The organism is Vibrio sp. 2304 (assembly GCF_033339475.1).
Lineage (GTDB): Bacteria > Pseudomonadota > Gammaproteobacteria > Enterobacterales > Vibrionaceae > Vibrio > Vibrio alginolyticus.
The window spans coordinates 115,344-173,014 of sequence record NZ_JAWOUQ010000009.1; the positions used below are offsets into that span (position 1 = coordinate 115,344).

General features: G+C 44.1%; 52 protein-coding genes and 1 pseudogene (2 of these 53 cut by a window edge). 25 read left to right on the plus strand and 28 right to left on the minus strand.

Annotated features, from left to right (window positions below):
- A protein-coding gene (locus R7P64_RS17405) for an ABC transporter ATP-binding protein/permease (protein WP_318123757.1) crosses the window boundary here: on the minus strand, positions 1-931 show its 5' portion. The gene continues 830 nt to the left of window position 1, outside the view; 931 of the gene's 1,761 nt are visible here — the first part of the coding sequence; it begins with the start codon at positions 929-931; the stop codon falls past the left edge of the window.
- Between the two features lie 167 nt (positions 932-1,098).
- Positions 1,099-1,713, minus strand: coding sequence for a PolC-type DNA polymerase III (locus R7P64_RS17410; protein WP_005376459.1), 615 nt, complete (start codon positions 1,711-1,713; stop codon positions 1,099-1,101).
- 356 nt (positions 1,714-2,069) lie between these two features.
- Here R7P64_RS17410 and R7P64_RS17415 point away from each other — a divergent pair, with 356 nt between their 5' ends.
- From R7P64_RS17415 to R7P64_RS17430, 4 genes and pseudogenes are all read left to right on the plus strand, one after another.
- Positions 2,070-2,930, plus strand: a complete 861-nt coding sequence (locus tag R7P64_RS17415; RefSeq protein ID WP_213962485.1) for an immunity 49 family protein — start codon at positions 2,070-2,072, stop codon at positions 2,928-2,930.
- A pseudogene (locus R7P64_RS17420) lies at positions 2,931-3,299 on the plus strand (threonine aldolase); the annotation flags it as partial.
- Between the two features lie 82 nt (positions 3,300-3,381).
- Positions 3,382-3,642 carry a DUF5062 family protein gene (locus R7P64_RS17425; RefSeq protein WP_005376453.1) on the plus strand — a complete coding sequence of 87 codons (261 nt, stop codon included), beginning with the start codon at positions 3,382-3,384 and terminating at the stop codon, positions 3,640-3,642.
- Between the two features lie 223 nt (positions 3,643-3,865).
- Entirely contained in the window at positions 3,866-4,360 is a 495-nt protein-coding gene (locus R7P64_RS17430) for a YcxB family protein (RefSeq protein WP_017634202.1), read from the plus strand.
- 119 nt (positions 4,361-4,479) lie between these two features.
- Here R7P64_RS17430 and R7P64_RS17435 read toward each other — a convergent pair whose 3' ends face one another.
- From R7P64_RS17435 to R7P64_RS17445, 3 genes are all read right to left on the minus strand, one after another.
- The gene (locus R7P64_RS17435; RefSeq protein WP_017634201.1) at positions 4,480-5,220 is read right to left on the minus strand and encodes a helix-turn-helix domain-containing protein; all 741 of its coding nucleotides are present in this window, start codon (positions 5,218-5,220) and stop codon (positions 4,480-4,482) included.
- A 104-nt stretch (positions 5,221-5,324) separates the two neighbouring features.
- Entirely contained in the window at positions 5,325-5,786 is a 462-nt protein-coding gene (locus R7P64_RS17440) for a carboxymuconolactone decarboxylase family protein (protein WP_005376442.1), read from the minus strand.
- A 197-nt stretch (positions 5,787-5,983) separates the two neighbouring features.
- The gene (locus R7P64_RS17445; protein WP_025998579.1) at positions 5,984-6,895 is read right to left on the minus strand and encodes a DMT family transporter; all 912 of its coding nucleotides are present in this window, start codon (positions 6,893-6,895) and stop codon (positions 5,984-5,986) included.
- Positions 6,896-6,988: 93 nt separating this feature from the next.
- On the opposite strand from R7P64_RS17445, the gene R7P64_RS17450 reads away from it, so the two are divergent.
- The 3 genes from R7P64_RS17450 to R7P64_RS17460 all read left to right on the plus strand — a co-directional run bounded on the left by R7P64_RS17450 (position 6,989) and on the right by R7P64_RS17460 (position 9,604).
- Positions 6,989-7,894 carry a LysR family transcriptional regulator gene (locus R7P64_RS17450; protein WP_017634199.1) on the plus strand — a complete coding sequence of 302 codons (906 nt, stop codon included), beginning with the start codon at positions 6,989-6,991 and terminating at the stop codon, positions 7,892-7,894.
- A 266-nt stretch (positions 7,895-8,160) separates the two neighbouring features.
- Entirely contained in the window at positions 8,161-8,952 is a 792-nt protein-coding gene (locus R7P64_RS17455) for an MBL fold metallo-hydrolase (RefSeq protein WP_318118997.1), read from the plus strand.
- Between the two features lie 250 nt (positions 8,953-9,202).
- Positions 9,203-9,604 carry a VOC family protein gene (locus R7P64_RS17460; protein WP_005388788.1) on the plus strand — a complete coding sequence of 134 codons (402 nt, stop codon included), beginning with the start codon at positions 9,203-9,205 and terminating at the stop codon, positions 9,602-9,604.
- A gap of 239 nt (positions 9,605-9,843) precedes the next feature.
- Here R7P64_RS17460 and gcvP read toward each other — a convergent pair whose 3' ends face one another.
- The 3 genes from gcvP to R7P64_RS17475 form a co-directional block, all read right to left on the minus strand.
- Positions 9,844-12,708: an aminomethyl-transferring glycine dehydrogenase gene (gene gcvP, locus R7P64_RS17465; protein WP_258479060.1), complete on the minus strand. Its 2,865-nt coding sequence runs from the start codon at positions 12,706-12,708 to the stop codon at positions 9,844-9,846.
- A gap of 126 nt (positions 12,709-12,834) precedes the next feature.
- Positions 12,835-13,215: a glycine cleavage system protein GcvH gene (gcvH, locus tag R7P64_RS17470; protein WP_005376432.1), complete on the minus strand. Its 381-nt coding sequence runs from the start codon at positions 13,213-13,215 to the stop codon at positions 12,835-12,837.
- Positions 13,216-13,268: 53 nt separating this feature from the next.
- Positions 13,269-14,564, minus strand: a complete 1,296-nt coding sequence (locus R7P64_RS17475; protein ID WP_005376430.1) for a serine hydroxymethyltransferase — start codon at positions 14,562-14,564, stop codon at positions 13,269-13,271.
- Positions 14,565-14,943: 379 nt separating this feature from the next.
- On the opposite strand from R7P64_RS17475, the gene R7P64_RS17480 reads away from it, so the two are divergent.
- Positions 14,944-15,567 carry a helix-turn-helix domain-containing protein gene (locus R7P64_RS17480; RefSeq protein ID WP_005376429.1) on the plus strand — a complete coding sequence of 208 codons (624 nt, stop codon included), beginning with the start codon at positions 14,944-14,946 and terminating at the stop codon, positions 15,565-15,567.
- A gap of 260 nt (positions 15,568-15,827) precedes the next feature.
- Complete coding sequence (gcvT, locus tag R7P64_RS17485; RefSeq protein ID WP_064369269.1) at positions 15,828-16,946, plus strand: glycine cleavage system aminomethyltransferase GcvT; 1,119 nt, start codon at positions 15,828-15,830, stop codon at positions 16,944-16,946.
- Positions 16,947-17,017: 71 nt separating this feature from the next.
- On the opposite strand, the gene vdeR is transcribed toward gcvT, so the two are convergent.
- Positions 17,018-17,746 (minus strand): efflux transporter transcriptional repressor VdeR, encoded by a 729-nt coding sequence (gene vdeR / locus R7P64_RS17490; RefSeq protein ID WP_005376423.1) that lies wholly within the window; start codon positions 17,744-17,746, stop codon positions 17,018-17,020.
- Positions 17,747-17,906: 160 nt separating this feature from the next.
- Here vdeR and R7P64_RS17495 point away from each other — a divergent pair, with 160 nt between their 5' ends.
- The 4 genes from R7P64_RS17495 (at position 17,907) to R7P64_RS17510 (ending at position 23,986) form a co-directional block, all read left to right on the plus strand.
- On the plus strand, positions 17,907-18,980 hold the full coding sequence (locus tag R7P64_RS17495; RefSeq protein WP_017820965.1) for an efflux RND transporter periplasmic adaptor subunit: 1,074 nt from the start codon (positions 17,907-17,909) through the stop codon (positions 18,978-18,980).
- Positions 18,980-20,041, plus strand: coding sequence for an efflux RND transporter periplasmic adaptor subunit (locus R7P64_RS17500; protein ID WP_005376420.1), 1,062 nt, complete (start codon positions 18,980-18,982; stop codon positions 20,039-20,041). Before R7P64_RS17495 ends, R7P64_RS17500 begins: the two co-directional genes overlap by 1 nt.
- Positions 20,041-23,100: an efflux RND transporter permease subunit gene (locus tag R7P64_RS17505; RefSeq protein WP_053349132.1), complete on the plus strand. Its 3,060-nt coding sequence runs from the start codon at positions 20,041-20,043 to the stop codon at positions 23,098-23,100. Before R7P64_RS17500 ends, R7P64_RS17505 begins: the two co-directional genes overlap by 1 nt.
- A gap of 175 nt (positions 23,101-23,275) precedes the next feature.
- The gene (locus tag R7P64_RS17510; RefSeq protein ID WP_005376411.1) at positions 23,276-23,986 is read left to right on the plus strand and encodes a hypothetical protein; all 711 of its coding nucleotides are present in this window, start codon (positions 23,276-23,278) and stop codon (positions 23,984-23,986) included.
- 82 nt (positions 23,987-24,068) lie between these two features.
- Here R7P64_RS17510 and fruA read toward each other — a convergent pair whose 3' ends face one another.
- Genes fruA through fruB form a run of 3 tightly spaced genes read right to left on the minus strand, consistent with a single transcriptional unit; the run spans position 24,069 to position 27,941 of the window.
- On the minus strand, positions 24,069-25,808 hold the full coding sequence (gene fruA, locus R7P64_RS17515) for a PTS fructose transporter subunit IIBC (protein WP_213967983.1): 1,740 nt from the start codon (positions 25,806-25,808) through the stop codon (positions 24,069-24,071).
- Between the two features lie 18 nt (positions 25,809-25,826).
- On the minus strand, positions 25,827-26,798 hold the full coding sequence (pfkB, locus tag R7P64_RS17520; protein ID WP_213967984.1) for a 1-phosphofructokinase: 972 nt from the start codon (positions 26,796-26,798) through the stop codon (positions 25,827-25,829).
- 9 nt (positions 26,799-26,807) lie between these two features.
- The gene (gene fruB, locus R7P64_RS17525; RefSeq protein ID WP_213967985.1) at positions 26,808-27,941 is read right to left on the minus strand and encodes a fused PTS fructose transporter subunit IIA/HPr protein; all 1,134 of its coding nucleotides are present in this window, start codon (positions 27,939-27,941) and stop codon (positions 26,808-26,810) included.
- 373 nt (positions 27,942-28,314) lie between these two features.
- Between fruB and cra the strand changes: the two genes are divergently transcribed.
- Positions 28,315-29,295 carry a catabolite repressor/activator gene (gene cra, locus R7P64_RS17530; protein ID WP_005376402.1) on the plus strand — a complete coding sequence of 327 codons (981 nt, stop codon included), beginning with the start codon at positions 28,315-28,317 and terminating at the stop codon, positions 29,293-29,295.
- A 17-nt stretch (positions 29,296-29,312) separates the two neighbouring features.
- On the opposite strand, the gene R7P64_RS17535 is transcribed toward cra, so the two are convergent.
- A complete protein-coding gene (locus R7P64_RS17535) occupies positions 29,313-30,266 on the minus strand; it encodes an endonuclease/exonuclease/phosphatase family protein (RefSeq protein ID WP_318119003.1) in 954 nt (317 codons plus the stop codon).
- Between the two features lie 226 nt (positions 30,267-30,492).
- On the opposite strand from R7P64_RS17535, the gene R7P64_RS17540 reads away from it, so the two are divergent.
- On the plus strand, positions 30,493-31,026 hold the full coding sequence (locus tag R7P64_RS17540) for an RNA-binding S4 domain-containing protein (protein WP_005376400.1): 534 nt from the start codon (positions 30,493-30,495) through the stop codon (positions 31,024-31,026).
- A gap of 106 nt (positions 31,027-31,132) precedes the next feature.
- On the opposite strand, the gene R7P64_RS17545 is transcribed toward R7P64_RS17540, so the two are convergent.
- The 7 genes from R7P64_RS17545 to R7P64_RS17575 all read right to left on the minus strand — a co-directional run bounded on the left by R7P64_RS17545 (position 31,133) and on the right by R7P64_RS17575 (position 37,667).
- On the minus strand, positions 31,133-31,951 hold the full coding sequence (locus R7P64_RS17545) for an EAL domain-containing protein (protein ID WP_318123763.1): 819 nt from the start codon (positions 31,949-31,951) through the stop codon (positions 31,133-31,135).
- 92 nt (positions 31,952-32,043) lie between these two features.
- Positions 32,044-32,964: an amino acid ABC transporter permease gene (locus R7P64_RS17550; protein WP_005386069.1), complete on the minus strand. Its 921-nt coding sequence runs from the start codon at positions 32,962-32,964 to the stop codon at positions 32,044-32,046.
- 81 nt (positions 32,965-33,045) lie between these two features.
- Positions 33,046-33,864 (minus strand): transporter substrate-binding domain-containing protein, encoded by an 819-nt coding sequence (locus R7P64_RS17555; RefSeq protein WP_005386070.1) that lies wholly within the window; start codon positions 33,862-33,864, stop codon positions 33,046-33,048.
- Positions 33,865-33,873: 9 nt separating this feature from the next.
- Positions 33,874-34,671 (minus strand): amino acid ABC transporter permease, encoded by a 798-nt coding sequence (locus R7P64_RS17560; RefSeq protein ID WP_005376396.1) that lies wholly within the window; start codon positions 34,669-34,671, stop codon positions 33,874-33,876.
- Positions 34,671-35,405: an amino acid ABC transporter ATP-binding protein gene (locus R7P64_RS17565; RefSeq protein ID WP_005386072.1), complete on the minus strand. Its 735-nt coding sequence runs from the start codon at positions 35,403-35,405 to the stop codon at positions 34,671-34,673. The genes R7P64_RS17560 and R7P64_RS17565 overlap by 1 nt, the downstream gene beginning before the upstream one ends.
- 162 nt (positions 35,406-35,567) lie before the next feature.
- The gene (locus R7P64_RS17570) at positions 35,568-36,224 is read right to left on the minus strand and encodes a lysoplasmalogenase (protein ID WP_005386074.1); all 657 of its coding nucleotides are present in this window, start codon (positions 36,222-36,224) and stop codon (positions 35,568-35,570) included.
- 294 nt (positions 36,225-36,518) lie between these two features.
- The gene (locus R7P64_RS17575) at positions 36,519-37,667 is read right to left on the minus strand and encodes an iron-containing alcohol dehydrogenase (RefSeq protein ID WP_005386076.1); all 1,149 of its coding nucleotides are present in this window, start codon (positions 37,665-37,667) and stop codon (positions 36,519-36,521) included.
- Between the two features lie 206 nt (positions 37,668-37,873).
- Here R7P64_RS17575 and R7P64_RS17580 point away from each other — a divergent pair, with 206 nt between their 5' ends.
- A complete protein-coding gene (locus R7P64_RS17580; protein ID WP_017634187.1) occupies positions 37,874-38,755 on the plus strand; it encodes an AraC family transcriptional regulator in 882 nt (293 codons plus the stop codon).
- A 277-nt stretch (positions 38,756-39,032) separates the two neighbouring features.
- Entirely contained in the window at positions 39,033-42,194 is a 3,162-nt protein-coding gene (locus R7P64_RS17585; protein ID WP_213972748.1) for a chitinase C-terminal domain-containing protein, read from the plus strand.
- A gap of 97 nt (positions 42,195-42,291) precedes the next feature.
- Here R7P64_RS17585 and glgC read toward each other — a convergent pair whose 3' ends face one another.
- The 4 genes from glgC to R7P64_RS17605 all read right to left on the minus strand — a co-directional run bounded on the left by glgC (position 42,292) and on the right by R7P64_RS17605 (position 48,038).
- Entirely contained in the window at positions 42,292-43,509 is a 1,218-nt protein-coding gene (gene glgC, locus R7P64_RS17590) for a glucose-1-phosphate adenylyltransferase (RefSeq protein WP_017820952.1), read from the minus strand.
- Between the two features lie 537 nt (positions 43,510-44,046).
- A complete protein-coding gene (locus R7P64_RS17595) occupies positions 44,047-45,795 on the minus strand; it encodes a formate--tetrahydrofolate ligase (RefSeq protein WP_186585332.1) in 1,749 nt (582 codons plus the stop codon).
- Between the two features lie 234 nt (positions 45,796-46,029).
- Complete coding sequence (locus R7P64_RS17600; RefSeq protein ID WP_005376376.1) at positions 46,030-47,334, minus strand: inosine/guanosine kinase; 1,305 nt, start codon at positions 47,332-47,334, stop codon at positions 46,030-46,032.
- A gap of 233 nt (positions 47,335-47,567) precedes the next feature.
- A complete protein-coding gene (locus tag R7P64_RS17605) occupies positions 47,568-48,038 on the minus strand; it encodes a CreA family protein (RefSeq protein WP_005397614.1) in 471 nt (156 codons plus the stop codon).
- 145 nt (positions 48,039-48,183) lie between these two features.
- Between R7P64_RS17605 and R7P64_RS17610 the strand changes: the two genes are divergently transcribed.
- Complete coding sequence (locus R7P64_RS17610) at positions 48,184-48,693, plus strand: hypothetical protein (RefSeq protein ID WP_005386088.1); 510 nt, start codon at positions 48,184-48,186, stop codon at positions 48,691-48,693.
- Positions 48,694-48,888: 195 nt separating this feature from the next.
- Positions 48,889-49,557: an HAD-IA family hydrolase gene (locus R7P64_RS17615; RefSeq protein WP_138940251.1), complete on the plus strand. Its 669-nt coding sequence runs from the start codon at positions 48,889-48,891 to the stop codon at positions 49,555-49,557.
- Between the two features lie 430 nt (positions 49,558-49,987).
- Here R7P64_RS17615 and R7P64_RS17620 read toward each other — a convergent pair whose 3' ends face one another.
- Positions 49,988-51,418: a methyl-accepting chemotaxis protein gene (locus R7P64_RS17620; RefSeq protein WP_005376380.1), complete on the minus strand. Its 1,431-nt coding sequence runs from the start codon at positions 51,416-51,418 to the stop codon at positions 49,988-49,990.
- A gap of 314 nt (positions 51,419-51,732) precedes the next feature.
- Between R7P64_RS17620 and R7P64_RS17625 the strand changes: the two genes are divergently transcribed.
- From R7P64_RS17625 to R7P64_RS17635, 3 genes are all read left to right on the plus strand, one after another.
- Positions 51,733-51,906, plus strand: a complete 174-nt coding sequence (locus R7P64_RS17625) for a hypothetical protein (RefSeq protein WP_017820948.1) — start codon at positions 51,733-51,735, stop codon at positions 51,904-51,906.
- Positions 51,907-51,987: 81 nt separating this feature from the next.
- A complete protein-coding gene (locus R7P64_RS17630) occupies positions 51,988-52,590 on the plus strand; it encodes an ACP phosphodiesterase (protein ID WP_085569047.1) in 603 nt (200 codons plus the stop codon).
- Between the two features lie 67 nt (positions 52,591-52,657).
- On the plus strand, positions 52,658-53,911 hold the full coding sequence (locus R7P64_RS17635) for a DEAD/DEAH box helicase (protein WP_031781393.1): 1,254 nt from the start codon (positions 52,658-52,660) through the stop codon (positions 53,909-53,911).
- A gap of 27 nt (positions 53,912-53,938) precedes the next feature.
- Here R7P64_RS17635 and R7P64_RS17640 read toward each other — a convergent pair whose 3' ends face one another.
- Together R7P64_RS17640 and R7P64_RS17645 are read right to left on the minus strand one after the other, a co-directional pair.
- The gene (locus R7P64_RS17640) at positions 53,939-54,727 is read right to left on the minus strand and encodes an EAL domain-containing protein (protein ID WP_042520834.1); all 789 of its coding nucleotides are present in this window, start codon (positions 54,725-54,727) and stop codon (positions 53,939-53,941) included.
- Positions 54,728-54,914: 187 nt separating this feature from the next.
- Positions 54,915-55,547: a hypothetical protein gene (locus tag R7P64_RS17645; RefSeq protein WP_005376385.1), complete on the minus strand. Its 633-nt coding sequence runs from the start codon at positions 55,545-55,547 to the stop codon at positions 54,915-54,917.
- A gap of 183 nt (positions 55,548-55,730) precedes the next feature.
- On the opposite strand from R7P64_RS17645, the gene R7P64_RS17650 reads away from it, so the two are divergent.
- The 3 genes from R7P64_RS17650 (at position 55,731) to R7P64_RS17660 (ending at position 57,253) form a co-directional block, all read left to right on the plus strand.
- Positions 55,731-55,973: a DUF2164 domain-containing protein gene (locus R7P64_RS17650; protein ID WP_042520836.1), complete on the plus strand. Its 243-nt coding sequence runs from the start codon at positions 55,731-55,733 to the stop codon at positions 55,971-55,973.
- A 174-nt stretch (positions 55,974-56,147) separates the two neighbouring features.
- Entirely contained in the window at positions 56,148-56,687 is a 540-nt protein-coding gene (locus R7P64_RS17655; RefSeq protein ID WP_005390157.1) for a cytochrome b, read from the plus strand.
- Positions 56,684-57,253 carry a YceI family protein gene (locus tag R7P64_RS17660; protein WP_017634178.1) on the plus strand — a complete coding sequence of 190 codons (570 nt, stop codon included), beginning with the start codon at positions 56,684-56,686 and terminating at the stop codon, positions 57,251-57,253. The genes R7P64_RS17655 and R7P64_RS17660 overlap by 4 nt, the downstream gene beginning before the upstream one ends.
- 137 nt (positions 57,254-57,390) lie before the next feature.
- On the opposite strand, the gene focA is transcribed toward R7P64_RS17660, so the two are convergent.
- A protein-coding gene (gene focA / locus R7P64_RS17665) for a formate transporter FocA (protein ID WP_318123766.1) crosses the window boundary here: on the minus strand, positions 57,391-57,671 show its 3' end. The gene runs 1,171 nt beyond the window's last position; 281 of the gene's 1,452 nt are visible here — the last part of the coding sequence; its start codon lies beyond the right edge, outside the window — the gene reads right to left on this strand; the stop codon is at positions 57,391-57,393.

Below are 57,671 nucleotides of genomic sequence, written 5' to 3' on the forward strand. Positions count from 1 at the left end.
CGGCTCTTTGCAATTCGCCCATGACTTCGGAAATGGTTGCAGTCGATGAGGCAACCATAATGGCGTAAAACACAAACGCTGCTAGGTCACCCGCAGACATCTTTCCGTGAATCACATCGCTGCCGCCAACCCAAAGCATGCCCGCAATTGCGCTGAACACAATCACAATAACGCCAGAGATCAGGATCGCGCGTTGTTTTACTCTCTGTCTGCCCACTTCATACGCTTTTTCCACCTCGACAGCGAAAGCCGCTCGTTCGTACGGCTCTGAGCTAAAACTTTGCACGGTTTTAATATGTTCTATCGCTTCACCTGCGTAGCTGCCGACATCGGCCATTGAGTCCTGACTTTGGCGAGAGAGCGCACGCACGCGTCGTCCATAGAACAAAATCGGAACCAAAACCAAAGGCACAGAAGCAAGCACAATCAGCGTGAGCTTAACGTTGGTGGCAAACAACATTATGATGGCTCCAAAACACATCAAAGCGCTACGCATCGCCATCGAGAACGATGAACCAATAATGCTTTGCAGCAACGTGGTATCGGTAGTCAGGCGCGACATAATATCGCCGCTACTGTTGGTCTCAAAATAGCTCGGATGCAGCGTAATCACATGGTTGAACACCGCAAGGCGAATATCCGCACTGACGCGCTCACCTACGGAAGAGACAAGGTAAAAGCGAAAGAAGGTCCCAATGGCAATACACAATGTGACACCGACAATAAACTGAATCGCATTGGTAAGCTCTTGCAATGATTGCTGAGCAAAGCCTTGGTCGATAAGAATACGTACTCCATAGCCAACGGATAACGTCAAACTTGCCGTCGCGACAAGGGCAACCAAAGCCGCCGCAACCCGCCATTTATAAGGTGCAATAAAGGTGTTGAGTTTAAGAAGAATGCTGAGATTTTTGTTATTTTTTCGGCTCATGAGTGACTCACAAAGCGTTTTAGGTACCTGGCATAGTAAGCCAGTTTGGTTGGTGAGACCAGCGAACTGCCGCATTCAGATTAGGAAGTTCACTGGGATAGCCAATATTGCATCGAAAATCACTTAAACGTCTAAGAGACGAGAATCAGCTTTTAGCTAGGAGGGGGTTACGCACGGCTTTTGGCGAGTAGCAGGTCGACTTTTCCTTTGGCTGTTTTACTGACCGTTTGCATCAACTGAAAACTTGGTTTTTCGACGCCTGAGTTTTCTATCCCTTCGACCATTAAGAGCCAAAGCTTGGCTGTCATTTGCGCATCGGCTAGTGCTCGGTGGAAAACACCGTCGTTGTCGATATTTTTATAGCGAACAAGTTCACCTAGCTTATGTGATGGGGCTTCTTGAATGAGCCGTCTTGCCACTAGTAAGGAGCAAGCAAACTCACCCGAATAACCACAGTTGATTCGTTCAAGCTCCGCATCTAAAAATCGTTTATCGAAGGACGCGTTGTGAGCGATAAGGTTTTCGCCTGCAATGAACTCACTAAATGACGCCATTACCTCTTCGCAGCTTGGTGCCGATCGCAACATATTGTTGGTAATGCCGGTGTAGTTCTCAATGAAAGAACTCACTCTGAAACCGGGATTCATGAGTTGCTGAAAACTATCGACAACCTCGCCATTGACTAACTTTACTGCACCAATTTCTATTGCGCGATCACCTAAAGTAGGAGAGAGACCTGTGGTTTCAAAGTCGAGTACGACCACAGAGTTTGCTTGAGGCATAAAATTTTCCAGCTGAGTAATATTGCGCAAGAGTATTATCGAAAGCGACAGAAAAAGAAAGGCGAACACAATGGTGAATATCTGTCTATCTTTACTCCACAAAGTCAGTGTTCGTCGTCCACTGTTTATGGACAGGTACGTTCTGGCTTACCCATCGCGGCTTGTGCGGTAGCCTTATATTTCAAATGTTTTTCGGCTTTTCGATTCATTTCAATTAAGCATTAACTTTCGATACAACATACTGATTATAAATTGATTTTATAAATCAACTTCGGCATCATTCACGGCTTGATTTTGAGTATGAATATCATCACGGCAAAAAATTAGAACAACTTATAATGAGAGGCTAGGGAACGATGGAACCAATGAAGAATCATTATTTAGAGATACCTGAAGAAAGAAAATTGCGTATTTTTCGTGAAGAAGATGAAGATTTCTACAGCTTCTGGGAAAGAATGCTTGATGAAAAACAATCTTTTTATAAGCAACCTCTTAAAAGAATGAAAGGCGATGCTTGGGATTCGCTTGAGGCATTCTTCACCGCTTCCGAATTCGGACAACATCAGGCCTCGCCAGCTTACATAAAAAGGGCGCTTGAGTTACTGAATAACGTGTACTTGCTGGCCAATCATTCAGACCAAGTGGTTGAATTTTCCGTTGGGCACCGACACTTTTCGGAAGTGGGTAACCGTTCTGTTGCAGAAGGAACAATGGATGCTTGGTTGGATGAAATCTGTTTAGCAATGGCAGCGAGAGATTGGCGCTGCGTAGAGCTGATGACCATCATGGATGAGTCGTTAGTTTCTATAAAGACGCCGTTTAATGTTGCGCTAGTCGAGTTCGTTAACGGTGTATTTAGCAATTCATCAGCGTTACCTGAGTTATTGCAAACTGTGATGGAGAAATCTTCTCCGCAATACTTAGAATCAACCAGAGTGCCATATGTACACTCTTTGTTTATTCCATTTGTGAATGTGTTTGTTGCCATTATCGATGGCGATGAGGCACATTATCAAGAGGCACTGAGGGATGCGTTAGAGGCGCATTACCAGTTCTACATAAATGAAGATGTTCGCTATTCGCCAAAAGGGAATGTTTCTTTGAAACTGATTGGTCTTGCTGCATTGGCATACGATAAGTATGGCTGGACAATTCCAGAAACCGCATATTTGCCAAAGTGGCTCGTTTACGGTGAGCATGATCTCTGTTCTAAATAAATCATTAGTAGAACACCTTATGTAGTGTCTGCGGCAATGCCGTTCGATGAAAGGTTGGCGCAGCTGCGGGCTCTGTTTGAGCGAACAAAACAAATCTACAAGATCATTGAAGAGTTCCCACCTTTGGCGGTAAGACTAATCCAGCCTCAAGCAAACATGTTGCACCTTATCCTGCCATTTAGCTGTGAAGAGTTGAAAGAACTCCAATACACGTTTGCCACGGAAAAGGGCATTTGGTTTGGTAACCCGTAAGTCACGGCACATCCAAATCAATCGATTGTTGAATGGTATGTTGGTGACTACCTGCTCAATCTTGGTGATGACGAATTAAGGTCGTTTTTCAATCAGTTACTCGGTAAGAAGGCATAAACTTATCAATATGCGAGCTTACTAACACGCCATACGTGACACTTCATGTATTCTTAATTGAAGCGAAGAAGAGGATTTATCAATGTCAAAAAGCTCCAAGCTTCACAATGAAGACAAACTGGTTAAGAAGGCACTAGAGATTGGTGGGAAGATGGCGAAGCTACAAGGCTTTGACCTTCCTCAGTCACCACAGCCTCTAAGAGTAAAAGCGATTTACCTATTCTTGGTCGATGCCAAACAGATCACGCCACTACCGGAAAGCAAGCTAGATGGCGCAAGCATCAAACACCGGCTGGCAGTATGGATACACAGTGCGTTGCCAGACAACGACCCTCTAAAGTAAAAACCTCAAGAAGTTACATAGGTCATTAATTCACAAGGCGAGCCAAATGGTTCGCCTTGTTTGATCTTGGCAAGTGCACCGAGGTCTTTTTGCGTGGCGGTATCATTGATTTACAAAACAGAATCAAAAGGACTAAAGATAAATCCCGAGAAGCGCTACAATGCAGGCGTTGCGAGAGTGCAACTAAGATTACTCATTTACAGAAGCCTTGAAGTAACCATACATGTCTAAAGATTTCGAATTCACTACAGAATACACACTCGACAAACCTTTCTTTGCTGAGTGTTATGATCAAACTAGCCAGCCAACGAAGTTCCCACAAGCGTACCTAAAAGGGATATTGTTTCTTGTCTTTGGTGTGGTTTTATTGGAGTTTGAACTGCTACCAAACGGTTATGTCGGTTGGTTCTTTATCGTATTGAGTGTGATTGAAGCGTGCAGCGTTTACTTCAAAAGAACTTGGTGGCTGTGGCGTCAAACCATCAGCTCAAGTCGCGGCAGTAAAGTGGTGTTTGAAGTGAATGCAGATGGCGTACGCTACAAAAGCGGTAAAGTTGACCGCAGCCTCGCTTGGAATGATATCGACCAACTCGAACAAACTGATTTGGGCTTTATCCTTCACCTTGGTAAACAACGCCAATACATCAGCAAATCTTGCTTAAGCGAAGAAGTGATCGCGTTTATGGTAGAGCGGCACGCGGCATCAAAAGCGAGCTAACCAACTCACATCAAGCTGGAATGAGCGATCGAAAAAGTAGGTGATATATGATCGAACATTGTAACAAGTATATGGTCGATTCTGAATCAATGGGGTTTGATGTAGAAAGCTAATAAGGTTTAGAGGTTTCTCTTTCGGGCATACTGCTTCGGTGTCATGCGCGCAATCTGCTTACACTCTCTAGTCATGTGTGCTTGATCGGAAAAACCTTGCTCCAGCGCCAACTCCGATAAAGTAAGATCGGGTTGCGCTCGGAGTTGCTCTAAAGTGTGCTTCACTCGTTTAATGCGTTGGTAATGTTTAGGAGTAATCCCCAACCATTTCTGAAAATTGCGCTCTCTCTGGCGCTGACTGATGGTCCCTGTAGGTTGGTCAATAATGTGGCCGACATACTGCGGTTCATATTCCTCAATCAGTGTTTGAACCCAGCGATATAACGTAGAAATCCTTGCATATGGCGAACGAGCTATTTGCAGAGACTCAAATGTTGCTAGTGCAGAAGAAGCCAAAGGGTGGTCGTCTTGAATCCGCAATAGCTGTTCTAGACGTTTACCAAATAGTTGATAACCAACAGCAGGATGAAAGCGTACGCCAGTCATCACCGCGCCTGGCGGTAGGCAGACCTGATGTGCCAGAATGCTTATAGGCAGTAGGACAACCCCCGGCGTCTGCCACTCACCATCCATTTGTACTTCATTCTGTAAAATGAATACCACACCTGTACCAGCATCACTGAGTAATTGTTTACGTACAGTTTGCGTCGTATCAGGTTTGACGGATGCTGACCAAATGGCTTGAACATAGCCAGCTAAAGCCTTTTGAGGTTTTAAAATATCAAATTCTAAGTTCAAATGAATCATCCTATTTAACCTCAACTTAAATGAGAAAGTGATACACATGTACTTTTCATCCTATTAAGTTGAGGTATAAGCAGTGGCTTACAAGTAAGAACCGTCAAATAGAATTATCGAGGTTTATAGACTCCAACCTTTGGCTTAAATGCCTTAACTATTCGGTTCCAACTATTGATCGCGTTGATCGCAATTGTTAGGTTGACCATAGCTTCTTCTCCAAAGGTATTCAAGGTCAGCTGATAGGTATCATCATCTACTGGTAGGCCAGCAGTTAGTAATTCAGCCCAGCCAAGCGCAACGTGTTCTGCATCGCTGTAGAATGGCATATCTTTCCATGCACTAAGCCCCCATATGCGTTCCGGCTTTTCACCTAACTTAAGCGCATCTTTACTATGCATGTCGATACAAAATGCACATTGATTGATTTGCGATATGCGTAACTTAACCAGTTCCCATATGATCATGTTCATGGTTTCTGATTGGCTAAATTGTTCATGGAAGTAAGCTTCCTGAGCGTATAGGATTTCTATTGCCTTTGGCGCTACTTCAATATAGTTGAGTCGTTTCTTCATGGTCATTCTCCTTTGTTTTTTACATAGTAAAAAACGCTCTTAGCAAAAGATTGAAGATTTTCGACATGCACTCAATAAAGTTAGATAAAAGAGTGAACGACGAAAGCGAAAAAATGTACCTATTGGAAACCAAGAAAACTTATGCCAATTAACAAAGTATTGCTCTAAATAATGCGACTTAAGGTTGGCGTCTATTTTTACTCCACCACCTTCCGTAAACGAGCAAAAGGTGCTGAGTTACCTATATACACACCAGCCGCAACGATAAAGACGCCTAAAACATTTTCCCATTGAGCCTGATCACCAGAAATGAACGAAATCAGTAGAGTGAATACCGGCATAATATTAAATAATGGAGACATTTTATCTGGACCAAGAACGATAGCGCCTTTCATCCAAAAGTAATAAGCAATCAAAGTTCCAAACAGGCTCATGTAAGCTATTAATGCTAGGTCTTTAAATGTTATGGCATTTAAGCTACGGCTAAAGTCGCCGTGGTACATCGCTATAGCGACCATTTGAATGGCACCAATACTTAACACCCAACGTAACTGCTGAGTTACTGGGATATGAGATGTTAAACGCTTCGCTAGAATTGTGTATAAACACCCACTAATTAAAGCAAATAACATGTATAGATCACCAATATTACTATTGCTGCTAATAGAATGAATATTTCCCCCTGTAATGACGATTACCACTCCACAAAAACTGATTAGTGCACCTAAAATAGTTTTAACCGAAATGGAAGTTTTGAGAATAAAGCCCGACAACAAGATAGTGACAAGTGGTAGGTTTGCCTGAACAACCGCTGCGTTCACTGGGGTAGTAAAGCTCATTGCAGAGAAAATAGAGAAGTTTTGGATAGTTACACCCACGGTTGCTATAACAAACAACGACAACATACTTTTTCGTGTGAGCTTGGCTCCATATGGAGAGCGTTTAGTACCTCTTATCAACAAGAGTATTAAAGCTGCAACGGAAAACCGTAACGTCGCTGAATCCAAAGGAGAGACATCGCTATTAATAGCCTTTATTACGTTAAAGTTACTAGACCAAAAAAAGATAGCGACAACAACACCGCACCAAATTGATAAATGCTTAGACATAGATCTTCCTGATAAAAATTAACTTGGCGCGATAATGCTATATATTTCATATTTGAATTTTAATAGCCAAATTTAAGAGGGTTAATCCCAAATATGGAACGTCACTCTTTGGATGATCTTTTGTTATTCGTTTCTGTTGCTCGCTATCAAAGCCTAACACAAGCATCTGAGCGTCTTAATGTCCCGTTAGCCACGCTAAGCCGGAAGTTAAAAAGGCTGGAAACAAACTTAAATTGCAGACTATTTAACCGCAGTGCACACCACTTTGCGTTAACAACTGATGGCGAAAAATATTACCAACTCTGTGAGCCGTTACTTCTTAGCTTAAATAATGTGACATCGAGAATTGCGACTGAGCGTCAGTCTTTAAGCGGAACGATCAAAATATCAGCGCCAATTAACATGACACAGATGTGGTTAAAGCGGTGCGTTTATGAATTTGCAGAGCAACATCCGAAGATATGTATCGATTTAGATGTACAGAATGAAAAAATCAATCTTGTATCTAACCGTGTCGATGTTAGTTTTCGTCTTGGTGATCTTATTGAACAAGACTGGATTGCTCAGAAATTATGGTCGATTCCATTTGCGCTTTGTGCGTCACGAAGCTATTTAGAACAACACCAACCGATTACCCATCCAGAACAACTTATCCATCATCGCCTAATTACGGTAAACAACGACAGCCAATGGAAATTAGTTAATCAAATCACCAATGAAACATTTGACCATTCGCTAAAGTTTCAATTCACTTCAAATGATGTACTACTAGTTAGAGACGCCGTCATCCATGGTTTAGGAATTGCTTGGATTCCAACCTATTACTTTCATGAGCTAAATCATGATCAACATAACCTGCTGCCTTTGTTGCCAGAATGGCAATGCTCGGGTAAAGAAGTATTCATTATGTATCGAGACCGCGATAAAAGGCCTGCAAGAGTTGATGCATTTATTGAACATGTCTTAAATTGGAAAAATCGCATTCAAATGTTTGCTTGAAAGAGGTTTATCACATTGTGCTGTGCCGGTAACCTCAATTGAAGCTTCATGACTCTGCTTCAATTGAGTTCATTTATTTAACCTCTAAAAGAATCATGAATACATAGGCAGTTAATGGGATTCGAGTTTACAAGTGATTCGGTCAGCTAAAACTAAAGCTAAGTAGAAAGTATTTGCAGTTGTATTTGCCTCTGAAAATCGTTTAGAGCTTTCTCATCCGCGAGGTTCTATAAGAAATTATTAAGGATATATTTGTGTGTGATTTCGTGAAAAAAATTGTTGTAGGTTTACTTTTAAGTGCTTCGTCTTTTGCTTCTTTAAGTCAATATGTTCCAGCAATGAATGATAAGAACGGTTATGTAGAACCATTTCAAATGTTTGATAATGTCTATTATGTAGGAGACAAGTGGGTCTCATCATATGCCATTGCTACAGACGACGGACTGGTTATCATTGATACGCTTGATTTCCCTTACTCTGAGTGGATACCTATCAACCTAGAGAAGCTAGGGCTAAAAGATAAGCCAATAACGCACATATTGGTAACTCATGGGCATTCTGACCATGTTGGAGGCGCCCAGTTACTTCAAGAGAAGTATGGTTCCAAAGTTGTGATGACCAAAAGCGAAGGTGAGAACAAGTTCCTTCCTCCAAATTTAGACATAGAGATAAAAAGCGATAGCTCTATGGCTATTGGTGGACATGAGTTTAAGTTCTATCTCACACCTGGCCACACGGAAGGTGATTATTCCTTAGACTTCACTGTTGAAGATAATGGCGAACAATATCGTGCTTTTATCGTTGGTGGGCATAGCGTAAGTAGCAATGATCCAGAAGTTATTGGCCAGTTCCTGACTAGCATGGAGAAAATTAGAAAAATTTCACTACAGGCACCTATTGTGAACGTTAACCTTTCGAACCATCCACATAAAAATTTCCTTTTTGAAAATAGGAAGAAGCTCGGTACAAGCGGTAACCCGTTTATCAGTGAGGCAAACTTCTTCATGTTCCTTAAGCAACAAGAAGATTTAGCTAAGGGAAAACTAGAAGAACTATAATACCGTGGTATACGAGCAGCCTTCGTTATTAGGTTAGAGATTTGCTCTTGAGTTATAGCTAAGGCTTTGATGAGTTGCTCAATCAAGATTCGACACTTGTGGTAGCTATATTGTTTGTAGGTTCTAGTGGCAAAGGCGCTGTGCGTAAACATTCGTATTGTGTGCCTTAAACATTTGCAAGGCGTTACGTGCTTTCTAGAAAAGTCTCAAAATAGCGTACAATTAGCGTTTTGACACAGCGGAAATCATCATGGCCAAAACTGTTCAGCAGCAAATCGGAAACATTGCTCTAGTCGTTGAAAATTACGACGATGCTATCGAATTCTATACTCAAAAACTTCAATTCACTCTGGTTGAAGATACCAACCTAGGTGGTGGTAAACGCTGGGTTCAAGTTTCTCCTCCAAACTCCAATGGTACAAACCTACTTTTAGCTCAAGCGAGTACACCGGAGCAAACGCATGCAGTAGGAAATCAAACAGGTGGTCGTGTTTTCCTGTTTCTGCAAACTAATGATTTTTGGCGTGACTACGAGTTGATGAAGAAAAATGGTGTTGTATTTAATGAAGAGCCTCGTGTAGAAGAATACGGGACAGTGGTGGTGTTCCAAGATCTCTATGGTAATAAATGGGACTTACTGCAACTGAACTAGAAACTACATAGCACCTGCATAGCATAGTGTTCATGAGGAGTTTCCAACAAGCCTTTAAGGCTCTGAGATATTAGTGCTAATTCAAAGGTTCTCAGAAGTTACTGTATTTCTAAATCACTTTTGTGCAAACAATAACTAGCCATCATTCCTTCTCGATGTATCAACAAGTGTTAGGGCGGCACACCAAAAACAAAGGCGAACCAATCGGTTCGCCTTTGTTTATTTAGATTCTACAAAAATTAATCTTCGTAGTTATCGATGCTTGGGCATGAACAGATTAGGTTACGGTCGCCGTATACGTTATCCACGCGATTTACCGTTGGCCAGTACTTCCAAGATTTGGTCGCTTTAGACGGGAAGCAGCCAATCTCGCGAGAGTAAGGGCGGTCCCAATCTTCAGCTGAAAGATCAACTTGTGTGTGTGGCGCGTTAACAAGTGGGTTGTTATCCAGTGGCCATTCACCGTTTTTCACTTTCTCCATTTCTTCGCGGATAGCGATCATCGCATCACAGAAGCGGTCCAGCTCTTCTAGATCTTCCGATTCCGTTGGCTCAACCATTAGCGTGCCCGCTACAGGGAACGACATAGTTGGTGCGTGGAAACCGTAGTCCATTAGACGCTTCGCGATGTCTTCTTCGCTGATACCTGTTTCTTCTTTCAGCGGACGAATGTCGATAATACATTCGTGCGCTACGCGGCCATTTTTGCCACGGTAAAGAACAGGGTAGTGTTGGCGAAGTGTTTCCATCACGTAGTTTGCGTTCAGAATTGCTACTTTTGTTGCATCTGTTAGGCCAGGTTCGCCCATCATTGCGATGTAAGCCCAAGAGATAGGTAGGATAGAAGCGCTACCCATATCTGCTGCTGATACTGCGAAATCTGCGCCTTCTACACCGTCTTCAATATGCCCTGGTAAGAAAGGAGCTAGGTGAGATTTCACACCGATAGGACCCATACCCGGACCGCCACCACCGTGCGGGATGCAGAAGGTTTTGTGTAGGTTTAGGTGAGAAACGTCTGAACCGATGAAGCCTGGTGATGTTAGACCAACCTGCGCGTTCATGTTAGCGCCGTCTAGGTAAACCTGACCACCGGCGGCATGAACCATTTCACACACTTCTTTCACTTTCTCTTCGTAAACGCCGTGCGTCGAAGGGTAAGTGATCATAATGCTTGATAGGTTGTCTTTGTGTTTCTCGATTTTCGCTGCTAGGTCGTCGATATCGATGTTGCCTTCTTCATCACACTTAACCACAACCACTTTCATTGACACCATAGATGCTGTCGCAGGGTTAGTACCGTGCGCAGAGCTTGGGATCAAACATACGTTGCGGTGACCTTCGCCACGGCTTTCGTGGTAGCGTTGAATCGCGATAAGACCTGCGTACTCACCCGATGCACCAGAGTTTGGTTGTAGTGAGAATGCGTCATAGCCAGTGATTTCACATAGCTTTTCTTTAAGGTCTTTTGCGAGTGCAGCGTAACCAGCTGCTTGTTCTGCTGGTGCGAACGGGTGGATCGAACCAAACTCAGGCCAAGTTACTGGAATCATCTCTGCTGCTGCGTTCAGCTTCATCGTACAGCTGCCCAGTGGGATCATGCCGTGCGTGAGTGAGAAGTCTTTGTTCTCTAGCTGTTTTAGGTAACGCATCATCTGTGTTTCGCTGTGGTGCGTGTTAAACACAGGGTGTGTTAGATATTCTGTTGTGCGGCGCAATGCTTCTGGAATGGCTGCAAACTCGTTGCCTGCGATTTCAGTTGATAGTGCTGCGACTTCTTCTTTCACACCGAATACTGCGAATAGGGCTTCTACATCTGCCACGGTTGTGGTTTCGTCGAAGCTTACACCTAGCTGAGTATCCAACTTACGTAGGTTGATGTCTGCGGTTAGTGCTTTCGCGTATAGGTCTTCAGTTTGTGCGCCTGTGTTGATAGTGATGGTGTCGAAGAAGCTGTTGTGAGCAAGCTCGAAGCCGCCTTTAGTTAGGCCAGCGGCTAGGATGGCTGTCATGTGGTGCGTACGACGAGCAATCGTGCGTAGACCTTCTGCGCCGTGGTAAACCGCGTAGAAAGACGCCATGTTCGCTAGCAGTGCTTGAGCAGTACAGATGTTTGAAGTCGCTTTTTCACGACGGATGTGCTGTTCACGCGTTTGCATTGCCATACGCAGTGCTTGGTTACCGTTGGTATCGATAGAAACACCGATAACACGCCCAGGCATTGTACGCTTGTGCTTATCACGAGTTGCCATGAAAGCAGCGTGTGGACCGCCGTAACCCATCGGCACGCCAAAACGTTGTGCTGAACCGATTGCTACGTCTGCGCCCATTTCACCTGCAGGTTTAAGCAGGGTAGAAGCAAGAAGGTCCGTTGCTACAGTCACTAGTGTTTTGTTTGCTTGCGCTTTAGCGATGATGTCCGTTAGGTCACGAACTTCACCTGTTGTACTTGGGTATTGAACTAGTGCGCCGAACACGTCTTGCTCTGGTAGTGATTCTAAAGAACCAACCAAGACTTCAAAGCCGATGAATTTCGCACGAGTTTTTACCACTTCGATGGTTTGTGGGTGAACGTCGTCAGCAACGAAGAATACGTTGCTCTTGCTTTTACCCGCACGCTTACAAAGTGTCATCGCTTCTGCTGCTGCCGTTGCTTCATCAAGCAATGACGCGTTCGCGATTTCCATACCAGTAAGATCCATCACCATTTGTTGGTAGTTTAGAAGTGCTTCTAAACGACCTTGTGAGATCTCTGGTTGGTAAGGGGTGTAAGCAGTGTACCAGCCCGGGTTTTCCATCACGTTGCGTAGAATCACGTTCGGCGTGAAGGTGTTGTAGTAACCCTGACCAATGAATGTACGTTTAACTTGGTTCTGATCGGCGAACTTACGCATGGCTGCCAGCATGTCTGCTTCGCTTTTCGCTTCTGCCAAGCTCATTGGTTGCTCTAGGCGAATTTGTGCTGGTACGGTTTCGTCGATAAGCGAATCTAGGCTAACTGCGTTGATCGCTTCCAACATTTTCTGTTGGTCAGATTTGTTTGGTCCATTGTGGCGAGCAACGAACTCGTTTTGTGTGCTGAGGCTTTGAAGTAATTCAGTCATTGTCCTTTACCTACTCCTTGGTTCGGGTAACGGATTTGCGTTACTGATAAATTAAATTATACGTCCGAACCTAGAAAAAAAGCTGTTCTCTAAACAGGCTAGGGAACAGCTTTCGTCACATCCTAATTACTCTTCTTCGATAGAGTTTAGGTATTCGTCTGCGTCTTTCAGGTTATCTAGTTCAGATACATCAGACATCTTCACTTTTACGATCCAGCCACCTTCGTACGGCTCTTCGTTAATTAGCTCTGGGCTGTCTTCTAGTTCTTCATTGATTTCTACGATTTCACCAGTGATTGGTGCGTAGATGTCTGACGCTGCTTTTACAGATTCAACGAGAGAGAAGCTTTCACCTGCTTCAACTTCGTCTTCTACGTCTGGTAGGTCAACGAATACCACGTCACCTAGCATTTCTTGTGCATGCTCAGAAATACCAATTGTTACTGTGCCGTCACCGTTATCACGTACCCACTCGTGGCTATCTGCAAACTTCAGTGTTTTGTCCATTGCTTAATCTCCGAATAACTTGTCAGGAATTATTATGATTTCAAAAAAATCGTTTACTGGTATAGAGGAAAGCGACTGCAAAGTTCTTTTACTTCTTTGCGAACGCGTTTTTCAACTTCTGCGTCACCTTCAGGGTTGTTCACTAAACCGTCCAGTACGTCACCAATCCAATTACCGATGAGTTTGAATTCTTCAGCGCCAAAGCCGCGGCTTGTACCCGCAGGCGTTCCTAAACGGATGCCCGATGTAATCATAGGCTTCTCTGTATCGAATGGGATGCCATTTTTGTTACATGTGATCCCAGCACGCTCTAGAGCTTCTTCTGCTTTATTGCCTTTCAACCCTTTCGGACGAAGGTCAACCAGCATTAGGTGCGTGTCTGTACCACCAGTTACGATGTCGCAACCGCGAGTTTGCAATACTTCCGCTAGGACTTTTGCGTTATTGATCACCGAATCAATATAAGTTTTAAATTCAGGGCCAAGCGCTTCACCAAATGCGACCGCTTTGGCTGCGATAACATGCATCAGTGGGCCGCCTTGTAGGCCAGGGAATACGGCTGAGTTGATTTTCTTAATGATGTCTTCGTGGTTAGTAAGAATCATACCGCCGCGAGGGCCACGCAATGTTTTGTGTGTTGTAGTCGTAACAACGTGTGCGTGTGGCAGTGGGCTAGGGTGTGCGCCTGTTGCGATAAGACCAGCGATGTGCGCCATGTCGACCATAAGAATTGCATTTACTTCGTCTGCGATTTCACGGAATTTTGCAAAGTCGATAGTACGTGGAATAGCGCTACCACCTGCGATGATCATTTTAGGTTGGTGCTCAAGTGCTAGCTCACGAACATCTTCGTAGTTAATTTCTAGTGTTTCGCGATCAACACCGTATTGAACTGCATTAAACCATTTACCAGAAAGTGCAGGGCGTGCGCCGTGCGTCAGGTGACCACCTGCGTCTAAAGACATACCAAGAATGGTGTCACCAGGTTGAAGCAGTGCCAGCTTTACTGCGCCGTTTGCTTGTGCGCCTGAGTGTGGTTGAACGTTTGCGTATTCACAATTGAAAAGTTTTTTTGCGCGTTCGATAGCAATGGCTTCCACTGTATCTACGTGCTCACAACCACCATAGTAACGGCGACCTGGGTACCCTTCAGCGTATTTGTTTGTTAGGCATGTGCCTTGAGCTTGCATTACCGCTTTAGAAACAATGTTCTCAGAAGCGATAAGTTCGATTTGTTCGTTTTGGCGAGCGGATTCCGCTTGAATTCCAGCAAAGACAGCATCATCTGTCGCAGAGAGGTTGGTAGAGAAAAAGTTTTCCAAGCTGTGGTTAGGGTAACTCTTATTCATGGTAGTTGACCTTCCAAATCTGAAAATGAACCCGCAATAGATGAGTTATGATTTGCGGTTGTGGTTCATTTGTCCTCAAAAACAGCTGAACTGCGTAGCAGAACAGAGTGAACATCCGGCCCTAAATTTGGGCAAAAACTCCGTTGGATTGCGTGTTTCTTTTACCAATCTCTTACGGAAATATGCATCTCTACATCTAACAAGTTGGTAACATAGCGCCTGTGGCGGGAACAATCAACCAAAAATTTCCTATAGGAAACAAGATTTCAAAATTTGTTAACAAGAGCACGCTTTAATTCACTTGGTGGACTTCTATCCACTATGTGCTTCATGCACAATGCGAGTAAGACAAAAAATATGGATATCTATAGAGGGATTTATGGCAGAAAGTATTTACGATGAATACCCATCGATGACGTTGGCAAAAGAGCAACATGACCAAAATATCGAGCCGTTAAAACTGGGCCAGCGTATTAAGGATATCCGCTCGAAACTCGGTATCACATTAGAAGAAGCGAGTCAGCGAACCGGGCTTGCTCGATCTACACTGAGCAAAATAGAAAATGAGCAGATCTCCCCGACGTTTCAAGCGATGCAAAAATTGGCACTTGGCTTACAAATTGACATGCCACAACTCTTTGAGCCACCTAGAAAAAAGGTAGCGACAGGGCGCAGGGATGTTACCAAGAAGAATGAAGGTAAACCACACCCAACACAAACCTATGAACACGAACTGCTCGCGACACAACTTTCCAACAAGAAAATGATGCCGTTTAAGAGCCAAATTCGAGCTCGTAGTTTTGATGAATATAAAGACTGGGTTCGTCATGATGGCGAAGAATTTCTGCTTATCTTATCTGGTGAGGTCATGTTCTATTCTGAGTTTTACGAACCTGTTGTTTTAAGCGAGGGAGACAGCGTTTATTACGATGCAAATATGGGACATATGTTGACCAGTGTTAGCGAAGAAGATGCGCTCATTTTGTGGGTGACAGCCAAATAGTGATAAATACTTGTAAATTTCCTATAGTGAAAGCAAACGATTGCTGTTGGTGGTCGTTATGATGAAAAAGCGCTTTTTTGATGAGAACTTGCTCATTAAAGCGCTTTTTTTGTACGATTTGTTGTGATTAAAATGTTAAGAGTCACACTTTTGCAAGTCGATCTACGTCTTGTTCGTGCAAAATAGAATGAGCCATGTTTATTATTGGAAACACATCGAATGCCGATAGCATTCTCGGGTCTATCTAAATGGAGACGAAAATGACTCAAGAACTACTGAAAACACCACTACACGCACTTCACGTTGAAGTTGGTGCCAAAATGGTCCCGTTCGCGGGTTACGATATGCCTGTTCAGTATCCTCTAGGCGTAAAGAAGGAACACTTACATACTCGTGATGCGGCAGGTCTGTTTGATGTTTCTCACATGGGACAGCTTCGCCTAATTGGTGACGGTGCAGCTGCGTTCCTAGAAACATTAGTCCCAGTGGATATTGTGGATCTTGAGTCTGGTAAACAGCGTTACGCTTTTTTCACTAATGAAGAGGGCGGCATCATGGACGACTTGATGGTGGCTAACCTAGGCGATCATCTGTTTGTGGTTGTGAACGCAGCATGTAAAGCGCAAGATATCGCACACCTACAAGCGCATTTACCATCTGGTGTTGAGCTAGAAACTATCGAAGACCGAGCTCTACTTGCAATCCAAGGCCCTAAAGCGGCGGCTGTATTGGCGCGTTTTGCACCAGAAGTTTCTGAAATGCTGTTCATGGATATTTGTAAAGTCGATGTTTTAGGCACCGAGTGCATTGTTTCTCGTAGTGGTTATACAGGCGAAGACGGTTACGAAATCTCGGTTCCTGCTGACAAAGCGGAAGAGCTAGCACGTAAACTGACTGCGGAAGATGAAGTTGAATGGATTGGCCTTGGTGCTCGTGATTCACTTCGTCTTGAGTGTGGCCTTTGTCTATACGGTCATGACCTAGACACAACAACAACACCTGTTGAAGCGAGCTTGCTATGGGGTATCCAAAAAGTTCGTCGTATTGGTGGTGAACGTGAAGGTGGTTTCCCTGGCGCAGACATTATTCTTAAGCAGATTGAGACTAAAGATGTGGCGCGTAAGCGTGTGGGTCTAGTAGGTCAAACCAAAGCGCCAGTGCGTGAAGGTGTTGAACTGTTTGATGCTGACGGCGTTAAAATTGGCGTTGTAACCAGCGGTACGGCGGGTCCGAATGCAGGTAAGCCAGTCTCAATGGGTTATGTTCGTGCGGATTTGGCGGCGATTGGTACTGAAGTGTTCGCTGAAGTGCGTGGTAAAATGCTACCAATGACAGTTGAAAAAATGCCGTTCGTACCACAACGCTACTACCGTGGTTAAAACGAATTGAAACAAAAATGCCGAGCTTTGTAGCTCGGCATTTTTTATGTCTTCTTTTCGCTTGTTTACTTTTAGTTTACTGCTTCATCAATAGTACAGCACATATCAATAACGATATCTTCAAGCTTTTCCGGATGAATCATCTCTTCTTTTGGGATCCCAAATTGAGAGGCCATAATGGTATTAAACAATTCCCAATGCTTGATCAGCAGTTTTTCGCGATTATCTGCAATATCCGGCCATGTTTCTTGCATCATTGGCGCGAGACTGACAGCACCATGTGCGAAGATCAACATTTGCCACTTTGATTCCCACTGATCAAATTGTGCATTAGGGTTTTCGCTGTTGTACTGCTCGAAAATTCCGGTAAATATCGCAGCGAACTCATCTTTTGACTTTAAGAAATACTGCAGCAGAGCACCGTCATCGCCTTGTCGAATGGCATCGGCGATCATCTGTACTGGGTGAGGATTGACGAGAGCAAATGCTAGCATGCGAACCATAAACAGATAAATTTTTCTATTCGAAGGTGTGTTCTCCGGCATTTCATTGATGAGTTCAGCCATATAGCACTGCATGAACTCGTCCATTGCATCGCTAACCGCTTGCCAGATTTTCTCTTTGCTGCCGAAGTGGTGACGGATCAAACTATGTGAAACACCAGCCTTTTCACTGATATTGCGCAGCGAGACACGCTCGTAACCAAGTTCACAAAACATATCTGCTGCCACTTTAAGGATCAGACACTTAGTTTGTTCTGCTGCTTCAGCACTTCTACGCCCCTGCTTTCTTTCATTCATAGTTCGAATTTTCCCGAATATTAATCACGCGCTTACTTTTACCAGAAACCGAACGCTTTGACTAATTAATTTGCTATCCACCTGGAAAATATGTTGATCAATTTCAAATTCTGCTTATACTGCACGGCTGTGTAATATATAAAACCTACGGAGAAAGCGGGTGCGAAAACAATATTTAAAGCGCACTTTAGTTGGCGCAGTGGTGACATTAAGTCTTTCTGGGATGCTAACTGGGTGTAATAAAGCCATTTCTGAGCCGTCTGAACCTTTAATCAAACCTGTAAAATTACTGGCGGTGAAAGACCTAGAACTTGAAGACTCGCACGCCTTTTTAGCGCGTATTGATGCAACACATCGCGCGCAGCTTTCTTTTCAGGTTGGTGGAGAGGTTGATGAATTACGTGTACGCATGGGTCAAAAAGTCCAAAAAGGTGAAGTGCTCGCAACGTTAGACCCTAAAGATCTTCAGCTTGCGTTAGATGCCGCTCAAGCGCAGTACGCGTTAGCGAAAACACAATGGGACCGCGCGAAAAACCTTTACGGAAAAAAACTCATTAGTACTGATGAGTACGATCAGAAAGAAACTCAATATAAAGCGGCATTGGCGAACTACGAACAAGCTAAAACCGATTTGAGCTATACCAAAATTCACGCACCGTTTGATGGCATTGTGTCATATACCTATGTCAACCCGTTTCAAGTAGTAGCAGAGAAGCAGGAGATCTTGAATCTCATTGATAACACGACGTTGGATGTATCTTTCACCTTGCCAGTAAGTTATGCGGAATCTGTATCACTTGAGTCACTGCAAAACTCCGATATGTGGGTGACGATGGATAGCGAGCCAGGAAAACGTATCCCTGGGCAATTTAAAGAAATCTCGACGCAGCCAAACATCGATACCAATAGTTATGAGGCGATCGTGACCATCACTCGACCAGAAGATCGCAATTTGCTGACAGGTATGACTGGGCAGGTACACATTGCTAAACAACATGTATCGGACGCGATGACGTTACCTCAGTCTGCTTGGGTCAACAAAAATGGGACGCAAGGTGAAGTTTGGGTAATGGACAGAAGCACGCAGCAGGTCAATAAAGTCACTGTGTCACTTGACGCAGCAGGTGGTGTGAAAGCCGGGCTTGATAACAATGATTACGTTGTTATTGCTGGTGTTGAGAGACTGGTTGAAGGACAAGTGGTGAAAGCTTGGGTTCGTGAGGGAGGCATTTAATGAAACGTTCTCTACTTACGATCTCTGCGATTGCACTTGCAGTTTTAACAGGGTGCAAAAATGAAAACCAAGCTATCGTCGAGCAGCCACTTTTTGTGTCGACTATCTCGGTGGATGCACCAGTACAAAGTCAACATCGCGCGTTCAAAGGCATAGTAGTGCCTGCAGAGCAAACGCCAATGGCATTTCGCCGCGCTGGGGAAGTTCAGCACGTATTGGTTAAAGCGGGTGACGTTGTGAAGCAGGGGCAAATGATCGCAAAGCTAGATGATAGCAAAGAGAAGCAAGCCGTGAATGACGCAGAAGCACAATACACACTTGCAATTCGTCAGCTTAAACGCGGTGAAGACTTGCATGCACGTCAAATGATTTCAAAAGCGGAACTTGATGAGCTAACCGCCAATAAAGAGCTAGCTGAGGCTACTTTCTATAACGCGACCAATCAATTGAATTACACCCGTTTATTCGCCCCGTTCGCCGGTAAAGTATCCGATGTTTTCAAAGAACGTTTTGAGCGTGTGGCAATTGGTGAACCCGTGTTAAACCTATACCAAAACGATTTGGTTTACGTGCGTATTGAGCTTTCCGACAATGTTTTAGCGATGGTAGACCCAAACTCAGACAGCATGAGCTACAAGCCTAGAGCAACCTTCTCCGGCATCGATGGCAGATTTGCTTTGGACTATTTAGAGCACACAAGTGAACCCAACGCTGAAACTCAAACCTACGAAATGTACTTGACGATGCCACAGCCAAAAACAGAGATATTGCCGGGAACCAGCGTAAGCGTTTTGGTCGATATGGTGAAGGCGGGCATTACCTCTATTGATGGTTACAGTGTTCCTGTCACGGCGCTTCAAGCAGGCAGTGAAGGGAATGAGTTCTTTGTGTGGAAAAAAGAAGGTGACATTGTCACACGAGTGCCTGTCATGATTTCTCAAGTGAATGGCAATGGAGCCATTGTGTCGTCAGGTGTTAGCCAGGGCGATATTCTGATTAATTCAAATCTGCGTAAATTACGCGAAGGTAAACATGTGGATGTTGTGGAGAATAACCAATAATGAACATTGCTGAGTATTCAATAAAAAACAAAGTCATCAGCTGGTTGTTCATTATTATCCTTGCTGTTGGTGGTTTAACGTCATTTTTGGAGCTTGGACGATTAGAAGACCCGGCATTTACGATCAAAGATGCCATGATCATCTCAACATACCCTGGCGCGACGTCAAAAGAAGTTGAAGAAGAGCTGACGTATCCTCTAGAAAAAGAGATTCGAAAACTCCCTTATATCGACAAAATTACCTCTACGTCTTCTAATGGTATGTCTCAAATAACGGTGAGCATGGAAATGGACTATGGTCCTGATGAACTGCCGCAAATTTGGGATGAAATGCGCCGTAAAATTAATGATTTACGACCATCATTGCCTCAAGGTGTTCAGTCTTTACAGATCATTGATGATTTCGGTGACGTTTATGGCGTGATGTTAATGCTCACTGGTGACGATTACGACTATGTAGAGCTGAAACGTTATGCGGATTACCTGACCCGTGAAATCGAGCTTGTTGATGGTGTTGGTAAGGTAGACATCACGGGCGATCAGCAAGAAATGCTATTCGTTGAGATCTCACTTGATCGCCTTGCTGCACTGAACTTAGACATGAATGTGGTTTCGAGCTTGTTGAACCAGCAAAACAATGTGGTTTCAGCAGGTGAAGTGATGGTCAATGGCGAAAGCCTTGTTATTCGCCCAAGCGGCACCTTAAACACTGTAGAAGCACTAGAAAATCTGATCATTCATGGCCGTGACACAGGAAATCTAATTCGTCTAAAAGACGTAGCAACGATTTCTCGCGGTATTCAAGAGAAGCCAAGCAACGTCGTACTCTTTAACGGTCAAAAAGCGATTAATATCGGTATCTCGTTTGCATCGGGTGTGAACGTGGTTGAGGTTGGTGAACGTTTGGATGCGGAGCTCGCGAGCCTTGAGTCTATCAAGCCTGCTGGCATCGATATGAACTACTTTTACAACCAAGCCAATGAGGTGGATGAATCTGTTAAAGCGTTTGTAATTAGTCTAGCGGAGGCAGTGGCGATCGTAATCATTGTGTTGCTGTTTACTATGGGTTTACGCAGTGGTGTCATCATTGGAGTTGTGTTGTTATTGACGGTATTTGGTACCTTCATTTTGATGAATTACAACAACATCGAACTGCATCGTATTTCTCTTGGCGCGTTAATTATTGCCTTAGGTATGCTGGTTGATAACGCGATTGTTGTCGTGGAAGGCATATTGGTTGGCCTAAAGAAAGGGCGTACCAAAGTTCAAGCGGCTGTCGATATTGTAAAGCAAACACAATGGCCTTTGCTGGGCGCAACTGTTATTGCAATTACGGCTTTTGCACCTATCGGTTTGTCGCAAGATGCGACAGGTGAGTTCATGGGCTCTCTATTCTGGGTGCTGTGTTTCTCACTATTTTTAAGCTGGATTACCGCTATTACACTGACGCCTTTCCTTGCCGATCTTTTGTTGAAAGAGGAAAACAAAGAGCAGGGTACTAGTGAAGATGATCCTTATAAAGGCTGGTTGTTTGTCGTATTTGGGGCATCACTGAAATTTGCATTGCGATTCCGCTGGCTTACCGTTGCTGGCATGGTGGCGCTATTAGTGGGTGCTGTCGTGGCATTTGGTAATGTAAAACAGCAGTTCTTCCCACCATCGAATACGCCGATGTTCTACGTGGATATGTGGATGCCAGAGGGTACTGACATCCGTGAAACGATTAAAAAAGCTGAAGAGGTCGAAAGCTACATTCGTCAGCAAGATGATATTGACTTTGTTTCTGCTTCGATTGGGCAGGGCCTACAGCGTTTTGCTTTAACCTATCAACCAGAAAAAAGTTACGAAGCGTACGCTCAGTTCCAAGTTCGCGCGACTGATCGTGAGAAAATGTTTGGTTTACTGCATAAGTTAGATGAGAATCTGGCGAAAACATTTGATGCGCCTACGTTCCAGTTTAAATTGATGGAATTTGGTCCATCACCAGCGTCTAAGATCGAAGCGCGTATTACTGGCCCTGATCCACAAGTTTTACGTGACTTGGCGGTGCAAGTTGAAGACATCCTTCATACCGATCCTGGTGCCCGAAACATTCGTCACGATTGGCGAGAGCGCACCAAGGAACTTGTACCCGTTTTCAATGAGTCTAAAGCTCGTCGCTTAGGTATTTCGAAAGAAGATCTTTCAAGCACACTGCAAATGGCGTTTGGTGGTAGCACCTTAGGTTACTTGCGTGATGGTACACATACGTTGCCAATTATGACACGCCTTCCTGAAGAAGAACGCGTAGATTTTGAATCACTACAAAACGTGACCATTTGGAGTCCTTCGTTGCAAACGTATATTCCGGTTGATCAAGTGATTGATGGCGTTCAACTGGATTGGAGTGAGCCGCTAATTCAGCGTCGTGACCGTAAGCGTACGTTAACCGTTCTCGCGGACCATGATGTGTTGAGTGACGACACGGCAGCAAGCTTATTTGCTCGTGTACAGCCTAAAGTGATGGCATTGCATGTTCCAGAAGGGTACGAAATCACATGGGGTGGTGAGTACGAATCATCCAAAGATGCACAAGAAGGCCTATTCGGTTCATTGCCGATGGGTTACTTGTTGATGTTCATCATTACTATTTTACTGTTTAACTCAATCAAAAAGCCGTTGGTCATTTGGTTCACCGTTCCGTTAGCGATCATTGGCGTTGCTTTTGGTTTGCTTACCACGAACATGCCGTTCAGTTTTACAGCATTCCTTGGTTTGTTAAGCCTAAGTGGCATGATTTTGAAAAACGGTATTGTGTTGCTTGACCAAATTAACCTTGAGTTGGAGTCAGGTAAAGATCCTTACCTCGCGATTGTCGATAGTGCGATAAGCCGCGTTCGTCCGGTAAGTATGGCTGCGCTAACGACTATCTTGGGGATGATTCCACTGGTCTTCGATGCCTTCTTTGGCTCGATGGCAATAACGATTATGGCAGGTCTTGGTTTTGCTACTGTACTGACACTGATAGTGGTGCCAGTGATGTTTGCAATTCTGTTTAGGGTAAAACCGACCACTGCATAGGGACTCCTGGCTATTTGCCAGCTTCCTGCCTAGCCCTGAAGGTTTTCTTCGGGGCTTTTTTGATCTTACTAATATATACCAAACCATTCATTTGCTTGATTTTAATGATTTTCTTACGATTACAATGCAAATCATGCGTATACTGATGTAACGACACATCAAAGATTGAGATTACATGAATAAGCGCATATTAAACGGACTCTTCTTCGTTGGTTCTTTCACCTTGGTTGGCTGCACCGCGACGGATAGCATGCCGACAGAAACCAAACAACCTGCCCCTAAAGTCAACAGTGTTAGTGCTGAAGTCATTTCCAGTTGGATTGATAGTAAGGTTTTAGCCCCTGAAGGGCTGTCGCTCGAGCAAGACAATCTACGTTATCTATCGGGTAGCGCCGACCTAAACAGCGACGGCAAGGCAGAACACATAGTGTTGCTTCAAGATCGCTATTTCTGTGGTAGTGGTGGCTGCTCTGCATATATGTTTGATAATGAGGGAAACGTTATTAATCGAATGTCGGTAACTCGCACGCCTATTGTACTAGCCGACAGTTACAGTAATGGTTGGCAGGACTTTATCGTTTGGAGTAATGGCTCATATCGACTCATGAGTTACAACGGTGAGTCTTATCCAAGTAACCCGTCACTAGAGCCAAAGGTGGATCGAGACGCTAACCAGCAGGCGGCAATCGCAAATGTAATGGCGACAGAGCTTTATCAGCAAGACGGCTATGACATTCTGCCCGCAGAGTCAAAAACCTTGTGGACGCCAGCTAACGTTTACCACTTTACCTTCAAGCACTACGGTGATCCGCATAGCGCTTATCAAGCAACGGTGGATATGAGCAGTGGGGAAGTAGACATTGTAGCCGTTCCGGCTGCGGAATAAAAAACACCTCCCTTAACCGGAATTAAAGGGAGGTGCTAAATGCCAAATTCGAGGGTGGCATTGTTAACCGGAGTCGCTCTAATTAAGCTGCGACTTCTTGCTTCGCTTCTGCTTTGCTTTTTAAGAATGCGTAAGTAAAGCCAGTTACCGCTGTACCCGCTGCAATAGCCACTAAATACATTAATACTGGTGAAATTGCGTTAGGAATTAGCAGCACGAATAGACCGCCGTGTGGTGCCATTAATTTCGCACCGAATAGCATCGATAGGGCACCAGTAAGCGCGCCACCTGCCATACAAGATGGAATCACGCGCATTGGATCTTTCGCAGCAAATGGAATTGCGCCTTCAGAGATGAAACACAGACCCAAGACAAATGATGCTTTACCAGCCTCACGTTCATTTTGTTCAAATTTGTTCTTCGCAATGAAGGTCGCTAAACCCATACCTAGCGCAGGAACCATACCTGCGGCCATGATTGCCGCCATTGGTGCGTAAGTTTGTGAAGCCAAAAGGCCAACACCAAATGCGTAAGCGGCTTTGTTTACCGGGCCTCCTAGGTCGAAACACATCATTGCGCCAAGGATAATACCCAGTAGTACTGCACTGTCAGATCCCATGTTGTTTAGGAAGTCAGTCAGGCCGTTCATGATGCCTGAAACTGGGCCGCCTACGATGTAGATCATGACAAGTCCGGTGAACAATGTTGCCACAAATGGAATGATCAGAATCGGTTTAAGCGCCTCCATCGATTGTGGCAGTTTCACCTTATCTGCGAGGAGTTTCGCTGCGTAACCGGCAATGAAGCCAGCTGCGATACCACCTAGGAAACCAGCACCCGTTGAACTTGCTAGCATACCACCAACAAGACCAGGAGCCAGACCAGGACGGTCTGCGATTGAAAACGCAATATAGCCAGCAAGTACAGGAATCATCAATGCGAATGCAGAGCCACCACCAATGTTCATCAAGGCTGCTGCTAGTGTGCCTTCTTCTTTAAATGCTTCAATACCGAACACGAAAGATAGAGCGATGATCAAACCACCTGCAACGACGACAGGAAGCATGTGCGAAACACCGGTCATCAGGTGCTTGTAAGCGCCTTTTTTCTCTTCGGTGGTAGCTGAAGAGCTAGCTGAACCAGAATGCTGATACACAGTGGCTTGCTCGAATGCTTTGTCCATCTCTTCGGCTGTTTTTTTCAGAGCTGGACCTGTTTTCGTGCGGTACATCTTTTTGCCGTTAAAGCGATCAAGTGGCACTTCAATATCCGCAGCAATGATCACCAGATCGGCGTCTGCAATTTCTTGCTCAGTCAGTTGGTTTTTAGCGCCAACTGAACCACGAGTTTCCACCTTGATTTGATGGCCACGACGCTTGCCTTCTTCTTCTAAAGCTTCTGCCGCCATAAAGGTATGCGCAACGCCAGTAGGGCATGCCGTGATTGCAATAATCTTCTTTGATGCTGATGTTGTATCTGTAGTGATAGGGGCTGCAAGTGTGGTTGCTTTTTCAAGTAAAGTGGCGTTTTCAACCGCTTGCTGGAGAAACGCAGTTGCGTCTTTTGCTACTTCGCTAATTTCCGCTTGGTAAACCTTTTTTCCTACAAAACGAGAAGTGTCGACGCTAGTATTTGCCGCAATGACAATGACTTCGGCTTGTTCAACGTCAGCTTCCGTCAATAGTGTTGGTTCAACCACACTTGATTGACATTCTATTTTGGCATTCCAGTTTAATTTTGCGGCGGCTTGTTCTAGTAATCCTGCCGCAAGGATGCTATTTGCTACACCGCTCGGACAGGCAGTAATAATGGCAATATTCATACGATAACCTTCTGTTCCTTAGTTTTGTTCTAAGTTTGTAATAGGGTAAAGCGCGCTAACTTCAGTTTGTCGCTTGATATTTTCCAGTTCTTCCTGACTGGTTAGCCCTACGCCAACTTGACTAACTGCCAAAGCAGAAAGTGCCGTAGCGAAGCGCAATAAATCGTTTTTAGGCATCAGTTGCATGTGGCCCCAACACAAGCCAGCGACCAGCGTATCGCCTGCGCCAACGGTGCTCACGACATTCATTCGAGGCGGTTTTGCACTAAGCCATTCGCCTTGGTTGAGCCACATAACACCGTCAGGTCCCATAGAAACCACGATGTTTTCTATGCCTTTGTCGCTCAGTGTTTGCGCAGCAGCTTGGCATTGTTCTGGCGTTGAAAGGTGCTCGCCGACAAAGTCACTTAGCTCTTCGTCGTTTGGTTTGATCAACCAAGGATGAGCGTCGATGCCTGCGCGTAGTGCTGCTTTGCTGCTATCGAACAACACTTTCTTGCCTTGCTGATGCAGCTTCTCAATCCATGCTGCGCATTGCTCTGCAGTAACACCGACCGGTAGGCTGCCTGCCAATACAAAGTAATCATGCGTCTCCGCTAGACGAAATAGTGTCTCCTCAAAGCGAGTAATTTCGTTGGTCGTTACTTGAACGCCAGGGAAGTTGATATCACTGACGTTGCCATTGGCCTCAACCAGCTTAACGTTGATACGAGTGGCACCCTCTACTTCCACAAATTCATTCTTAACGTTGATGTCATTGAAAAGCTGATGAAATAGCTCAGGGTTATCTTTACCGAGAAAGCCGGTAACCGTGACGTCTGCGCCTAAATCGCTCAATACTTTTGCTACGTTGACACCTTTACCAGCAGCGTGGAGATTGCTTTGCTGTACTAAGCTCACGGAACCAACGTTTAGTTCATTTACTGAACCTGTTAAATCCAATGCTGGGTTGAGCGTAATAGTGACAACCTTATTTGTTTTGTTTGTCATATCGGATCCTTAACCTTCACCAAGGCCAGAAGCGATTGCATTTCCGATAGACTCCAAGGCTTGCGGCGCATCAGGGCCTTCTGCTGTAAATTGAAGTTGGTGACCGTGCTTAACGCCCAGCGCGATGACTTTCATTAGGCTCTTCGCGTTTACTGCTTTTCCATCTCCGTCTAGGTTGGAAACACGTATAGTGGATTCAAACTTTTTCGCTTCTGCGACTAACATTGCCCCCGGACGAGCATGTAGGCCGTGAGAGTTTTTGATTTTAAATACAGCGGTATTGCCTTCTTCTGAAGATGCAGCTGTGACTTCTTCACCTTTGAACAAAGCAAGAATCTGTTCTACTGATGCATCTAAAAGCTTGCCGTGTTCATTGTTAAACACAATATTAGAAAGCGTTTTTAGGATAGGTTGGTGAGCATTGTTACATGCTGCGAACGCGAAAAGTGCACGCACTTTTTGACCTTCATATTCGCAGTCGTTTGCCGTCGAGACAAATGACACACCTGTGCGAGTGACATGTTTGTCACTGCCAATTAACCACAGGCCATTACCTAAGTGAGTTGGTTGTTTGGTAACGAGATCGGCAACGAATTCGTTATCAGCACATCCCGTATTTTTCAACAGACCACCTGCAACAGCACTAATCTGTAGCATGTCACTCGCAGGGAACATCAGTTGAATTAAAGAAGCGTCAAAGTCTGCTTCAAGCTGAACATCACCGTGCAGTAGGGCGATGATTTCGTCTTCATTTTTTGCATTACGCAGACGCTCTTCTACGCCATCTGCGCCTAGCACTTTGGTGAGCTGTTTAAGAATGCCAAGGTGTTCATCAGATTTAGCTGCGATACCGATAGCGACGAACACAGTATTGCCATCACCCCAGTCGACACCTTGTGGGAAGTGATGCACAGCAACACCCGTTGTTTTCACCATTGCACGAGTGTCGGTTGTACCGTGCGGGATGGCGATACCGTTCCCCAAAAACGTAGAGTTTTGGTTTTCACGGTTTAGCATGCCTTCAACGTAACCGCGTTCAACTAGGCCTTTATCAGTAAGGCTATGAGCAATACTCTTTATTGCTTCAAACTTATCTGTCGCTGATTGCGAGAGGGTAATGTCGTTCTTATTTAGCTTAAGCATGGTGCTTCTCCAGCCTTAAGGTATCAATTTAAAAATGTATTCTGTGTGAGAAGTTGAACGCCGCTTCTTCTGAGCGCTTATCACTCCTCAAACCTTTTATCTTTCAAGCTAAATCGATTCAGCTTGTTGGTAAATTTTTTAAAAGACTCAGAAAAACTTTTTTAAAAACTGACGTTAACAAACGAGCCTTTGCCGCTGTCCTATAGCCTAGCTCACAAATTGGTTTGTTGCGTGTTCGGGTGATTTACGTCAATTTTTAAGTTTTGCTGAATCCTTTCAGCTTTTATACTGAATCGGTTCAGCTTATAATTCAACTTATCGAAAGATCGTTGATGTATTAATATGATCGCGCGCACAGAATAAGGTTTAGAATATGACACTGGATGAAATAGCCAAATTAGCGGGTGTTTCTAAGACAACTGCAAGCTATGTGATTAACGGAAAAGCGCAGAAATACCGCATCAGCGAGAAGACTCAGAAAAAGGTGATGGCCGTTGTAGATGAGTACAATTATAAGCCAGATCATGCGGCGTCTTCCTTGCGGGCAGGTAATTCACGCTCATTTGGGCTTATCATCCCAGACTTAGAGAACACCAGTTATGCGCGTCTTGCAAAGCTGATAGAGCAGAACTCTCGGAAAGCGGGGTACCAAATTTTGATTGGCTGCTCTGATGATGATCCTGATACAGAGCAAAAGGTGGCGGAAGCATTAGTCAGTCGTCGCATTGATGCGTTGTTTGTGGCAAGTGGTATGCCCACTGCAAACGAGTATTACCTTAAGTTGCAAAATTCTGGTACGCCAGTTATCGCGCTAGACCGTCCAATGGATGATGAGCACTTTTGTTGTGTCATCAGCGAAGATTTTGATGCCGCACTTGAACTCACTCAGTCAGTACTGTCAGAGGATATTAAGTCCATTGGCTTAATCGGTGCATTGCAAGATCTTCAAGTCTCAAAAGAGCGTGAGCTCGGTTTTCTATCTGCTTCTCAACAAGGTGGCAAAACGGCAACAGTGGGTTATGGACAACACTTCTCCCGGGAAGAAGGCAAGAAAGTCTTAGAGAGATGGTTAATAGAGAACGCATTGCCAGATGCCATTGTTACAACGTCATACACACTGTTAGAAGGTGTGTTGGATGTAATGCTAGAAAAACCAGAACTGATGGGAAAGGTGCGTTTAGCGACATTTGGTGATAATCGACTGCTGGACTTCTTGCCTGTGAAAATCAACTCTTTGCCTCAACAGTTTGAGTTGATCGCGGACAGCGCAATGGAGTTAGCACTCAACGCTTCCGCCAAGCGTTACAAGCCTGGCGTAGAACTTATCCCGCGTAAAATTGTGAAACGTCACTAAGTAACTAAATAGGTTGCTCAAAGCTTTACTTCAGCCGTCAGCGCCACAAATGCGTGGTCGCTGGCGTTTTTATCTCTGTCATAAATCGGGTTGATCAGATGTTGGTTAGACACCTGATAGTCAACAACCTCGGCAACCGATATATCTGATAAGGTGTCAAACTCTTGTGAGAGCAAGATATAGTCGAGTACATTCCCAGTGGAAAAATGATAGTGCGTGGCTGGGCGTTCATCCTTCAGGGTGTCACTTTGCAATAACCAACCATCTTTGAGTTGTAATTCAGTGACGCAGTCACCAGTATTGGATACCAATGAGCTGTTAACGCTGATAGGAGTGATAGGTTGATTCATATCGCCCATTAACACTGTCGGCATTGGTTCTTTTCGATACCTCTTTTGCATCGCGTCTCTTAACATCGCTGCTTCCCAGCCTCTTTGCTGGGTGGATAACCAGCGCCCAATAATCGTGCTAGACGTTTCTGGTTGTTCTGAGTCGGCCGGGCGTTGAGATTTCAGGTGCGTTACGTAAACGGCGATATGACCAAGTACAGGATGTATTACTTGGGCATAGATAGGTTTGCGACTGAACTCTGGAGCAACACTTACTCCAAAAGGCTCAAGCGTTGCTAAGTCAAACTCTACCGCTTGTACTTTTTCTATTGGAAACCGAGAGGCGATTGCCACAACAGGGCTTGAGTAAATGTACTCATCCTCAACATGTGGGGTGTCAACGGTCGCAAAGTAGGGGTAGCCGATGGTTGAAAAAAATTCCTGGGTCTTCTCGATACTGAACACTTCTTGTAAGCCAATCACGTCGCCTTCCAGTTTTTCAACTTGACGTTGCGTCCACGAAAGTTTGTCTCGCCATTGCTCTAACGAGTATATGTTCTCGAAATCATAGTAGGCGTTAGGCGGTGCGACAAAATTAAACAAGTTCGCAGTGACAAAGGTAATTCTACTTGGTTGAGACAAAGTATTCGCTCTTTTCAACAATAACTTAGAGAGTATATACCTTCAGGTTGCGTAATTGCAGCTTCGTTTGAGCTACGCATCGGTATACAAGCTAACGAGCGACAAGTTAAATGGGTTAAGAGGTGCTCAAATGCCAAGGCGAATCGGTGATTGAACATCGGCAGAGGTTTCTATTTTTAAGCATTGCGTTTAAACTTCAGGGCATCAAATAGTAAGAGTAAGTAACATGACCCAAGATTACGACCACGAAGAGTATTTAGAAGGCGAAGAGATTGAGATCGAAGCGATTGGCATCGATGTTGATGCGCATCCAATCGAACTGTACAAGCTTTTTAAAATCGCAAACTTGGTCAGCGGTGGCGGCGAAGCAAAACATATCATCGAGGAAGGCTACGTCGCGGTGAATGGTGAACTAGAAACACGTAAGCGCCGCAAGATGTATGATGGTGACTTTTTTGAGTTTAACCAGGAATATTATGTTGTGGTTTGCGATGCGCCAGTAACCGAACCTGAGACGGCAGAGCAAAAAGCAGAAAAGAAAGCGAAAAAAGAAGCACAGTCTTCTCGTAAAGATAAGTCTCGTCAAAGTAAGTCACCCAAAGCCTCTGGGCCTAAATCAACAGGCCGTAAAGCGGCACATAAAGAGCGTAAAGCGCAGAAAGAAGCGTTGTCTCAGTCTGCTAAGAAAGGCAAAAAAGAAGACAAACCGCAAGCCACTCGTGATCCGAAGAGCGGTCGTAATTCTATTGATTTTTTCTAGGGAAATGAACGCTTAACTAAATAAGTGACATCTGAGTAAAACTAAAAAGCGCCGAGCATATTATATCGGCGCTTTTTTGGTTTCACTGTGCTGTAAGTGGGCAGTGTTAATGCACTGTCGTCTCGATGTTTAGGCTATCTGTCCAGTGATGAATGGCGCAAGGCTTTCCTAAGTAAAAGCCTTGGTAATAATCCAAATTAAGTTGATACATAGCTTGTAGCTGCACGTCTTCTTCAACCCCTTCTATAATGACTTTTGCTCCCATATGATCCGCTAGATCAACGGCGCTATGTATGGAAAAGGTTTCTCCGGCGCAGTAGTCTAGCAAATAGGAACGATCGATTTTGATGATGTCAGGGCAGAGCTGCTGAACACGTGCGATATCAGAATGTTGGGCGCCAAAATCATCGATAGCAAAGATAAAACCATTCGCTTTCATTAACTGTACGGCTTTGATTAATAAATCCGTATTTCCGCATGACTCTTCGACTACTTCAAAAACTACGTCTGATGGGCTCATACCAAGTTCGGAAAGGCGTTTGTAAAGCAGGCCGTTATCTTTAAAGCCCATGTCTTTGGTTAGCGTGAGTAGCGTTTGAGGCATGACGTTAAGAAACAGTTTGATCGGTGTCCCTGCGAAATAGCGTGCAAAATTTCGAATGTGCATTGCTCTGGATAAAAACTCTACACATAAGCGAAAGTAGGGATCAAGACCATTATTGGCCAGAAACACGTCAGGACGAATTAGGGAACCATCAATGCCACGAATACGCAGTAAGGCTTCCATACCAATAATACGTTGGCGTCTATCAAAAATTGGCTGATAAACACTGTGAAAAGTGAATTTATTGAGAACTACGTAATATTCACCAAGATTATCTTGTTTTATGTATCGCTCGTAGTCGGATTGATTCTTTAACTCCATGAAAAACGCCGAAAATTTAGCATCTTGCCAATGTAACAGGGTGCAATTCTGATTTGAAGAATCAAATGTGCCTAATTACATATGCGGTTGAGTTAATTTGAAATGGCTTCCGATTTTGCTTCAATATGGCGAAAAATAAGTGACAGACCAAAACAAATTAAGAAGTAAGCGAGGCCGACAATCAACCAAATTTCAAATATATACCCTGATGAATTTGCCATCTCTGTCCCAACAAACGTCATTTCTTGTATCGAAATCAGTGAAACAATAGAGGTGTCTTTCACCAAAGAGATGGTTTGACCGGCAAGTGCAGGTGTTATTGATTTAAGCACCTGTGGCGCGATAACAAATCGGTATTTCACCCATCGAGACAAGCCCAATGAGTCAGACGCTTCCCACTGACCTTGGTCGATACTTTGTAAACCACCGCGCACAACTTCTGCAATGTAGGCAGAAGAGAGTAAGCCGACGCATAACACGCCAGAGGCAAGGTTTTCCCAAAGGTTAGAAGGCCCAAACAGAAAGTGCTGTAGCGTATTTGGTTCGCCGTTGTAGTTTCGTAGAAGATCTTCCAAACCGAGTAACGGGATCAATTGGTTAGATATGAAAAAGTAGAAAATAAAAACAAACACCAACGGAGGGATGTTTCTCACTAACTGGATAAATGCATTGGCAGGTGTGCGCAACCAAACGGAACGAGAGAAGCGTGCTAAGCCTAACAAAGTGCCAAACGCTAATGCGAAGCTGATGCCCCAAATACTGAGCCTTAACGTCGAAATCAAACCTTGGAAGAAGTAGGGCAAACCACCATCTGCTCTAGGCGTGAAAAGTAATTCAAGCGCCTCTTTCCACTGCCACAAATAATGCACACCAACAGCGGACCGATGGTACAGCCAAACACCACCGATACCGCACATAACAAGTAGTACCCAGTCTAGTGTGTTTAATTGCGGTAAAAGGTAGCCTGTGCTGGATTTCGCGGGTGCTGTGCGAGTGGTAGTGTGTTCGCCCAAAAATTTGACTCCGATAAGTTATGGAAAAGTAAAATGGATGATTGGAGAGTATAGGCTCGCGGCGTCCACGAGCCATTTAGATTACTGGCCTTGCGCGACTTGATCTTGCCAATCTAATGTCGAGAACCAGTATTCATAACGTTGTTTTAACCATCCATCTTGGGTTCTTGCTTCAATCCATTTATTGAAAAAGGCCTTTTTATCTTCTTCCCCCAAGCGAACTGCAAAGGCTTCGTTACCTTGTGATAGTCGCTCAGAGAATGGAAGGAATAGTTTGTCGCTGTGTTTCACTGTCTCATGTTCTGGTTTTGGGCTAGAAGCAATGACCGCGTGGGCGTTACCATTCAGCACCTCTTGGAACGCTTGCACGTCGTCATCAAATTGCAGGATCTTCGCTTTCGGGAAGGTTTCTCTGGCTACTTGAACGGTGAATGCGCCGCGACGAGCCGCAATTTTTACGCGTCGTGAGTCAAAATCCGAAAATTCGCTAAAACCAGAGGCGAGTTCTTTGTTTGCTGCTACTTGAACGCCTGAGTGCGAGTAGGCCTCAGTAAACAACACGCTTTTGGAACGTTCAGGCGTAACCGACATGCCACCGATGATCACGTCGAACTTTTTCGCCAGTAGTGCGGGAATAATGCCATCCCACGCAGTCGGTACGAATTCCACTTTCAAACCTGAATCTTGTGCTAAGCGTTTGGCAACATCGATTTCAAAACCGATTAACTCACCTTGCTTGTTACGCATTGCCCAAGGTACAAATGTTGACATACCAACGCGCAAAGTGCCTCGTTCTTTGATTTGATCTACATTGGTTGTGGCGACATCTTCTTTCGCGATTGTAGGCATAGCGATGGCTAGCCCTAATAATGCAGTAATGGTCGCTTTGAATAACTTCATGTTATCTCCTTATAATTTGCGCCAACTGGCTCCGAGTTTGTGTTCTAGCCATGCAGACAAGCCAGAAAGTGACAGAGTGAGAGCAAGATAAATTGCTGCCACGGTAAACCAAATTTCGAACGGCATCGCCGTCTCTGAGACGATGTTGCGTGCCTGTGTTGTTAGATCAAAAATCGCCATCACGCTTACAATGGAAGAGTTTTTGATCAAAGAAACCACTTCATTGGTTAATGGCGGTAATGTGCGCTGTAAAACCTGAGGCAAAATTACGTCTTTGTAGGTGTAAAACGGTGATAGCCCGAGAGTTTGTGCTGCTTCGAATTGCCCTTTAGGAATACTGTTTAAACCTGCACGGAATATTTCCGCGGTGTAGGCACCTTGGAAAAGGGATAATGCCAAAACGGCGGTGCTGAATCGGTCTAAACCAATCACGGGGCCAAACACGAAGTAGAGTAAATAGATTTGCACCAACAACGGCGTGTTACGTATTACTTCGACATAAGTGGTACCAATAACATTGCCGACTTTCGAATCGCTAAGCCTTAGTAACGCGGTAACCAACCCTAATACTAAGGTAAAAAATAGACTAATAGCCGAGATGTTAAGCGTGACCAATAGCCCATCAATAAGTTCTGCCGGCCACCATTCGCCATCTTCATAAAAAGCGATGTAATCAGGTACGCGCTCCCATTGCCATTGATAGCCCATAGCGTCGGCACCAGAGTCCAACACCCACACAATCGCGATGAAGAGGAGCGTCATTTGCAGTAAAGCTTGAAGGACTGGTTTGATTACGCGAACTATCATCAGTAACTTAAAATTTGGTTCAAAAATGCTTGGGTTCGTGGATGCTGTGGTGTCTCAAATAAGGCGACTGGAGAGTTCATTTCCACGATTTGGCCTTCATCCATAAATACCACGCGGTTCGCTACTTTTTTGGCAAATCCCATTTCATGCGTGACGCAAATCATCGTCATTCCGCTTTGAGCCAGCTCAACCATGACATCCAACACTTCGTTGATCATTTCCGGATCAAGCGCCGAAGTTGGCTCGTCAAACAGGAGTAAATCCGGTTCCATACACAAGGAGCGGGCAATCGCGACGCGTTGCTGCTGACCGCCAGAAAGCTGGATAGGATACTTACTCGCTTGCTCTTCAATATTGACTCGCTTTAGGTAATGTTTTGCGCGTTTTTCAGCTTCTTGTTTTGACAATTTTTGTGTGCGAATCGGCGCTAAGGTGAGGTTTTCCAGTACAGTCAAGTGAGGAAAAAGGTGAAAGTGTTGGAACACCATGCCGATTTTACCGGGCTTGAGAGATTTTGCGTGAGAAGGCTGGTCGAACACATGAAGCTGGCCTCCTTGAATCGATTCAAGATGGTTGATGCAACGAATGAGCGTTGATTTTCCGGAACCTGAAGGGCCACACACCACGACGATCTCGCCAGAATGCACGGAGAAGTTGATGTCTTTTAGAGCGTGGTAATCGCCATACCACTTATTTACGTCGCTAAACTCAACGACGGGAGTATTCTCTTTCAAAGGGGCACGCTATAACGGAAAAATATCCTTTTACAATAGCAAGTTGTGCGCGTAATTTCATTAAGAATAAGCTAATGTTTAGGCGATGATTTTAATACTCTATTCAGATCGCTTACAAGATACATCCATGTTTCTTTAATGTTGGTGCAGTCTAGAGTATGACTAACTCAGTTCAACGAGATACGGATAACGAACAACAATCGCAACAACAGACATAACCATTAATGTCTGTGCAGAATAGTAGGTCACCATGACAACTTGTCGTGAAAATATTGACCGTCCTCCAAAGCGTTCGAAAGCCAATACGATGCCAGAGATAATAAAGATAAAGCTTCCGAGCACTGCAAAAGAGGAGGATTGTGTTTTCCCACTCAAATAATACTCGATCGAAGCCCAGCACATAGTCATCAGTACCAATATATAACTGGCAACTGGCCGTTTCTCTTTACCGAGATCCGGTCGGAACAACCAGTAGACGCATATACCGAGTCCGAACAAGGCAATTGGGAGCCAAGGTGTAAAATGCCACGCTGACATGATGGCAAAACCATAACTATAGGAGAGATGGGCAGAGCAAAAGAGCACTAATCCTGTAATGAACTTGTCTCTAGGGAGCATTAATAACACGTCACCAAGCAACGAGAGCGATAAGCCAATCAAAATCCAATTCGCATATGGCATTGGGTAAGCCGGGGACTGAATTAAAATACCAAGCATACAGAGCACTGGTAATGGTTTAGAAACGTAAAAGAGCCATTTAGAGCCTTTACGGATACTGATGATATGTATGAATGCTAATACGACAACAACTAGCCACATAAAGTGTTTTCTCGAACAGACAAAATTATGTAGTACATCACTACAACAAATCAAAACTTAATTAACGAGTTAACTCGTTTTTTGATCTCAATTATTTTTATTTGTGTAAAGCTGGACAGTTGTCTCTTTACTAACCAACACGGCCGATTTTTTGTCTGGAGGGAATCGTTGTTTTTAGAAGCCTCCTCGTTTTGAACGTGATGTGGCTTACAAAATAGCATAAAAAAACGGTATTGTGACTGTTAAGTCACAATACCGTTAAACCCTAGGAAGGGCAGTGAAGAATTGTTGCAGTTATGAGACAGCTAACTCTAAGATTTCTCGGCTACGTTCAAGTGTGATCGCCTGGTTTTCACCTAAAACAGTCATGCCGTGTTTGTTTAGTTGATCAATGATGGCATCGATAGCTTGTTCACGGCTCTCACCATAGTTTTCGAGCTTAGTTGCGACATCAAGTTGATGATAAAACGCTTCGATAGATTCGATTGTGCGCTCTGCTAAATCCTCACCTGCTTCAAGACCAAATACGTTGCGACCCATTTGTTCTAACTTAGGGCGCTTAAACTGCATTTGGTTACGAAGTAACGACGGTTGGACAATTGCAAGAGAACGCGCATGATCAACGCCCCATAGAGCGGTTAATTCATGGCCGATCATATGTGTCGCCCAGTCTTGTGGAACGCCACTACCAATTAACCCATTCAATGCTTGGTTAGCAGACCACATTAAGTTTGCGCGCCACATATCGTCGTCTCGTTCCGCAAACTGTTCTCCGAGTGTTTTTAAAGTTTTCAGCAGTGTTTCTGCGTAACCATCTTGAACCATTGCACCGGTAGGAAGCGTCAAGTATTGCTCACATACGTGCACCCATGCGTCAACAATGCCGTTGATAAGCTGGCGTTCTGGCAGTGTTTTCATTACATCTGGGTCTAACACGGCAAATTTTGGCTGCACTGCTGGAGACATGAACGGAAGTTTGTCTTGAGTTTCTTTTTTAGTGATAACTGCGCCCATGTTTGACTCTGAGCCTGTTGCTGGCAATGTCAAAATTGCAGCTAGAGGCGTCGCTTCAGTGACTTGGTGCTTACCAATCATGATATCCCAACCATCACCATCATACTTTGATGCCGCAGCTACGTATTTGGAACCATCGATGACTGAACCACCACCTACCGCTAGAATAAAATCAACACCATGCTCTTTTACCATTGCGACTGCTTTATCGAGTGTTTCTTTGGTTGGGTTTGGTTCAACACCTGAAAACTCTAGCCATTCATGTCCCTCAAGAGCTTCTGCTACTTGGTCGTACACGCCATTTTTTTTGATGGAGCCACCACCGTATACCACTAAAACTTTTTGGTCGGATGGGATAGCTTCTTTGATTGCTGCGATTTGTTTTTGACCAAAGAAAATCTTGGTTGGGTTTACATAAGAAAAGTTCATTATTAGCCCTCTTGCTTCCAGTGAAGGAGATTGAATACATGCATATTAGTCCTGATTAACGATGGTTAACAGGTCGATTTCTGCAAATAATTTGCCTATTTCTACAAAATTAATGCTCTTGAGCTAGAAAGTTAAAGTCGAGAGGAAGTATAGTGCTCGAAACGATAATAGAGACCAAACTCGTTGGTCATTGATGGAGCGCTCTAATGCACACTCTCGCAGATATCATGCAGCAATATGTTGAAAAGCAGGGGCTGCATGACCTAGAAGGTATGAAGAAAACAGCGATAGATGGCGTATGGTTTTATCGCAGTAGCAAAGGGAATCATCGCCAGCCGTTTGTCTATCAGTCCGGCATCATCGTATTGGGTCAAGGGCATAAGAACATTCATATTGGTGATACACCAGTGCAATATGGGCCCGATGATTACCTTGTTGTCGGGGTTCCCATGCCACTAGAGTGCGAAGCGTTTGCGACAAACAATGAGCCTTTACTTGGCATTTCGATAGATATTTCGCCAACGCTTCTTCATAAACTCGTTAAAAAATTAGAGGGTGAGAAATTCAGTAATAAGTGTCTGGATGCTACCCGTTGCGGCCTTAAGTCGGTACGTATGAATGAAGGTATGTTGGATGCGTGCAAGCGGTTAATGAAAGCAATGTGTGACGAGCTTGATGTCATCATGCTTGGCGAGCTGCTTCTTGAGGAAATTGTGTATCGTACTTTGGTGAGCAAAGAGGGGTATGTTTTATTTGACCTAGCACATCAAGAAGGTTCTTACGCGAGGGTAGCTAAAGCACTAAATCGTGTACATCAAGCGTATCACGAACAGTTGAACGTACAAGCATTGGCTGAAGAAGCCAACATGAGTGTGTCTGCTTTCCATCAAGCATTTCGCAATGTCACGCTTGAATCTCCGTTGCAATATATTAAGAAAGTTCGACTTAACAAAGCGCGCGAATTGATCCAGTTAGAGGGGCGACGTGTTAATGATGCAGCGAGAATGGTTGGGTACACGAGCCCATCACAGTTTAGTCGCGAGTACAAGCGGCATTTTAATGAAACGCCAAGGTCAACAAAGGCTTAGTGATCTTTATTTCAAAATGGCGACTTTTTTTACCTTTTTTATTAATTTGCGAGTGACATATTTATTTAAGTTATAAAATTAGTTACTGGTGCCAAATAATAGGTACGTTGTTGCAATCATTTAGTGGATTGTTGCGAGGCGGTGTGGAAAACTCGTAAATAGATAGTGTGAAATCACCAACTTGTACTTAAGTTATTTTACGTCGAAATAAAAGTATAGATGCGCTTCGTTTAGCGCATTTAGTATTGTTTTAACAATAACTTAAGGAAGAGCGATTATGCACCTTAAAAACGGCAACGCAGTGAAAAACGTGTTCACACTAAGCACACTCACCGCTTCTTGTCTTATGGCCTTCAATAGCTACGCAGCAGTTGACTGTGCCCCTCTAGAAACTTGGCAATCATCAAAAGTTTATAACGGTGGCGACCAAGTTCAGCATGAAGGTAATGCTTATAAAGCGCGTTACTGGACGCAAAACAACAATCCAGCGCAATCTGGTGAGTGGGGCGAGTGGGAAACACTTGGCGCTTGTGATGGCACTGGACCGGTTGATCCACCTCAGAATGAAGTCCCGACGGTTACTCTGACATCGCCTTCTGCGTCGGCTTCTGTGACTGCGGGTGATGTTGTTAACCTAGCTGCAGATGCGGCAGATACTGATGGGACTGTTAGCAAAGTAGAGTTCTTTGTTGATGGTGTAGTAGTTGGTCAGGCAACGTCTGCGCCGTATGCTGCATCGTGGACAGCAACTGAAGGACAGCACGAGTTCTCTACCAAGGCCTATGACGATGCAGGTGCCGTTAGTACGGCAAGTGTTGTGACGTTAACTGTGGCATCAGCGCAACCTGGTAACGAAGCGCCGACAGTGGATGTCGTGCTTTCTGCGAACTCTATTGACCTGGGTGGTTCCGTAACACTGACTGCAAATGCTACGGATGCGGATGGTACCGTTGCTAAAGTTGATTTTTATGTTGCAGGTGTGCTTGCTGGCACTGCTACAACAGCGCCATACACGCTGGATGTAACCCCTTCACAAGCTGGCTCATTAAGTGTTTATGCGAAAGCAACCGATGATGCTGGAGCAACAGCAGATTCTGCACTTGCAACGTTAACGGTAAACGGCGGCGCAGTGACATCTAATTGTCGTCCTGATGGTCTTTATCAAACAACGGGTGTAGATGTTCCTTACTGTTCTATTTATGACGAAGAAGGCCGTGAGAAAATGGGGGCTGATCACCCACGTCGTGTAATCGGCTACTTCACCAGTTGGCGAGCAGGTGACGACCCACAATCGACTTACCTTGTTAAAGACATTCCTTGGGAACAACTTACTCACATTAACTACGCGTTTGTGAGCATTGGTTCTGACGGCAAAGTAAACGTTGGCGACGTTAATGATCCAAACAACCCTGCTACAGGTAAAACTTGGCCAGGCGTTGAGGTAGATCCTGCTCTTGGTTTTAAAGGTCATTTTGGTGCACTAGCAACTTACAAGCAAAAACATGATGTTAAAACGCTAATCTCGATTGGTGGTTGGGCTGAAACGGGCGGTCACTTCGATACGAACGGCGATCGTGTAGCTGATGGTGGCTTCTACACCATGACGACGAATGCGGACGGTTCTATTAATCATGCTGGTATTGAGAAGTTCGCAACTTCAGCCGTTGAAATGATGCGTCAGTACAAGTTCGATGGCCTGGATATCGACTATGAATACCCGACGTCAATGGCTGGTGCTGGTAACCCTTACGACAAAGACTTCATGGAACCACGTCGTCAGTATTTATGGGCGTCTTACCAAGAGCTGATGAAAGTATTGCGTGAGAAACTTGATGCGGCATCCGCGCAAGATGGCATTCACTATATGCTGACTATCGCAGCACCATCTTCAGGTTACTTGCTACGTGGGATGGAAACCTTCGATGTAACTAAGTACCTAGACTACGTAAACATCATGTCTTACGACTTGCATGGGGCTTGGAATGATCACGTTGGTCACAACGCGGCTTTATTCGATACAGGTAAAGACTCGGAGCTAGCGCAGTGGAACGTATACGGCACTGCTGCATACGGTGGTATCGGTTACTTGAACACAGACTGGGCTTACCATTACTTCCGTGGTTCTATGCCAGCAGGTCGTATCAACATTGGTGTTCCTTACTACACCCGTGGTTGGCAAGGTGTTACTGGTGGCGAAAATGGCCTTTGGGGCCGAGCGGCACTACCAAACCAAGCAGAGTGCCAACCGGGCACAGGTGAAGGTGAGAAGAACAACTGTGGTCACGGCGCTATTGGTATCGACAACATGTGGCATGATACCGACCCTAAAGGAAACGAAATGGGCGCTGGTTCTAACCCAATGTGGCATGCTAAGAACCTAGAAAACGGTATTTGGGGCTCTTACGCAGCTGCTTACGGTCTTGACCCTGTCAACGATCCTTCAGATAAGTTTGTTGGTACTTATACTCGTCATTACGATAGCGTTGCTGTGGCACCTTGGTTGTGGAACGCAGAGAAGAGCGTATTCCTATCTACGGAAGATAAAGCTTCTATCGAGGTGAAAGCCGATTACGTTATCGATAAAGAGATCGGCGGTATCATGTTCTGGGAACTAGCCGGTGACTACAACTGTTACGTACTGGATGCAAATGGTAATCGTACGGCAGTAGATGCCACTGAACAAGCTTGTGCGGCGGGTAATGGTGAATACCACATGGGTAACACTATGACCAAAGCTATCTACGACAAGTTTAAGTCTGCGACGCCTTACGGTAACAAAGTAGCTACTGGTCCAACACCAACTGAAGCAGTAGACATTACTGTTAGTGTTGGCGGCTTCAAAGTTGGCGACCAAAACTACCCAATTAACCCGAAAATCACGTTTACGAACAACACTGGTCAAGCGATCCCTGGCGGTACTGAATTCCAATTCGATATCCCAGTATCTGCGCCGGACAATGCGAAAGACCAATCAGGTGGTGGTTTGAAAGTGATTGCTTCTGGACATACTCGAGCAAACAACATTGGTGGCTTAGATGGCGTAATGCACCGTGTGTCGTTCTCTCTACCAGCATGGAAAGACTTGCCAGCGGGCGGCACTTACGAGCTTGATATGGTTTACTACCTACCAATCTCTGGTCCGGCTAACTACTCAGTGATTTCTGGTGGTAAAGAGTTTGCGTTTAAGTTTGAACAGCCAGATCTACCAATTGGTGATCTCAATGCGGGCACGGGTGGTGGTACCACTGAACCAGGTACGTGTGATACGACAGGTTTAGTGACATACCCAGCTCTGCCACAAACGGATTGGGCAGGTAATCCAAGCCACGCTAACCAAGGTGATAAGATCATCCACAACGGTGTGGTTTACCAAGCGAACTGGTGGACAGCGGCTGAACCGGGTACAGATGGTAGCTGGTCAACGGTATGTAACATCTAATTATTATGGATTATTTGTTATAGCCTAATGTTTACAGGCACTTAAACAAAAGCGCAAGATGATTATCGTGCGCTTTTTTGTTGTGATAGTTTGTCGTTTAATCGAATTGGTAACTTTCGGGTATGACGACAATACCTTTGTCTGAGATTTTAAATCGCTTCGCATCTTCAAGTTTGTTGATGCCAATTTGAGTATGTGGCGGAATACGAACATGTTTATCAACTATGCAGTTGACCAACTGACTTCCTTCACCGACTTCTACGTCATCAAAAATGATGGAATCGACTACTGTTGCACTATCTTGAATGCGTACATTAGAGGAAATAATGGAGTGCTGTACCGAGCCTCCGGAATTGATGACACCGGTAGCAATGATGGAGTTAATAAAAATGCCTTCATTACCCGTGGCCGACGATACAGTACGAGCTGGTGGAAACTGCGGCTCGTAAGTACGAATCGCCCAATTGGACTGATAAAGGTTCATTGGCGGCACAGGTTCTAGTAGATCCATATTCGCTTCATAGAAGGAATCAATGGTACCCACGTCGCGCCAATAGCAATCTTTATCGACGCGCCCTTTACTGCCACAGAATTGATAAGCGTAAACGGATTCGGTATCAATCAGCTTAGGTATGATGTCTTTTCCGAAGTCATGGCTTGATGAATCGAGTTTTGAGTCTTCTTCAAGCGCTTCTTTCAAAACATCCATATCAAAGATATATATTCCCATAGAAACGAGGCTTCTGGTCGTGCTTCCTGGAAGGGTAGGAGGGGTTTCAGGTTTCTCTATAAACGAAGTAACGAGCCCGTTTTCTGCGGTGCCCATTACACCGAATGCTGAAGCATCCTCTACGGGAACATCCATACAGGCAACGGTGAGCTTAGCACCTTTCTCTTTATGCTCTTCAAGCATTGCAGCGTAGTCCATTCGATAGATATGATCGCCGGATAACACAACCACATACTTTGCATCATTTCGCGATAGCAACCACATGTTGTGATAAATCGCATCGGCGGTTCCTTCATACCATGCACCACCTTTGCGCATTTGTGGTGGAACAGCAGTAATGTACTCGCCTAGCTCTGGATTGAATATCGACCAGCCGTCTCGTAAGTGTTTTTGAAGTGAATGAGATTTATATTGGGTTAAAACAAGGATCTTGCGTAAACCCGAATGTAAACAATTGGTTAGTGTGAAATCTATAATTCTATATTTTCCGCCAAAAGGTACGGCTGGCTTGGTTCTGTCATCGGTGAGTGGGCTGAGTCTAGACCCCATCCCTCCTGCTAAAATTACGGCGAGTGCGTCTTCCATAGTATTCCCTTTCCCTTTTCTGACATGCATCAAAACGGTGCTAACCTGAAGGAGGTGGTATGCAACGCAGAGGTTTTGAAAAGCATGTGCTAATGTGCTTATTAGTGAAAAGTCTACTACAAGAATCGAGCCATAGAATATCTCCTTAAAAATCAAGGAGGTTAAAATTTCACTGTAAGACAACTGCACCATATTAGTGAAGCGCTAAATAGCCCGTGCATCAAATTGGCGCAAAATTGTAGAAAGGAGAAGTCAACAAGTATGGATTTACAATGTAAAGTGGCGACAAAACAAGAAGATAAATAGGGTTTTCTATCTTAATAACTATGGCTAAACAAGGCTTAGGGTTAGCGTCTTAACTCTAAAGGTCTAAAACAGGCGCGTTGATGTAAGGCAGGAGAGCTTTGTATCAACAATTCAAGAGTAGAAGGCCTGAGACAACTCTTTTCACAGTTGTTGAGAGTGAGTGGATAGGTAAGTAGACCACTCACTTAATGAATATGCTCACTTCACTGATAGCGATACGTTATCACTGTACTAAGAGAGACCGATGATATTTCCTTCATCATCAAGATCTAAATTCATAAATGCGGGTTTATCAGGTAAGCCTGGCATCGTCATCACGGTACCAGATAATGCGTAAACGAATCCTGCGCCCGCACACAAGCGCAGCTCGCGGATTGGGACGGTAAAACCAGTTGGTGCGCCTTTGACTGCGGAGTCTGTGGTTATCGATAGTGGTGTCTTCGCGATGCAAACCGCTAAGTTGTTAAAGCCTAATTGCTCAAAATGTTTGAGCTGTTCAGTCGCGATAGGAGTCATTTCTATATTGGTTGCTCCATAGCCCGCTTCACATACTGCCATGAGCTTTTCGAGTAATGATTGCTCTTTGTTGTATAACGGACAAAACTCTACAGGCGTGGTACACGCATCAATAACATGTTGAGCTAGTTCCGTTGCGCCTTGTCCGCCTTGCGAAAAAGCGGTGCTGATGGCTACTTTAACTTCGGGATTAAATTGGTGAATCAGCTCTTCAAGAGCTTTAAGCTCTTTCACACAATCTTGTGGAAACTGGTTAATGGCAACGACAGCAGGTAAACCGTATTTATGAACGTTATTTATGTGCCATTTTAAATTTTCAAACCCAGCCTCCAATGCTGCTTGGTCCGGATTAAAAATGGAATCTGGAATAGCCATACCTGGCCGTAAATCGTAGTGTCCAGAATTCGCTTTGAGGCCGCGTAATGTTGCTACGATCACTACACAGTCCGGGGCTTTGTTGGCGGCAGCAGCTTTAATGTTACACGCTTTCTCAAATCCCATATCCGAACCAAAACCGGCTTCAGTTACCGTGTAACCTGACAGTTTTAGCGCAATATCGTCCGCGATAATGGATGAATTTCCATGGGCGATGTTTGCAAATGGACCTGCATGGATCAACGTAGGAACACCTTCTAGAGTTTGCATCAGTGTTGGTGCAATAGCCTCTTTTAGTGTTACTGCCATTGCTCCTGCAACTTGTAGATCTTCCGTGGTGACCGGGTTTCCGTTCAAATCGTACGCTACGACAATTTTCCCGATACGTTGGCGTAAATCTTTTAAATCTTTGGCTAGTGCAATGATAGCCATTAACTCAGAAGCGGCTGAAATATCGAACCCTTCGTCACGCTCGAAACCATTGATGGTTTTTCCTGCATCATTGAGGCCAATTTTGACTTTACGTAGTGCACGATCATTATGGTCCATCACTCGTTTCCAAGTAATACTGGCCGTGTCGATTTTAAGTGCTCTTAACCCGGTGCGTGATTCAAAGGCATCATAACCCTCGCGTTGTTCATGGAACAAGCGAGCGTCAAGAGCGGCTGAAGCAAGGTTGTGCGCCGCTGTCACTGCGTGAATGTCACCAGTAAGGTGTAAGTTTAACTCTTCCATTGGAGCTACTTGAGAATAACCACCGCCCGCTGCGCCACCTTTAATACCGAAGACGGGTCCCATCGAAGGTTGCCTTATACATGCAATAACAGATTGATTAAGCTTTGCTAAACCTTGCGCCAGTCCTATCGTCGTAACGGTTTTTCCTTCGCCAAGAGGAGTCGGCGTGATCGCAGTGACGAGTACAAGTTTACCGTCATCATTTGCTTTGAGTCGTTCCAAACATTTTGGGTGGACTTTGGCTTTGTGCTTCCCGTGAGTGTCATACTCTTCGGGCAATAGTCCTACTTTTTCCGCGATAACATCAATAGAAGAAAGTGGTGTGTTTCGGCAAATTTCGATATCTGACTGCATGGAGAATCCCCAAAGTGGCACAGGTAGCGTTGAAAAACTACCTGAGTTATAACGAGTATTATTGTGAGGCAAAGGTCTGCTTGGTGATGGTACTGTTTCGGTTAGGCTTGTAAAGAGTTTACTGCTTCGTATTGTGCGACATACTAACGAAATCTACTCGTTATAGTGCTAGATAAAAACAAAAAGGCCACCAAATGGTGACCTTGATATATTTTTAGCTTTAAAGTTGTCGTTTTAACGATCCCAATAAGTCTCTTCTAAGCTATCTTCTCGTTCAGGAAGCGCTCGCGATAGGCGAGGAGAGTGCTGCGTCAACACTTCATAGCTTACTCGGTTTGCGTATTTACAAATCTGAGAAAGTGAGGAGTAGGTTAAGCATCGTACTTCGTGCTTTTCTGAGTTAGGCACTTCTTTTTGGTGAAAAGAGTTTGCTGCCATGTCATGCAGTAAGGCTGAAAGGGCTGCATCACCTGCACCGTTAGTGTTCTTAATCTCTAGTGGTCCACCAAGGTAAGGGCCGATGTGAGAGTAGACCTTCATTGGGTTTTGACAGTCTTCTTTACGCATCGCACGACTAAACTCGTACTGGTTAAAGGCTTCGAGGGAGCTTTCAAGGATGTCGTGTGTGGTTTCTCGTTTTACTTTCTCGTCGGTGTAACCAGCCATGTACAGACCATTTGGTCCTGCTGTACAAAGTACGAGATCAACCCACTCAAGTGCTTTATCAGCAGCTGCTAGCGGCTCTGTTTCACCTGTTAGCGCCGCACCTTCTTCTTCATTCATAGCGACAACAGAAATGTTTTCGCGAATGTATTCTTGCCACCACTGTGCGTTACCTTCGATAACGTACTTTGTCCCTAACGTAAGTACAACAGGGACATCGTGCTTCTTAGCAAAGTCGATCGCTCTTTGTACCGCTTTAGGCATTGGATCTTCTTCTTTACCACGCATTAGGTAAGAAGAAACAACCAGGGCTGATGCTTTCTCAAAGATCTCTTCAGGAATGCTTTCCGGAAGTAGTTGATTCATATGACCTTCGTTGATAGCAAATGTACGCTCACCGTCTTGAGAAATTAGGGTGTAGCAGCGACCAATAGGGCCATCTACCGTTTGTAAATGGTTAAGGTTCATGCGTGAAGACGTACGGCAAAGGTAGCGATAAGCAAAAGAACCGACTTGAATGTTCTTAGACATCACACCGAGCAAAACGGATTTGCTATCGGCTAAAACTGAGTAGTTGTGAAGAGTATTGCCAATCGTGTCACCTGGGTATTGGTGTGTGATCAGGCCTTGCTCAACCAGTTCTTCGTAAAGTGCATCTGCTTTGCTTTCTTCAAGAACGAGCGAATGTCCTTTACTCAGGTTGTATTTCTCTAAAAACGCGTCATCTACACGTGCTTCGATATCTACAATGGTTTGACCGACACCAACAATAGTTGGGCGATATAGCTTAGGTGCCTGTCGGATTTGGTTTACTAATGGATCTCGAGCGTGAGTTGGGAAGTAGTGTTTAGATTTACGCTGACCAGGAAACTTCATGCTTGTTCTTGAGTGAGAAAAAAAAGAGGCGGGATTGTATCACAAAAAAATGAAAATCGTGGCGATTTATTACAAAGAAGTCTGCTCGCTGAAAAAATCAGCGAGCTGAGTAAATAGCAACCAAAGCAGCTGCAATTTATGAGGCTTGTCGTATTGCAATGGGTTGTTTTTTAAACTTGTTGCTCAGCAGCGCCCGGAAAGAGCCTGCTCCGCGCTAACTAAATTTACCCGCGTTACTTTTTCACTTCAGTTGGCTCAACGTAAGCCTTGGTACCCCAAAGTGGGACTGTCGAAAGGCTATGCTTAAAACTACCATCGGTCTCTTTTGTTGTATAAGACAAGTAGAGTAAGGTTTGGTTATCGGCATCATAAATACGGCGAACCTTCATTGTTTTGAAGAAAATGCTTTTTGACTTCTTAAATACAATTTCACCGGACTTACTCTTATCTATTTTTGCAATCATTTCCGGTGTGATTTCGCCAGTCTGACGACATGATATTGAGCTATCACTTGGATCTGCTAAGCTGAAATCCGCTTCGATAGAGGCGATGTGACATGTGACACCTGTTACCACCTCGTCTTTCAACTCACCGACTTTGATGTCTTTCAAAGTAAACCAACCGAGCCCCACGTCAGCAACATCGTTATCTGAACAACCAACTAGAGTAGTAGCAAGCAATGCACTTAACAGCATCTTTTTCATTATTTTTGTCCTTAACTAGGAAAGATATTGATGAAATCTATCAGAGGTTTGCACCTAAAACAAAATTTAGCCACGGAAAGGTCTATGTGCGCTAGGTTTGTTGCGGGCTTCATGCTAATGTACTGCTCTAAACGAAGGTATCAAGATGAATGAACAACAGTTAGCCAGTATCGAGCGTAAAAATACATGGCTGTATGATCTGGTCGAAGTTGAATTTCCGACACCAGAGAGTTTGAAAGGGCGCGATGTCTATTTCAAAACGCTAGAAAAAGCAACGTATCAAGTAGTCGACAAAGACACATTACTGGAAAGTGACTCTGAATTTAACCCCGACGATATTTTTCTGGTCGATTTTCATCGACTGACCATTATGTTCTCTATCTTGCAATCTCAGCGCTGGGAACAGCAGTATGATAAAGATATGATCATTGAATATCTGACACAGATTATCCTCACGCCAGATTTTGAATTATATGTTGGTTTTAAATCTGGAGTCCCAATTGGTGCTGCTATTGTTAGCCATCTCGAAGGAAATACACTCATCTCTGATGTTGCTGTTTCTGAATCAAAATACAAAAGCTCGTTTGTGGCTGATCTGGCTAAAAGACTAAGCACCGAGCAAAAACTGTTAGACTCAGTGGTTATCGAAGACTAACTTACACATCAATGTGCATAAAAAGTAAAGCAAGATGACGTTGGGTGATCTTGCTTAGAAAAACTGTAATTGCTCCCTTCTATTTCCATGAAATGCCAAGCTCGTCGTTTCAACAATCCCAAACTCAAATAAGATTAATCCAAACATTCTTAAAATCAGCTTGGGCTTGAGCCTTTAAGACGTCTGGAGATGGCTATGGCAATTACCAATATTAAGTGCGTGATATTTGACTGTGATGGTACGTTGGTCGACAGCGAAAGACTGTGTTGCCAAGCGCTCGTCAATGTATTTAACCAGCATGGGGCTGAGTTAACGATGGAAGAGTGCGTTTCTCACTTTAAAGGAGGAAAGCTCGCTGACATCCTTTTAGATACTAAAGAATTGAAAGATATCAAAGTCCCAATTGATGTTTTAGAGCCGCAATACCGAGAAGAAGTCCAGTCTCTTTTTGTGCGTCACTTACAGCCAATGGATGGCGCAAAACGATTAATTCAGTTTTTGGATTCGCATAATATCGAATATTGTGTGGCGTCTAATGGACCTAAAGATAAAATTGAATACGCTTTGGAGTTAACCGGTTTACTCGATGCTTTCCGAGGCAAAGTGTTCTCGGCATTCGATGCGAATAGTTGGAAGCCTGAGCCCGATTTAATCATGTACAGTGCTATGAGCATGGGCTTTTTACCAAGTGACTGTCTTTATATTGATGACACGCCTAAAGGAGTTGAGGCGGGACTAAACGCCGGTATCAAAACGATACAGTTATTTAATGGTGAAGCTATCAATCTTGTTGAGGACGAGCGTGTAATTCGCATCCATCATTTAGATGAATTAAAAGAGCAGCTGTGTGGCTGCTCTGTTTGACCTACTAATGGCAAACCGGACTCAAGCTGTGGATGTGCTTAAGTTTAGACTGTAGGTAAGGCGTTTGATGTAGACATTGGATAGATGAGAAGTTTTTTGTATGAAATCCGCAAGCAGCGCATGTGAATTTCTCGCCATCCGATGAAATGAGATATTCATCTCCTTGGCAGAGTGGGCAATTCAGGTTCTCTATGTCTTTTGTGTCTTTGTAATTATTCATATTGTTTTCCAGCAGCAAATTGGAATTGGCAAGATCAAGCATAGCGGAACGCTCTGTTTAAGAACATTATTTCATCGGGTACAGCGAGAACTTGAGATTCACTTCAAATATCCACTTGGATGTCGTAGAAAATATCGAAGGTAATAGTTGAACACGGTTTAAAGAAAAGGGCTCCCTAAGGAGCCCTTGTTGATCATAAGTTCCACAACGTTATGCGGTGCGGTAGCGTTGTAATATCTCACCAAGAGAAACGGAGGCTTGCGTGAGATTAGCGACGCCAGCGGTAGATTGCTCCGCCACTTCTCTGATTGTGCTTGATTGACTACGAATTTCTGAAAGTTCCGATGCAATATCGTTAGCAACTGCGCTTTGTTCTTCAGCAGATGTGGAAATCTGAATGCTCATGTCCATTAATGAGCGTGCTGACTCGGCAATAGAGGTAACATCATGGCCGATTTCATCAATAAGCTGGCTGCTGGTTTGAGCTTGCTGAACGGTTCGGTTGGTGATTGAAGCAATGTTCTGGCTCTCAATTTGAAGCTTCTCAATCATGGCTTGGATCTCTACTGTTGCCTGTTGAGTTCTGCTTGCTAATGTACGTACTTCATCGGCAACCACTGCAAATCCACGACCTTGTTCACCAGCACGGGCTGCTTCGATTGCTGCGTTTAGTGCCAACAGATTAGTTTGTTCTGAAATGGCGTTAATCGTTGTGATCACGTCATTAATCTGCGTCGTATTCTCGTTTAAATTGGTTACTGACGTAGAGGCTTGTTCAATATAGCTAGATAACGTCTCTATCTCGCCAATCACGTTTTGTACACGGCTTCTGCTTAGTTCGATCTTCTGGGCATCTTGGTCTGACTGCGTCGTTGCTTGTTGAGAAATACTTGATACCTCCTTTGCAGAGGCTGTCATTTCTTCCATTGCCGTCGCGACTGAATCAAGCGTTTGATATTGATGAGATATCTGGGTTTCACTCAACTGCATATCTTTTTCGAATGCAGAAGATGTCTCGCTCAACATCGTTGCATTATTTTTAACACTATTAACCAGTTCACTTAAGGTATCCATAGACTTGTCTAGCGCACAGCCGATGGTACCGAATTCATCTCGACCTGGATGGAAACCAAGGCGAGAGGTTAAGTCACCGTCACCAATTTTTTCGGTTGTTGTATATAAAACCCACAGAGCTCCTCCGATAAACGTTGCCACCCAGTAAGAGAATAGGGCAAAAGGAATAACCCATAAGAAGCTGAGTAATAGTGACGATAGAGCTGATGATTTTAACGATTCGTATTGTGTGGACACATTTTGAGTCAGCTTAATCACTTCTCCAGAATGCAACTTGGCATAAGCGGTCACAGACCCATCGACAAAAGAACTCTCGCTTACGCGGTTCGATTTCGATACGCCGTCAATTTCTGTAGCGCGGTTTGATTGAGCATCAACGATACCAGAAAGCTTCGCTTCGCTCGCCGAGATGGCTTGCTGCTCAAATTGTTGTATTTCATTGAAGTAGCGGCTTCCAGCCACTGAAGTGAGGGCTACTAAAAACAGTAGGAATATAACCCACATTTTGTCGTTGATAGACATCTTGATAAACAGCCTGTCTATCGTTCTAAACTCAACTTCTCTCATTTAAAGCTCCATTAGAGATAAAAGATATTGACCAAATCTATTGCTATATCGAAACAAAATATGCGAAGTTAATCAGCAAAATATGTAACGAAAACTAAATTTAGTTTAAGAAATGAGATCTAAGGACGCCTATAACAGTATGTTATATCTTTAAATTGACATGAATGTTGATAAAAGAGTCATTTCTCTAAAGTGTTAAGTGGATATGAAACCTAATTGCAATCGTTTACTTTTGATTATGCTCATAGGTTTTTAAATCTTTACTTCTCGCTGTCATGAATGTGTCATATAAAGACTATAAAAAGGAGTTGCTGATGTGGATATGGCAAGAGCCAGGCCGTCAGCAAGTAAAAGCAAGAGAGCTTAAAATAAAGGAGGTCACAATGAGCGACCAATACCAAAACGATGAGAGCCTAGAGCTGCTAGATGCGCTTGAAATTGGCATTATCTTGTCGGAATACGTTGGCTCAGACAACGAAGCCGAATAGCGGAACACTCTCATCTCGTCGTAATTGACGTTATACTAGGTTCATGTCACACCAAGCCCTAGAGGCCAAAACTGGCGTCGAATGAACTTTCTAGCCCACCTGCATATCGCAGATCACAGTAACAGCCATTTATTGGGAAACTTGCTTGGAGACTTCGTAAAAGGAGATCCAAGCAAGCTGTATGATCGCGATATCTCAAATGGCATCAGATTACATAGATTTGTTGACCGTATTACTGACCATCATCCAATCGTCAACGAATGTAAGCCTCATTTCACTGGTATTGCGAGACGTTTTGCACCTATCGCTTTGGATATGTTTTGGGATCATTGCCTCGCAAAACACTGGAACGACTTTCATTCCGTGCCTCTCGAACACTTTGTCCAAACGGCATACGAGCGAGTAAACCGAGAGGTTCATGAACATTTGCCGCCACGTTTTTTGGTGCTCCACAGCAGAATGTGGCATGGCCGATGGCTTCAATCCTATCAAGATCTAGACAATATAGAATTTGCACTACATCGGATGTCGCAAAGAAGCCCTAGAATGGCAGACTTAACCACAACATTTAAAGTGATTGAAAGTGATTACACCGAATTAGAAGAGAAGTTCTCGTCACTTTATCGAGATGTTTTGCGCCAGTCGTATGATTTTCAGCAACAGCTTAATGACTCAACTCAATGAGATAGAAAAGTAGTATGGCTTTAGGGGCTCTGGTAAACTCTGCGCTCCAAAAATAATGAGGTTACACATGTCTGTTAATTTTGCTGATTTAGGCATCGAACAAAAGCTAATCGAGACGCTAGGCAATCTAAATATCGTGACGCCAACACCAGTGCAAGAAAAGTCAATTCCACACGTCCTTGCAGGAAAAAACTTACTTGCTGCTGCACAAACTGGTACGGGAAAAACGGCTGCGTTTGGTTTACCTATCATACAAACCGTTCAGCAAAAGAAACTTAACGGCACACCTCAAGCATTGATTTTGGTTCCAACACGCGAGCTTGCACAGCAGGTATTTGATAATTTGAATCAGTACTCGGCAGAAACAGAACTTCGCATCGTGTGTGTTTATGGTGGTACAAGCATTGGCGTACAAAAGAGAAAGTTAGAAGAGGGTGCTGATATTTTGATTGCCACGCCAGGCCGCCTTTTGGATCACCTGTTTAATGGTAACGTAAACATCTCTAAAACCGGTATGCTCGTGTTAGACGAAGCCGACCGTATGTTAGATATGGGATTTTGGCCTGACTTGCAGCGCATCTTCCGACGTTTGCCTGCTGAGAAACAGATCCTATTGTTCTCTGCGACATTTGAGAAGCGAATCAAAACTATTGCGTATAAACTCATGGAATCGCCAGTTGAAGTCGAAGTTTCACCAGCAAATACGACTGCTGAAACGGTAACACAAATGGTTTATCCAGTGGATAAAAAACGGAAACGTGAATTGCTAGCGTACTTAATTGGCTCGCGGAATTGGCAGCAAGTGCTTGTATTTACAAAAACGAAGCAAGGCAGTGATGAGTTAGCGAAAGAGCTCAAGTTAGATGGCATCAAAGCGGTTTCTATCAACGGTGATAAATCACAGGGTGCCCGCCAAAGAGCTTTGGATGAATTTAAACAAGGTAAGGTACGTGCTTTGATTGCAACCGATGTGGCAGCACGAGGGTTAGATATTCAAGAGCTAGAACAAGTCGTGAACTTTGATATGCCATTCAAAGCAGAAGATTATGTCCATCGAATTGGCCGCACTGGAAGAGCTGGAAAGTCAGGTTTGGCGGTTTCTCTGATGAGTAGAGATGAGGAGTACTTGTTGCAAGCTATCGAGAATCTGCTTGATCAACGCTTACCCCAAGAATGGCTGGCAGGTTTCGAACCAAGTCTTGTAGAAGAAGTTGAGCCTGAACAAAATGGGCGTCGTCGTAGTCGTTCATCTGAGAAGCGTAAGCTAAAAGCAAAATTGGCGATTCATAAGAATCGTGGTAAATCACGTAGCTCTCGCTAAACCGCGCAAACTTTTGTTCTTACATAGTCAGGCTGTTTTTGCCTCTTCATAGACGTCTAACGTTTGGGGGATAGCAAGTAGGTACCCTTGATACATATCGAAACCGAGCTTTTTCATTAAGCGAAGTTGATGCTCGGTTTCAATTCCTTCGATAACGGTTTTAGAGCATAACGCTTTTGCGAGTGATAATGCATCGTTAAGCGCTTTAAAATCACCGTTTTCATACCTTAGCAATAAAGAGCGATCCATCTTGATTATATCTGGGCAAACGCTTCTCACTCGCTCAGTTGTCGATGCATTGACGCCATAATCGTCAATCGCTAATTTAAATCCTTCAAGACTTAACTCCCGAGCAGCTTGAGACAAAGAGAGTTCATCCTCCACCTTCAATTCAAGTAACTCCATGACGATTTGTTCATTCATCAAATGCGATTCATAAATGGTTTGTTTTAGCAGTCGGTTATAAGTGATGTCTTTGACTAGTATCTCTGCCGCTACCGGTAATACATTGAGAAACAATTGTTTTGTGTGAAAGCGAGACTGAGAGAAATTTTTGATATGGATTAGGCGACTTAAGCGTTCAACATTGAGCAAATCTTGAGTGGGAGTCGCTTTGGATTGGAAAAACTGATCTGGCCTAACCATGGTGCCATTGGCATTGCTAATTCTTACCAGTGCTTCAAGGCCAACGATGGAAATATCGTTCTTATATATGGGTTGAAAGACACTGCGGAGAGTGAAGTTCGCGTATTTCGCAATATACTGCCCGTCGGCTTCTTTCCGGATGCAACTAAGTAGTTGCGAGATGCTCATCATTGTTACCACAACCTAAATCAATGTCTCAACATCAGCGTTATCGCGCTAATTTTTCTATTTCATTGGCAATGAATCTAAGTGTGCTCATTAACTCAAGCAAGAACGATGGTAATGGATGGGTAGTTTTGTCGAGTGATATCAAACAAATTGATGAAATAATTGATAATCTCAGCACTTCAATTTGATGCTACCATTGCAGTACGGCATACAACTGCAAATATTTTCTGACTAACTGCTGTTTGTTCGAACGCCGTAAAGGATGCCCAAACTTAATGTAACAAGGGCTAATACCGAATCGAGTGTCCAAAGATTGCGTGAGTTGCGACTCGCTGGTGTACAGTGTGATTCCTTGTTCTGTGTATTCGTTGATCTGATCGGGTAGTTCACCCATCCACCAATGAAGTAATTCTCGGCTCGTTTTGCTGCGACTTATCCAATGATCGCAAACCAAAAAGAGTAGGTCATTAGGCTGTAAGGCATAGCCATATTCACTCTGCCATTCCGTAATTGATGAGAGTAAGTTTTCCCGGCAAGATTTTCCGGCACTGACCATATGGTGACTCAGAACCCAGACAGTGCCAATGTCGGATGAAATTCGATAGTGATGGGGAAGGTCTGGAGAATCCAACACTTCGATTGGCTTTATCACGCAGTTGTATCCAAAGTGACGAAAAGTATGTTCCATCCTTCTTGAAAACGCGAGACCAAGATGATGCTCACTCATGCCTTGGTTATGCACCGCAGGGTAATGCTTTTCACACAGCTTAAGACAGTCGTCTTGAAAATCATTAACACTTTGAATAACTAGGTCGAGTAGCAAAGAATATCCCTTAATAATTACAAAACGAACTGCAAAAGGTTAGCATAGTCTTTTGAGAATAGACTAATTTACTTCGGCAACTTCTTGATCTAAACACCAAATTTCTCACAAATGACCGTGTCTAATCTTTAATAGAACAACACGAAAGAAGCAGAAGTTGAACAAAAATTTGAAAGGGAAAAAATGATAAAGCTAGAACGCGCACAAAAAGAGGCGTTGGCCACCGCCATTCAAGATTACATGCAAGACGAGCTAGATGTTGAAATTGGCCAGTTCGATAGTGAGTTTCTAATTGATTTTATTACAGAAAAACTAGGACCAATTTATTATAACAAGGGTGTTGAAGATGCTAAGTTACTGGTTGAACGCAGAATGTTAGAAGTTTCCGAAGAGCTGTATGAGATAGAACAAGAAATTAAGCTGTAAGTTTCAGTTTTACAAACGATTTAAAGTTCCTTCAAAAAATTCGAACAACTTGATAGATACGGTACCATTGGCTGGATGTAAATGATGGTAAATAATCTGTTTCATATGACGTAAATAGGTTAATGTAGTGTTTCTTGCTCAGCATTAACTTAGGAATATATCTAGGAACTTGAGATGGATACACTGGTAAAGAATTACAACCTTACTGCACGCGTGATGCATTGGTTATCAGCGCTGTGCATTATTGGTCTATTTGCAGTGGGTTTGTGGATGGTCGACCTTAGCTATTACAGCGAATGGTATCGAACTGCGCCGCATTACCATCGCTCTGTCGGTATTTTACTCGCTATTTTAACTTTGGCACGCATTGTATGGAAACATGTGACGGCGTCACCAAAGGTAGAAGGCAAACGTTACGAAGTGCTTGCTGCTAAAGCAGCGCATGGTGTCATGTACCTATTATTGGTCACCATCTTTGTTTCAGGTTACCTCATTTCAACGTCTGATGGACGCGGCATCGAAGTGTTTAATTGGTTCACCGTGCCAGGAGCGGGAGAGTTATTCCCAGGCCAATCAGATATTGCAGGTGAGATTCACTTCTATGCAGCTTGGGCAGTCATCCTGATTGCAGGTTTACATGCTATTGCTGCACTAAAACACCACTTTATCGATAAAGACAACACATTAAGAAAAATGTTAGGAGCTTCAAAATGAAAAAGTCACTTTTCGCTACAGGATTAGCTATCGCTATGGCACTGCCATTTGGTGCGCAAGCTGCAGATTATGTCATCGATACCAAAGGTGCTCACGCTTCAATCAACTTTAAAGTTAGCCACTTGGGTTACAGTTTCATCAAAGGTCGTTTCAATACATTTTCTGGTGACTTTTCTTTTGATGAAAACAACATTGCTGACTCAAAAGTAAATGTTGTTGTTGATACAACCAGCCTAGATTCAAACCATGCTGAACGTGACAAACACATTCGTAGTGGTGACTTCATCGATGCTGGTAAATACAGTGAAGCAACCTTTACGAGCACAAAAGTGGTTGATAAAGGCAATGGCAAACTAGATGTAACTGGTGATCTAACGCTACACGGTGTTACTAAGCCTATTACTATTGAGGCTGAATTCGTTGGTGCTGGCAGTGACCCATGGGGCGGCGAGCGCGCTGGCTTTGTTGGCAACACTCGCCTAGAGCTTGCTGACTTTGACATCCCAGTAATGGGTGCTTCAAGCTACGTCGATATGGAACTTCATATCGAAGGTATTAAGAAGTAATTAGTTCCTTTTAGATACACTAAAAGCGCTCTTCACTTGAAGAGCGCTTTTTTATTATCTTAATCACATCACTAACATCGATAAACCAGTCAGTGATAGCGATTGAAAGCCAATAGACGTTGTAAATGTTTAGCGAATTACGCTGTTTCTAACTCGCTTTTTTCCACTAGGTTTAAACGCTCACCAAAAATCGGGCGTAGTGCTTTTAATACTTCAGTACGAGTAACCACCCCGACCATCTGCCCATTATCAAGCACAGGAAGCACTTGTGGCTTACTTACTTTGATACTTTTAGCGCGTTCTTCGAGAGACAAAGACGTCAAGCGAGTGGCAATACCCATACTGCTCGCTGGGTACAACTGCTCTTTATCGATACATAGGAATTCCACAACATCAACGAGGCGATCACCAGCGTCAA

Bases quoted from the DNA above. Each gene is read 5' to 3' on its own strand.
- R7P64_RS17410 (WP_005376459.1), bottom strand. From the start codon at position 1,713: ATGCCTCAAGCAAACTCTGTGGTCGTACTCGACTTTGAAACCACAGGT.
- R7P64_RS17415 (WP_213962485.1), top strand. From the start codon at position 2,070: ATGGAACCAATGAAGAATCATTATTTAGAGATACCTGAAGAAAGAAAA.
- R7P64_RS17425 (WP_005376453.1), top strand. From the start codon at position 3,382: ATGTCAAAAAGCTCCAAGCTTCACAATGAAGACAAACTGGTTAAGAAG.
- R7P64_RS17430 (WP_017634202.1), top strand. From the start codon at position 3,866: ATGTCTAAAGATTTCGAATTCACTACAGAATACACACTCGACAAACCT.
- R7P64_RS17435 (WP_017634201.1), bottom strand. From the start codon at position 5,220: ATGATTCATTTGAACTTAGAATTTGATATTTTAAAACCTCAAAAGGCT.
- R7P64_RS17440 (WP_005376442.1), bottom strand. From the start codon at position 5,786: ATGAAGAAACGACTCAACTATATTGAAGTAGCGCCAAAGGCAATAGAA.
- R7P64_RS17445 (WP_025998579.1), bottom strand. From the start codon at position 6,895: ATGTCTAAGCATTTATCAATTTGGTGCGGTGTTGTTGTCGCTATCTTT.
- R7P64_RS17450 (WP_017634199.1), top strand. From the start codon at position 6,989: ATGGAACGTCACTCTTTGGATGATCTTTTGTTATTCGTTTCTGTTGCT.
- R7P64_RS17460 (WP_005388788.1), top strand. From the start codon at position 9,203: ATGGCCAAAACTGTTCAGCAGCAAATCGGAAACATTGCTCTAGTCGTT.
- gcvP (WP_258479060.1), bottom strand. From the start codon at position 12,708: ATGACTGAATTACTTCAAAGCCTCAGCACACAAAACGAGTTCGTTGCT.
- gcvH (WP_005376432.1), bottom strand. From the start codon at position 13,215: ATGGACAAAACACTGAAGTTTGCAGATAGCCACGAGTGGGTACGTGAT.
- R7P64_RS17475 (WP_005376430.1), bottom strand. From the start codon at position 14,564: ATGAATAAGAGTTACCCTAACCACAGCTTGGAAAACTTTTTCTCTACC.
- R7P64_RS17480 (WP_005376429.1), top strand. From the start codon at position 14,944: ATGGCAGAAAGTATTTACGATGAATACCCATCGATGACGTTGGCAAAA.
- gcvT (WP_064369269.1), top strand. From the start codon at position 15,828: ATGACTCAAGAACTACTGAAAACACCACTACACGCACTTCACGTTGAA.
- vdeR (WP_005376423.1), bottom strand. From the start codon at position 17,746: ATGAATGAAAGAAAGCAGGGGCGTAGAAGTGCTGAAGCAGCAGAACAA.
- R7P64_RS17500 (WP_005376420.1), top strand. From the start codon at position 18,980: ATGAAACGTTCTCTACTTACGATCTCTGCGATTGCACTTGCAGTTTTA.
- R7P64_RS17505 (WP_053349132.1), top strand. From the start codon at position 20,041: ATGAACATTGCTGAGTATTCAATAAAAAACAAAGTCATCAGCTGGTTG.
- R7P64_RS17510 (WP_005376411.1), top strand. From the start codon at position 23,276: ATGAATAAGCGCATATTAAACGGACTCTTCTTCGTTGGTTCTTTCACC.
- fruA (WP_213967983.1), bottom strand. From the start codon at position 25,808: ATGAATATTGCCATTATTACTGCCTGTCCGAGCGGTGTAGCAAATAGC.
- pfkB (WP_213967984.1), bottom strand. From the start codon at position 26,798: ATGACAAACAAAACAAATAAGGTTGTCACTATTACGCTCAACCCAGCA.
- fruB (WP_213967985.1), bottom strand. From the start codon at position 27,941: ATGCTTAAGCTAAATAAGAACGACATTACCCTCTCGCAATCAGCGACA.
- cra (WP_005376402.1), top strand. From the start codon at position 28,315: ATGACACTGGATGAAATAGCCAAATTAGCGGGTGTTTCTAAGACAACT.
- R7P64_RS17540 (WP_005376400.1), top strand. From the start codon at position 30,493: ATGACCCAAGATTACGACCACGAAGAGTATTTAGAAGGCGAAGAGATT.
- R7P64_RS17545 (WP_318123763.1), bottom strand. From the start codon at position 31,951: ATGGAGTTAAAGAATCAATCCGACTACGAGCGATACATAAAACAAGAT.
- R7P64_RS17555 (WP_005386070.1), bottom strand. From the start codon at position 33,864: ATGAAGTTATTCAAAGCGACCATTACTGCATTATTAGGGCTAGCCATC.
- R7P64_RS17560 (WP_005376396.1), bottom strand. From the start codon at position 34,671: ATGATAGTTCGCGTAATCAAACCAGTCCTTCAAGCTTTACTGCAAATG.
- R7P64_RS17570 (WP_005386074.1), bottom strand. From the start codon at position 36,224: ATGTGGCTAGTTGTTGTCGTATTAGCATTCATACATATCATCAGTATC.
- R7P64_RS17575 (WP_005386076.1), bottom strand. From the start codon at position 37,667: ATGAACTTTTCTTATGTAAACCCAACCAAGATTTTCTTTGGTCAAAAA.
- R7P64_RS17580 (WP_017634187.1), top strand. From the start codon at position 37,874: ATGCACACTCTCGCAGATATCATGCAGCAATATGTTGAAAAGCAGGGG.
- R7P64_RS17585 (WP_213972748.1), top strand. From the start codon at position 39,033: ATGCACCTTAAAAACGGCAACGCAGTGAAAAACGTGTTCACACTAAGC.
- glgC (WP_017820952.1), bottom strand. From the start codon at position 43,509: ATGGAAGACGCACTCGCCGTAATTTTAGCAGGAGGGATGGGGTCTAGA.
- R7P64_RS17595 (WP_186585332.1), bottom strand. From the start codon at position 45,795: ATGCAGTCAGATATCGAAATTTGCCGAAACACACCACTTTCTTCTATT.
- R7P64_RS17600 (WP_005376376.1), bottom strand. From the start codon at position 47,334: ATGAAGTTTCCTGGTCAGCGTAAATCTAAACACTACTTCCCAACTCAC.
- R7P64_RS17605 (WP_005397614.1), bottom strand. From the start codon at position 48,038: ATGAAAAAGATGCTGTTAAGTGCATTGCTTGCTACTACTCTAGTTGGT.
- R7P64_RS17610 (WP_005386088.1), top strand. From the start codon at position 48,184: ATGAATGAACAACAGTTAGCCAGTATCGAGCGTAAAAATACATGGCTG.
- R7P64_RS17615 (WP_138940251.1), top strand. From the start codon at position 48,889: ATGGCAATTACCAATATTAAGTGCGTGATATTTGACTGTGATGGTACG.
- R7P64_RS17620 (WP_005376380.1), bottom strand. From the start codon at position 51,418: ATGAGAGAAGTTGAGTTTAGAACGATAGACAGGCTGTTTATCAAGATG.
- R7P64_RS17625 (WP_017820948.1), top strand. From the start codon at position 51,733: ATGTGGATATGGCAAGAGCCAGGCCGTCAGCAAGTAAAAGCAAGAGAG.
- R7P64_RS17630 (WP_085569047.1), top strand. From the start codon at position 51,988: ATGAACTTTCTAGCCCACCTGCATATCGCAGATCACAGTAACAGCCAT.
- R7P64_RS17635 (WP_031781393.1), top strand. From the start codon at position 52,658: ATGTCTGTTAATTTTGCTGATTTAGGCATCGAACAAAAGCTAATCGAG.
- R7P64_RS17640 (WP_042520834.1), bottom strand. From the start codon at position 54,727: ATGATGAGCATCTCGCAACTACTTAGTTGCATCCGGAAAGAAGCCGAC.
- R7P64_RS17650 (WP_042520836.1), top strand. From the start codon at position 55,731: ATGATAAAGCTAGAACGCGCACAAAAAGAGGCGTTGGCCACCGCCATT.
- R7P64_RS17655 (WP_005390157.1), top strand. From the start codon at position 56,148: ATGGATACACTGGTAAAGAATTACAACCTTACTGCACGCGTGATGCAT.
- R7P64_RS17660 (WP_017634178.1), top strand. From the start codon at position 56,684: ATGAAAAAGTCACTTTTCGCTACAGGATTAGCTATCGCTATGGCACTG.